Here is a 57,671-nt window from a genome sequence, read left to right as displayed (position 1 = left end):
AAAAATCTTGTTACACTCTTCAAGGAGTGGGTCTTAACACACCAAGACGCTGAAGAAGAGAACAGTGAAGTCCTTTAATCATAAAGAAGGAATAATAGTAAAGTTCAATTTCTTGAAAACAAGTAACATACTTAAAAAGAAATTCATTTAAAAACAAAAACATTTGAGTTCACAAAAAGAAAATAGAAGACCTGCAAAGCAGCATAAAAAGACAACACCTACACAGCGACAAGATAGAGAGGCTGCTGTTAAGAATGAAGCTAAAATCACAAGACCTTCAAGATTTCAGCTAACAGACTTCCTCCCTACTACAAAGAAGGAGGTTGAACTCCGTGGTTGGGATCAGTTAGACATTATTCTCTTTTCGGGTGACGCCTATATTGACCATCCTGCCTTTGGTGCTGCAGTCATTGGTAGAACACTTGAAGCAGCTGGTTATAAGGTAGCTATCGTTCCACAACCCGACTGGCATGGCGACTTCCGAGACTTTAAAAAGTTAGGCCGTCCACGTCTCTACTTTGGTATATCGCCAGGTGCAATGGACTCGATGGTGAACAAATACACCGCCAATCGTCGTCTACGCTCAGACGATGCCTATTCACCTGATGGCAGACCCAACCTGCGCCCAGAGTATCCAAGCATTGTTTACTCTAATATTCTCAGACAGCTCTATCCCGATGTTCCTATTGTCTTAGGCGGCATCGAGGCTTCATTGCGCCGTCTTACTCATTACGACTATTGGAAAGATTGTGTTCGTAAGTGTATTCTCTGTGATGCACGTGCCGACATGATCATCTATGGTATGGGCGAGAAACAGGTGGTAAGCATAGCACAAGAGTTGGAAAACGGTGCTAATATCAAGGATTTAAAGCATATTCCACAAACCGTATATCTTTGTAAAGAGTCAGAGATTCCAGGCGGAATAAGAGAGAATGACATCGTACTTCATTCCCACGAATCTTGCTTACACAACAAGAAATATCAGGCTGAGAACTTCAAACATATAGAAGAAGAGTCTAACAAAAAACACGCACAGCGTATCCTACAGGCTGTTGACAACGTTTATGCCGTTGTTAACCCACCCTATCCTACCATGACAACAGAGGAGGTAGATGCAGCCTACGACCTACCATATACACGCGAACCACATCCGAAATATCGTGGTAAGACTATCCCAGCCTATGAGATGATTAAACACAGTGTGAACATCCATCGCGGATGTTTTGGTGGTTGTTCGTTCTGTACTATTTCTGCACATCAGGGTAAGTTTATTAGCTGTCGCTCGAAAGAGAGTATCTTAAAGGAAGTAAAGCAGGTTATACAGATGCCCGACTTCAAAGGTTATCTCTCCGACCTTGGTGGTCCGTCAGCCAACATGTATGGTATGGCTGGTAAAAATCAGAAGGCTTGCGAGCATTGTAAACGTCCAAGCTGCGTGAATCCAGAGATATGTCCTAACCTTGAAACCGACCACACTAAACTGCTTGAAATCTATCATGCAGTTGATGAACTACCAGGAATCAAGAAGAGTTTTATCGGTTCTGGTGTACGTTATGACCTACTTCTGCACAAGAGTAAGGACGAGAAGAGTAATGAGGCTGCCAGACAATATACTCGTGAGTTGATAACACGACATGTGAGTGGACGATTGAAGGTTGCACCAGAGCATACTTCAGACCGCGTTCTAAATCTGATGCGTAAACCTTCGTTCCAACAATTCTATGCATTCAAGAAGATTTTTGACCGCATCAACCGTGAGGAGAATATGCGACAGCAGATTATTCCTTACTTCATATCTTCTCATCCTGGCTGCCAGGAAGAGGATATGGCAGAGTTGGCAGTACTAACGAAAGACCTTGACTTCCACTTGGAACAAGTGCAGGACTTCACCCCTACCCCAATGACTGTTTCTACAGAGGCATGGTACACGGGGTATGATCCTTACACACTCGAGCCAATCTTCTCAGCAAAGACACCAAAGGAGAAACTTGCACAGCGTCAATTCTTCTTCTGGTATAAGCCTGAAACACGACGAGATATTGAGCGAGAACTTCACCGCATTGGACGTAGTGACTTGATTGCTAAGCTCTATGACAATGTTCCGAAGCGACACCCTCGTGCGGTTTATGATCCTAAGGCAATCGGAAGTACTCCCGACATTCCAAACAAAAAACGGAAGGGAAGAGAGGAAAAACCAACAGAGAATCGTAGGAAATCTGCTAAGCAAAATGGGAAACAGCCAAAGAGTTTCAATCCAAACTTTTCTGGTAACCATCGTCGCAGACAAAAATAAAGTTATAAAAAAGGAGTTATGACCCAAAAGGCATGGCTCCTTTTTTTTAACTTATAACGATAAGGTGAAATTAAAAAGAGCTTTCTACTCTATTATTTAGCACATCCAATAATCTAAACACAACTAAGAAAAGGACTACTAAAAACAAGAATACACTGGTAAAATATTACGACAAAAAGAAGATGAGAAAGCACAGTAATTTATCGAAATAGAAGTTTTTTCATCACAACTACAACCAATTAGTTTTCAAACAGTTACATAACCAAGTAATAAAAGGTGCTTAATTAGACTTCAAAAGGGCGTTAGTAAGACCTCAAAAAGGCATCTTTTACAAGTCAATTAAGCCTTAATTAGAAGCCCAAAGAGCATATTTTACTTTTCAGGATTTGAATTTTCATTACAAAATAGAAGTGTGAATGATAAACACAGAGCGATTAGCAACCTATCGCTTTATCAATAACTCAAAAAACACTTATCATCGTCAGAATAGCATGTAACAGATACATCTTGCCTATTAAACACCATCTTTTTCCCACGGAGCTATATAATTAGATACAGATAGAAGCCATTAAACCTAAAACCTTAACAATATTTAAAGAGGTGAAGATAACTATCTCCACCTTTTTTAGTAATTTTGCATTTGATTCTGTAATAAGAGCCTTTTTGCTCCTACAAAATAAATTGGCAGGAAGAAACAGATGATTAAAAGATAATTTATTAAGAAGCTATAAATAAGAAAATAAATTCAAATTATGAGTAAGCAAACAGAAAAGATCAAGGCACTCGTGGAGAAGCGCGAGTTAGCACGCTTAGGTGGTGGCCAGAAGGCTATCGACAAGCAGCATGAGCGCGGAAAGTATACTGCACGTGAGCGTATTGAAATGCTGGTTGACAAAGGCAGCTTCGAGGAATACGATATGTTCAAACTCCATCGTTGTCATAACTTCGGTATGGAGAAGAAGCAGTACCTCGGTGATGGTGTTGTTGCTGGTTCAGCAACTATCGACGGTCGTCTCGTCTACCTCTATGCACAGGACTTCACCGTAAATGGTGGCTCGCTTTCTGAAACAATGGCTCAGAAGATCTGCAAGGTAATGGATATGGCTATGACTAACGGTGCACCAGTCATCTGTATGAACGACTCTGGTGGCGCACGTATCCAGGAGGGTATCTCTGCTTTGGCAGGTTACGGCGAAATCTTCGAGCGTAATATCCTCGCTTCTGGTGTTATCCCACAGATCTCAAGCATCCTTGGTCCATGTGCCGGTGGTGCAGTTTACTCTCCAGCATTGACAGACTTCATCATCATGAAGGAGCAGACAAGTTACATGTTTCTGACTGGTCCTAAGGTTGTAAAGACCGTAACTGGTGAAGATATCGACGCAGAGCACCTTGGTGGTGCAAGCGTTCACGCTTCAAAGAGCGGTGTAACAAGCTTCACAGCTAAGACTGAGGAAGAGGCAATGGACCTTATCAAGAAGCTCCTTTCTTACATTCCTTCAAACAACCGCGAGGAAGCACCACGTGTAGAGTGTACTGACCCTATCGACCGTAAGGAAGACCTCTTGAACGAGATTATCCCAGACGATCCAAACCAGGCATACGATATGTACAAGGTAATTCAGGCTGTAACTGACAACGGAGAGTTCTTTGAGGTTCAGCCAAAGTTTGCTAAGAACATCATCACTGGTTTCGCTCGTTTCAATGGTCAAAGTGTTGGTATCGTAGCTAACCAGCCATCAGCCTACGCAGGAGTATTAGATACTAACGCAAGCCGTAAGGGTGCGCGCTTCGTTCGTTTCTGCGATGCTTTCAATATTCCAATCGTTTCACTTGTTGACGTACCAGGTTTCCTCCCAGGTACTGGTCAGGAGTATAACGCTGTAATCCTTCACGGTGCACAGTTGCTCTATGCTTACGGTGAGGCTACAGTTCCAAAGATTACTATCACATTGCGTAAGAGCTATGGTGGTTCACACATCGTTATGGGTTGCAAGCAGCTCCGTTCTGACCTCAACTTTGCATGGCCAAGCGCAGAGATTGCCGTTATGGGTGCATCTGGTGCTGTTGCCGTTCTCTGTGGTAGAGAAGCTAAAGAAGTTAAAGAGCAGGGTGGCGACGTTAAGCAGTTCCTCGCTGAAAAGGAAGAGGAGTACTCTGAGAAGTTTGCTAATCCATATCAGGCAGCTCAGTTCGGCTATATCGACGATGTTATCGAACCACGCAACACTCGTTTCCGCATCTGCCGCGGCTTAGCTCAGTTGGCTCATAAGAAGCAAGACTTACCAGCTAAGAAGCATGGCTGTATGCCAATGTAATAAGGAGGCACGCGACTATGGATAAGAACGTATATGCAGCTATTGCAATGGCACTCTATGAGTTTGCCGGAAACAATGTTCACGATAACGAATCAGGTATTATCACTATTCTGCCAAAGCAGACAATGTGGGATGCTAAGTTCGAGATAATGACAAAGAAACCATAATAGACAACAATGAAAGAATTCAAATATACTATCGACGGCAAGGAATATAAAGTCGAGATTGGTGAGATTAATGCCGAGAATGTTGCAGAAGTATCTGTCAACGGAGAGCAGTATGCAGTACAGATGGAACAGCCTGCTGAGCCAGAGAAGAAGAAGGTTGAGCTTGGTAAGCCAGCTGCTGCTGAGGCAAGTGAGGAGGCTACTCCTGCTGTTGCTATCAACAGTTCTGCAGCTGTTAAGGCTCCACTTCCTGGAACCATCACATCTGTTGAGGTGACTGTTGGTCAGGAGGTAAAGGCTGGCGATACTGTTGTTGTCCTCGAGGCAATGAAGATGCAGAACAACATCGAAGCTGAGAAGGATGGCAAGGTAACTGCTATTGCTGTAAAGGTCGGTCAGGCTGTGCTTGAGGACGACCCATTGGTTGTTATTGAATAATTCTGCTATCAGTTGACATTCGTCACTGATGCTATTATCATTTTCTCAAGAGGGTGTGTCATTACGACATACCCTCGCTTTTTGATAATAGTACATCAAAATATAGAACATAAAAAACACACAATCACATTTCTTTCTCCAAGCAGGAAAGAGGAATATCTATTATTAAGTTACACCTTATTAATAAATAACTTCCTTACCTTACATTGAAAGAAGAAATGTGATTGTATGCTTATAACAGTAAGGACACTACGCCCTACACTTACACACTCAAAGGATTAATCCTTTGGCTAATACTATTTTCTATCTGTTTATAGTCGATTGCCTTCCTTAGGAAATACAATTGAAGGCTTGAAGGTTTTTGCTTCTTCAAAATCCATCAATGCATAAGAGATAATTATTACCTCATCCCCTACTACAACCTTGCGAGCTGCTGCACCATTAAGGCAAATACAGCCAGAGCCTCTTTCTCCCTTAATAATATAAGTTTCAAAGCGTTCACCATTGTTGTTATTCACAATTTGAACCTTTTCACCTGCTATCATATTAGCAGCATCCAACAAGTCTTCATCAATGGTAATACTACCCATATAATGAAGATTTGCCTCTGTGACAGTAGCACAGTGCAACTTACTTTTTAATACTTCTATCTGCATCTTTTCTTATTATCCTCTGTATTTTATGTGGTCAATAAGTCGGATAGGCGTATGGCCACAATAAACAGTAATACAACCTACGACATACGCTTCCCATGTATTTACTTCAAGAAGCGTGTTGCCATCTACAATCTCAAAATATTCTACCTCAAGTCCGTCTACTGCATTGATATCGGCAATAACTTTCTCACGTGTTTCTGCAACAGTATGGGTCTTAGAGAACGCTACACTTTGACTTAACGCCTCATATATTTTCGGTGCTACAGCACGCTCATCGGCTGTCAATAGCATATTGCGTGAACTCATAGCCAGACCGTCTGCATCACGTATAATTGGACACTCTACTATCGTTATTTCATCCTTCATGCCAATGAAGTCAACAAGACGTTTGATAACAGCTATCTGCTGCCAATCTTTCTCACCGAAATAGGCTCTGTCTGGATGAACAATATAGAATAATCTGCTGACAACTTGGCAAACACCATTGAAATGACCAGGACGTTTTGCACCCTCCATCACTGTAGATTGTGGTGAAAACTCGTATTGACGATTATCTGGTTTAGGGTAGACTTCTTCAACAGATGGGGCAAAAACATAGTCTGCTCCACAAGCTTCAATAAGCTTACAATCAGCCTCTAATGTACGAGGATAACGTTCTAAATCTCCCTTATCATTAAACTGGGTAGGATTAAGAAAAACAGAAACAACTGTTATATCATTCTCCTTGACGCTTTGTTTCACAAGTGACGCATGACCATCATGCAACGCACCCATCGTAGGAACTAATCCAATAGTTTTGTTTTCCTTGCGACAAGAGAAAAGTTCGTTCTGAAGTTCAACAATCTTTTGGATAACTTTCATCAGTCTCTAAAATTAAAATCGATGCAAAGTAACAACAAAATAATTAAATAGACGAGATTTTAATTAAATAATCTCAACATGCCCTACTTTTTATTTGTTTTCAGGCGAAAGCAGGAGTTGTCTCATTTTTTTTTCGTACCTTTGCAGAAAATAAGCTGCGCCCAGAAAAGACTAACATTCTATGCGTTTGCTTGCAATAGTTGCAGAAACAAAAATTCTAATATAAAGAATGGGAAAAAAAGTATTATTTGTTAATCAAGAAATCATGCCATATGTGCCTGAGACAGAGATGTCTTTCTATGGCTCAGAAATGCCACACGTCATGCAAGAAGCTGGATTTGAGATCCGTACATTCATGCCAAGATGGGGAAATATAAACGAACGTAGAGGGCAGTTGCACGAGGTTATTCGCCTTTCAGGTATGAACTTGATTATAGACGATACCGACCATCCATTGATTATCAAGGTGGCAAGTATTCCGCAGACACGTATACAGGTTTATTTCATTGATAATGAAGATTATTTCCAAAAGCGTCCTGCAATGACAAAGGACGAATTGGGCAACGACTATCCTGACAACGGCGAGCGTGCTATCTTCTTTGCAAGAGGCGTATTAGAGACAGTAAAGAAGCTAAGATGGGCTCCTGATGTGATCCATTGCCAGGGTTGGATGTCTTCTGTTATCCCATTCTATGTAAAGACTGCCTACAAAGATGAGCCACAGTTTGCCAATTCAAAGGTTGTGACTTCACTCTTTGCAGAACAGCCACAAGACAGCTTGGGAACGAACTTTAAGCATTGTCTTGAGTTCCGTGAGGCGAAGGCTAAGTACTTGAAGAACTATGGTGACGACTTCGATTTCATGGAGTTAGGTAAACTGGCTATCGACTATTCGGACGGTGTCATTGGTACCAGCGACAAAGCTCACGCCGATCTTATCAACTATGCTAAGACTCACGATAAGCAGCTTTTGGAACATGCTATCGATGATGCTGAACTAAAGGAGAAGTATTCAGAATTTTATAATAAATTGTTCTGATACACTTAGATTCATACAATTAAGATATTCTAAATGAGAAAGAAATTCATTGCAGCCTGTATGCTTGCAGCTTGTATCGGAATGGTATCATGTGATGATACTACAGATACCCTTGGAGGCTCACTTATCGACAATGGCGACAAACTTTCTATAAAGGCAGACACCTTCAGCGTAGCTTCTGAAACAATGGTTGCTGACAGTGTTATAGCACGTTCATCAACTGGATATTTGGGCAGAATGGTTGACCCTGAAACAAATACAACTGTTACGGGTAATCTTATGTCACAGTTCCATGTGCTTAGTAGTTATGAGTTGCCAGCAAAGGACTCTATCATGAGTCGTGATGCAAACAATGAGATTATTGCTGATTCATGCGATATAAGACTGTATTACAGCAGCTACTACGGTGATTCTCTGAGCCAGATGAAGCTGACAGCATACGAACTTTCAAAGCCTGTTGAGGAAGGAGTAATCTACTACTCTAACTTCGATCCAGAAGCACAAGGCTATATTCGTCCAGCTGCACAAGGTGGTATTGCAGAGAAACGTTCATTCACATTGACAGACTACACAGAAGCTGACAGTATCAGAAATAAGAAAAACTATAGGCGTAACATCATTGTTCGCCTAAACAAACAGTACAAGGACAAGAGCGGTGTTACATATAACAACTACGGAACTTACCTACTCCGCAAGTATCAGCAGAATCCAACTGCATTCCGTAATCCTTATCGCTTCTTGCATGAAATCTGCCCAGGTTTCTATTTCAAGATAGATGGTGGTTCAGGCTCAATGGCACATATACAGGTTGCACAGCTGAATATTTACTTCAAGAATAAACAAAAGGGTAAAGTATCAGAGATATCAACCAACTTTGTAAGTACTGAAGAGGTCCTTCAGTTGACAAACTTCTCTAACGACAACACAAAGTTACGGCAGTTAGCAAGTGAGTCTGGTCATACTTATCTTAAGACTCCAGCAGGCTTGTTTACAAAGTTGACGCTCCCTGTATCTGACATTATGGCAGGACATACAAACGATTCTATCAACTCGGCTAAGGTTATACTCTACCGAGAAAACAATAGTACAACATCCGATTATCAGTTTGGAATACCACAGAATGTCGTTATGGTAGCTGCCGATAGTCTACAGTCGTTCTTTGCGAACAACCGTCTACCTGATAACAAGACTTCGTTCTTGGCAAGTTACAACAAGACAACGAATAGCTATGTGTTCAACAATATCTCGGGAATTATCAACCTCTTCTCACGCAACACATCAATGCCTGCATGGGGTAAAGTTGTAATTGTACCAGTTGAATTGCAGACTGTAACACAAGGTTCTGGTAGTACTCAGAAAACAATTATTACTAAGGTTTCCCACGATATGGGTCTCTCAAGCACAAAGTTATTGGGAAACACATCGACTGGAAAGAATATTCAGATTTCGATAATATACGGTAAGTTCAATGGCAGATAACTTCTTGGAACGTCATCGTGAGGAATATGAGCAGCGCAAGGCGGCTTGGCTTCGTAAGAAAAAGCACTTGGGACGACAGCCCAAAGTGAAACTTCAGAAGCCTGACGACGAAGCACTGTAATAGAATATAAAATGTAGAATCGGACTTACAACACCCATGTATGTCCGATTCTTTGTTTTTGGCACACCTTTTGTTTATAAAACCCTACTAATACAGGACATATTGTCCACAGATACAAGTAAAGAAAAGAAAGGTTAGGATATGATGAATCAATTCTCCCCAAAGGTCTCTGAAATACTTTCATTCAGCAGAGAGGAAGCAGAACGACTGACAAGTGCGTCGGTTGCTCCTGAGCATATCATGCTCGCCATTCTGAGAGAGAAGTCAGGACCAGTATGGGAACTATTCAACCAATGGAAGGTTGATATAGACAATATAAAGAAAGAAATAGAAAGAAGACTTCAGGAGGAAACAATTGACCCAACTTCTTATGTGCCTGATATGCTTTTGAACGAGCAGGCAAATAACATATTGAAATTAGCTGTACTTGAGGCACGTATACAACATGCCCAGACAGTAGATATCCTTCATCTCTTCCTTGCAATATTGCATGATTCTTCTAACAATGGTGCAAAGAAGGTAATGGAAGAAAATGGGTTTAATTATAACAACGCAATATCGATGTTACAACAACGCGCAAACCAACCAAAGAATGGTATAGGAATGGCTGACGAGGAAGAAATGGATGATGATATGATGTCATCTTCATCGTCTGAAGGCAGCAATAATGCCAAGACAACACAGGCTCCACGTACAAAATCAAAGACACCAGTACTCGATAGTTTCGGTACCGATCTTACTCAAGCAGCTGCCGAGGGAAAACTCGACCCTGTTGTAGGTAGAGAGAAAGAGATTATGCGTGTCAGTGAGATTCTTGGCAGAAGAAAGAAGAATAATCCTATTCTCATTGGTGAACCAGGTGTTGGTAAGAGTGCTATTGTTGAGGGTTTGGCACAACTTATTGTGAAGCATCTCACCTCTCCAATTCTCTTTAACAAACGCGTCATCACGCTTGACTTGACAGCTGTTGTGGCTGGGACAAAGTATCGTGGTCAATTTGAGGAGCGTATCCGTGCATTGATTAAGGAAATCGAACAGAATCCAGACATTATCGTCTTTATTGACGAGATTCACACTCTCATCGGAGCAGGTTCTTCACCAGGTTCAATGGATGCTGCTAATATCCTCAAACCAGCCTTGGCAAGAGGTACTATACAGTGTATCGGTGCAACAACACTTGACGAGTATCGCAAGTCTATCGAGAAAGATGGTGCCTTAGAGCGTCGTTTCCAAAAGGTACAGGTTGAGCCAACAACAGTTGAAGAGACATTACAGATTCTTGAGAATATCAAAGATCGCTACGAAGCACATCATCATGTAAGTTATACAGAGGACGCGCTGAAGGCTTGTGTGAAGTATGCAGACAGATATATCACTGATAGATTCTTTCCTGATAAGGCAATAGACATCATCGACGAAGCAGGTTCACGTATCCATCTGCAACATGTAAAGGTACCACAGGCTATTCTTGACATTCAAAAAGACATTGAAATAGCGCAAGAGAAGAAGCAAGCTGCTGTAAAGAATCAGAACTTTGAGTTGGCTGCAAGTTTCCGTGATAAGCAGACTGAATTAGAAAAGACACTCAAAGAGGAGCAGGAGAAATGGCAGAAAGGTGATACCGAAGATAAGGTTGAAATCAATGAAGAAGCCATTGCTGATGTTGTCTCTATGATGACAGGCGTACCGGTACAGCGCATGCAGGAGGCAGAAGGCGTTAGACTAAAGAACATGGATGCTGAACTTAAGCAGGTTGTTATCGCACAAGATGCAGCCATCGACAAGATGGTAAAGGCTATTCAGCGTAACCGCGTTGGTTTGAAAGACCCTAACCACCCTATCGGTGCGTTTATGTTCTTAGGTCCTACAGGTGTAGGTAAGACTTATCTTGCCAAGCGACTTGCTGAGATGATGTTTGGTTCTGCCAATGCTTTGATACGCATTGATATGAGCGAATATACAGAAAGCTTCAACACTTCACGCCTTGTTGGTGCGCCTCCAGGATACGTTGGCTATGATGAAGGCGGACAGCTGACAGAGAAAGTGCGCCGCCATCCCTACTCTATTGTCTTACTTGATGAGATAGAGAAGGCACATGGCAACGTATTCAATATGCTTTTGCAGGTACTCGATGAAGGTCGATTGACAGATGGTAACGGCCGATTGATAGACTTCCGCAATACGGTGATTATTATGACATCAAATGCGGGTACACGTCAGCTGAAGGAATTCGGGCAAGGTGTCGGCTTTAAGGCTGCTAACTTGAATGGTCTTTCACAGAGTGAGGGAGACAAGGAGCGTGCTCGTGCTATCATTCAGAAAAGTCTTAGCAAGCAGTTCGCACCAGAGTTTCTCAACCGTTTGGACGAGATTATCACTTTCGACCAACTCGACCTCGAAGCTATCAAGAAGATTATCAACATTGAACTCAAGGGCTTATTCAAGCGTGTGCATGAATTAGGCTACGAGATGGAGATAACAGATGAAGCCAAGGAGTTTGTTGCAAGCAAGGGATATGACGTACAATTTGGTGCGCGTCCATTGAAGCGTGCTATCCAAAACCATATCGAGGACGGACTGAGCGAATTGATTCTATCTGGCGATATCAAGACTGGCGATACCATTAAGGTGTCAAAAGAGAAAGATAGCGAGAAGCTAAAGTTTGATATTGTGTCGGCTGAATAAAATCCAAGGGAAGGAATTATCACCTCCTACCCTTACCAAATTTGTAATATAAAAGTCATCTTTAAAGAATGATTTGATGCTTAGTTGCATTCCAATTAAGCCTTAATTGACATTCAAAAGATGCTTAATTGAGGCCTTAAAGGTGCTTAGTTAGACGCTAACTAAGCACCTTTTCTTATGCTATTTTACAACACATTGATTAACTGAAAGTTACAGACACGGTAAAAAAGGCTCTTTTTTAAGAAAAAACATGTAGAATACTCAGCTATTTTGTAATGATATTTCTTAACCCTGCGTTCAGATTCTACTTTAGCTTTCATTCCACCACATAATGAAGATTATACCTGCACAAACTGCGCCAATGAAAAATATAGAAGAAATGACATGCCAAACGGCATTATTCTTATGACTTTCAAATTTATGGAAATAGCCTATATATTCATCATTTTTTTGACTAAAGAAGTAGGTAAACAGTAAGGAGAGAACACAAGTGATTATAAGAGATATATGGAAATGGGAATTCTGAATTGGAAGTATTCTAAATTTCTTGAAAACTGATAGAATAAGCATTTCATAAGGAACAAACATAAAAGCTAATGTTCCTTCTGCACGCGCAATAGATACTCCTATATTTATATCATAAAAAACGACTTCCATCGTTTTATAAACATTTCTTATATAGTGCTCCAATGTTGGATTATTTTTCTGAATAAAGCCAAACGGATTCCAAAAATATAACCGTTTGCATACACGATTGATAAAAGGTCCAAGTATTCGTATCGGAATACGATAACTCCATCTTTCTGCACAATATAGAGAATATAATAGTCTTATTACAAAATATTTCATACCTAACAAACGCAGCTTTATAGATATTATTTAATACTTGCTTTTATTCTTACTAATACTAACATAAAACCTTATTCGCCTTAAAAAGGATACTTGAAAGACTAAAATATCATATAGCGTTGCCCACTAAAAGAGACAGAAAGCTATCCAAAGATTTATATATAAGAAGGCATAGAACAATAAAAAACAGGAGTTTCCACAAATAAAACTTTATAGAGACTCCTGCTTTAATTATAATATCAAGCCCTCGCAAATATTATCAGAGACTAAAAATAGACCATTACAAACCCAAGCTCTTCTTGATAGCTTCAATCTTTACAGCTGCACGTTGCTCACAAGCAGGGAAGTCAGAAGCAGAATTCATTGTATCCTTTATCTCAAGATAGAACTTAATCTTTGGCTCAGTACCTGATGGACGAACACTAACCTTAGTACCATCTGTGCAGAACCACTGGAGAACATTGCTTGTATCAGGCATATCCATCTTCTCCTTAGAACCGTCAGCCTTTGTAATCTCAAGACTCTGGAAGTCCTTATAAACATCGATTACACTACCGCCAAGTTCCTTAGGAGGATTAGAACGGAAGTTCTTCATCATCTGCTGAATCTCGTCAGCACCGCTCTTACCAGGACGCTCAACATTGATTGTGAATTCATGGCTGTAACCATACTCCATATAGATATCCATAAGAATGTCATACAAAGTCTTACCATGATCCTTTGCATATGCACAAATCTCAGCCAACAAAGCACAAGCACTTACAGCATCCTTATCGCGTACAAAGTCTTCTGCAAGGAAACCGTAGCTTTCCTCACCACCACCGATATACTGCTGCTTACCCTCAGAGAGGGCAATCTCACGTGCAATCCACTTGAAACCAGTGTAGCAATCACGCATCTCAACGTGCTGTTTCTCTGCAATCTTGCAGATAACCTCTGTTGTAACAATAGTCTTTACGATAAAGTCTGTTGGCTTCATCTTGCCTACAGCCTGACGATTTGTAATGATATACCACAAGAAAATAAGACAGGTTTGGTTACCATTAATCAGTACCCACTCGCCATCACTATTCTTACAAGCCATACCTACACGGTCAGCATCTGGGTCAGAAGCCATCAAGATATCGGCATCGAGAGCCTTTGCATCACGCAAACCAAGTGTCAAAGCCTCTGCAATCTCTGGGTTTGGACGGTCAACAGTTGGGAAGTTACCATCTTTAACCATCTGCTCCTTCACACAATGAACATTGTCAAAGCCCCAAGAAGCCAATGCACGTGGAATCATTACGCGACCAGCACCATGCAGAGGAGTATAGACAATCTTAAGATCATGCTGATTCTTGATTACCTGTGGGTCAATGCTGATAGTCTTTACCTGCTCCAGATAAACCTTATCAACATCCTCACCAATAATCTGAATCAACGCCTTATTGCCTTCGAACTTAACATCCTCAACCTTAACCTTGTTTACTTCGTCGATAATACCCTTGTCATGTGGCGCAAGTACCTGTGCACCATCATCCCAATAAGCCTTGTAACCATTGTACTCACGTGGGTTATGACTTGCGGTAATATTCACACCTGCCTGTGCCTTCAAATGACGAATAGCAAAAGAACACTCTGGAGTAGGACGAAGATCATCAAAAAGATAAACCTTTATGCCATTAGCTGAGAAGATATTAGCAACGGTCTCAGCAAAGAGACGAGAATTGTTACGGCAGTCGTGGCAAACAACTACACTAATCTGCTCCTTATCCTTGAAGTTAATCTTCAGATAATTAGCAAAGCCTTGAGTTGCCATACCGACGGTATAGATATTCATACGATTAGAGCCTGCGCCCATAATACCACGAAGTCCACCTGTACCGAACTCTAAATCCTTATAAAAAGACTCTATAAGGTCTGCCTTATCGTCATTGTTAATCATAGCCTCAACGGCAGAACGAGTTTCTTCATCAAAAGCAGGAGACAGCCACTGTCTTGCTTTCTCTTCGCATTGTGCGATGAGTGTTTGGTTATTGTTCATAATTTAAGTATTTTCTTATTTACAACTTGTATTTGCAAATGTAATCAATAATTCTGAGAAAGACACTTGCAAATAGATTTTTTTTTGTATTTTTGCAGCTATATAAACCGAGGTTTTGCTAAGAATAATACGTTCGATAGCATATTTCTCAATGTAAGAATTATATTTAATCTTGAAATTTTACATAAATGAATTTAAATTTTGAAGGTATTCTCCTTGCTGTATGTACGTTTTTAATCATTGGACTTTGTCATCCACTCGTTATAAAAACAGAGTATTATTTTGGTATAAAACCTTGGTGGCTATGGCTCATAGCGGGCATTGCTTGCTGTGTAGCAGCCTTGTTTGTACAAAGTATCTTCTGGTCTGCTCTACTCGGTGTCCTTGGAGCTTCATGCCTTTGGGGAATTGGTGAGCTCATCTCGCAGGAGAAGCGTGTCTTAAAAGGATGGTTCCCTATGAATCCTAAACGTAAGGAACACTACGAAAAACTTAGCAAAGACGAGTCTATATGCCCTTGTAAGCATAAGAAATAAAGACTATCAACTTCTTCTTTTATCATCGTGCTAACACCCCGCACATGTGGTGCGGAGGCTTAACACCAATGGTGCTAACGGCTTATTACCTTACAATAGCTTGTCAAGATGATAGCATCTTATGACTCAAATATTGTTTAAGCATTATAAGTCAGTCTCAAATAACAATCCCGTGATTTCCAAAAAAGAAATCACGGGATTGTTATAATATATCATTTGAATCAGGAAGTATGCTTCCTCAGATTACAATATCAGTTAAACAAACCTACACTAAAACCAATCTTATACAGGTTTGGATGCCCTGCAGTATTGGCAGAAGTAAAGTCTCCAAAGGCTTTCACAAACCACATAGCACGCGATTTCTTTATAGTCAGTGGGAACTGATACATCACCTGTAGACTTCCATGAAGGAGATTGGCATCGTAATAAGGTAAGTCTTTCAGTAAGACACGCTCTGCAAGGATGGAAGTATTATCTGCCAGCTGAAGGTCAGCACGTGTTGAGAGACTATATCCAAGCGTTACATCAGCCGTCAAACGTTGCTTGAACAACGAGATACCATTCTCTAACTGAAGGTTCACACGGCTGTAATCTGATGAAGATGATGGCAGAAGATGGCGGTTGCTTGCCTTATGTGTATCAACTGAAAAGCCCACATAGCCTCTGGTAGAAGATGTTAAGTATCGACTACCTGCTATTAAAGACGTATTAATGAAGTTAGCACGGTAACGGAAGGAAAAATCAAAGGTGCGAACTTGATAACGTTTGCGGAACTCTAACTGCTTTTCGTAGGTGTAAGAGGTCGTTCCTATTTGTGGATCATTCTTGATAATCAACTGCTGGCGATACTCATCTGCATAGCTTTGCTGCCAATCCAGACGGAAATCGGCTTGATGTAAGATTGTACTCGTGTACAAACGATTTTGTGATTGAGCGTTGTATCGATAAGTAAAGTATCTGCCCGGCTCATATTTATAAGTACCATAAGCATACTCTTCACCACGACTTATACCAAAACTATTCAATGTCTGAAAGCGTGCTGAACGGTATCCATAATCAAATTCTGTCCCTAATTGGTGGTTCACCCATTCACGATTGAAACTTGAATATCCACCAATTGTACCCGTTGCATTCTCCATACCAGAGAGAAGGTAATAGGTCAACGTAGCATCACTCTGCACTGTTACCAACGGACCCATCTTCTCCTTACGACGATCATAGTAACCCAACAAGCCGAGTGTATGGTTTCCCATCGTATAAGAAACAGCTGGTGTCAGTCGATAATCAAGCAGTTGCGAACGAGAACGAGGGTCACGAAGACGAGAAAGGTCACCTAACTGATAGTTTAGTTGTAGACCAAAACGCCAGCCTGAGAAGCCTACCGTACCCACTGCAGCCATCATATCGAAGTTCTGATGATCATAACTTCCAGCAATAGCACTGCCCGACTGGTAAGGATTAGAGTTGTAAGGGCGATATTGGTCAGCAAAGGCACGATCTTTTGTACGCCCAAGATTAAAGTCTACCTTACCATAGCTGTATAGATATTTACCTATTTTCTGATAACGCTCAGTGAAGAACTGCATATTATTCATTGCTCCCCCTTCCTGCACACGATGATAGTCACCACCACGATGACTGAATCCTACGGATGCAAATCCTCTGTTTGAGGAATCATCAAGAGATAGTCCTGAAGCGTTGTTTGTGTTATGCCAGAGTTGTGTAAGACTTGCAAAGCGATATTCAGCCTCATTCATAAGAGAGTCAGAAGGCGTCTGTGCCATTGTAGGGAGCGTGAATAGCAATAAGAAAAGCCTTCCCCAGCCTCTTTGCAGTGAGGATTGTGCAAACTTGGATAAGCCTAAAACTATATGTGAAGTATTCATAAACTAATCGTTAATATAAGTAATGATTGACGATGACATACGGAATTTATATTATGGAGTTACCGATGTTGACACCTGAAAATCATTAGTACTATTGTTTGTATCCATGAGAATGTTATGTCCGCCTGCTGCTGTAGAAGCTGTCTTACGATAGATAACCTCACCCGACAGACCTGCTGTTGCATTAATACTTATATAACCAGCATCAATGTCATTGTAAAGACGCTTCTCACCAACGTCCGTTCCTGTTGCCTTATGACGAAGGAAATCAACACCATCAATGATATAACGCTTTGGTAGAAGTCCATACTGTGTACCGCTTGTCTTGCCAAACTTATAAGTAAGTTTCAGTTGACTGATGTCTGCAGAAGAACGGAATATCACCACACCTTGCCCTGTTGTGAGGATATTCATGTATGAAATACCCGAATAGATATTAAAGACATTCTGCAAAGCTGATACCTCTGGATTGTTTAACACCTTACCTTTCACATCCTTTGCTTCAAAGTTTGCGTTCAAGAGGCTATGCTCTAACGGACTGTTAAGACTATGATCAATAGCACTATTCACCAAGAGAACTGTTCCACCTGGAGCTACCTTATAACTCTTATCAGTTGGTATACGGAATACTTGCTTAACCAATACGACTGAATCAGCATAGTTTGTCTTGAGGTTTTCGAGGGTATAAGCCTGTGGGACATCCGTCTCAAGCAAACCAATATAAAGTCCAGCAACATCTACAGAGTCGTTAGATTGATTGTAAAGTTCAATATACTGACCTGCTACATATCGCTTATTATTATTGTCTTTAGAGCCTGCAGCATATATCTTACTGATGACTATATCTCGTTTTACAGAGAGAGTGGTCGTGAGGAGCAAAGGTTCTGAACCATTGATAAGTTGTGAATTCAAACTACCTGATACTGTTGCGCCATTAATTACCTGACTACTTCCTGTAATCCTATTATACTCTGACGACGTTATATCCCATGAAGCAGAGATATTGTAGACATCAGGAATAATATTAGAGAAGGTTGCTACGCCCGCAGCATCAGTCTGTGCAGAATAGGTAACACCATTCAATTGGAGGGAAACAGTATGCCCTTCTAATGTCATGTGACCATTCAACTCATCGGGAAGTTGGAGTTGTACCTTAGCTGTTACAGCCTCTGAGGCATCTGAATAATCTACACAAGAACTAAAAACAAGTGCTACTGTGAGGATCGAAAATAAATACTTTATTGCTTTCATATCGTTACAAATTAACATAAAGCTCTACACCAAAGCTAAACTTACCCGTGTTGCGCTGGCTTAACGTTAGTGAGTTGTTGCCTGTTAGGTATGGCTCATAATAAATCATATTGTTTACATAAAGGGAAAGACCACCAAAGTTACTAAGCTGTTTAGTAAGTCTTCCTTGCAAATTCCATTCTACTGGCGATTTTGAAGGCTTATTATCGCTAACACGAAGAGTAAGGTCATTAATAGCAGCTACATCAACTCCTGTTGGACGTGACGCATAATACTGGCCATCCATACCCAAGAAACCTGACATCATGTCCGCTGTTATAGGATGCTCAATAAGGTCTGCACCAAAGTAACCTATAGGATTCTTACTTGCTTTAAAGGATGTATGCCAGTCATACCAAATTGCCTGAGCTGTGAACGAAGCCACCATCTTGAGTGCTGGAATATTCGTTACGACACGCAATGTATTGAGGAAACGACGATACTTTTCGTAATCTTGTCCTGAAGGATAGACTACTCTAAATGGTGTAACACTATAACTTGAATAAGACGTTGGCAATAATGCTGCCCTTACAGCTTCTGTATTGCGACCTGTTGAATAGGTCTTTGTCTCAGAATAAGCACCACTAAAGAAGAAAGATGTGTGCAAAGGACGAATCTCTCCAAGTTCAAAATCAAACTCTAAACCTTTATTAATAGAGGTGTTTGTATTACCAACTGCACCCGTTGTCATATAGCCATTAAAGGTACGATAAGGGTTTGTATAATCAATTGTTGTAGCCTGTCCCGCTGTTATATTCAGTCCCTGTGCCTGCGTAAAGATACTATAAGGATAGACAAAGAACTCACCTAAGGATTCAAAACCATTCGGTGTACGGTCACGATAAGCAAGAATACTCAGACGACGACCACCTTTCAGTTTAAAGTCTACGCCCAACTCAACTTTAGTAGTTGTTGCATTCTTCAAGTTCTTAGAGTAATCTACCTTATAAGCCTGCGTATGATAGACCAGCAACTGTGCTGTAGGATCAGTCTGTGGGAAATAGTTAGCAGCCACACGGTCATCATATTTGGTATCAGGATAGAGATAAGCCAATCCTGGAGTCTTAGAGTTAAGACCAATACCACCACGAATATCAAGCCAAGGAGTAACGCTAAATGAAAGATTTAGACGTGGGGAGAGTGCTGTTGTAGCTACATCACTAAACGGTTGCATGGCTGTAAGGCGAAGTCCAAGGTTCGCACGCAATCTGTTAATCTTATTAATACTCCACAAGAAATTATCCTCTGCGTATGCAGCTATCTGATGTAAGCCTGGCACATCATTGAAAGCACGTGGACGACCATTGCTATTGGGTTGTAGTGGTAACAAATCATTGTCGTTATAATAGCCCTTTCCACTATTCCAATCATAGCGGTATTCCACACCAACTTTAAAGTTCTGGCGCGTCTTACCGGCTTTGAAATAGAAGGTATCATTAATCTTTGCAAACAGATTACCAGGTCTGCTCTCTGTTCTTCCAGTAGCCTTATAAGACTGTGTCTTCCAAGGTACGTTGAAATAACCGGTTTCTTTAGATGTCAAGATAGGAAGTAGACCTGTGCTAACAGGTACAAATGCTGTTTGTACATTGTCTGTCTCTCCATAGCTAAGACCTAATGTATAATTGAGCGAACGCATAAAAAGCTTATCCAGAGAGATACGACCATTATGCGTCAGACCAACCGTTACGGTCTTATTCTTGGTTTCCGTACCATCTTGAATAGCATCAGGATCTTTACCAGACCAGTCTTGTGAAGACAACATACGGAGTTTTGTCTCTGTGTGCCAACGCTTACTAAGATCATAACTATACCCCAAATTGAAAGTATAACGGTCATAACTGCGTGTCTTTTGACGTGGGTCGCCCCAAGCCTTAGCATAGTCTAAGTTTACATTCATTATACCTGCCTTGTTCAAAGAGAAACCCTTTGTCAGCGAAGCATTTGTCATAGCAGGGTTTACTTTCGCCTTAATCTGCCATGGAGTTACACCCACTTTAGAGTGAACAACCACAAGACCACTTGTCAAATCACCATACTCAGCAGAAGGAATACCACGTATTACCTCTACATTATCAATGTTATCGGCAGCTATCTGACGTAAATCTGTACCTGTAAAAGTCGTAGATGAGAATTGTCCTTGTGTCAACAATCCATTATTAGAGATAGGAACACCATCAACAACAATACTTGAACCAAAAGCACTTGTATTATTATTACGGAGCGTACGGAGCTGTAGATTAGACTTCTGAGTCATGTCTACATTGCCCATCTCTTTACCTGGAATGAGCTGCATGATATCAGCTAATGACGAAGCCTGTAAGTGATCGATTGCCTGACGCCCAATAATAGAAGACGTGGAAGCATCCGATGCATTCTGCTTTGCCGTCACAACAACCTCCTTTAATGCCAAAGAGGTTGGAACAAGCTGAACATTAACTGTTAAATCTTTCTCTACTTTGAGTATAGTCGTATAGGTTTCATAACCCACATAACTAACTTTCAGCGTAAACGTGCCTGCTGGAACCTTTTGGAATACTGCTTTTCCGTCTATATCCGTTACATTAAAAGAACCTAATGGATCAAGCGAACAGTTAGCCATAATCACACTTTCTTTCGTATTCTTATCGGTAACAACAATGTTAACAATATGACTTTCTGCTGCTTTTGATGTTCCTTGAGCTCTTAAAATTTGCCCTATCGACAACAATAACAATAGAGCTATGAGCTTTATTACTTTCATTTAAAAATCCTGAAATTTATATTCGAAAACTAAATACCGTTGCAAAGGTAAAGCAAAAATAACAGTTTAACAATACTCTAAGTTAGGTATTCTTTAGATATTAACACATCTTTTTTACCGATAGGAACAAGATAAATCCAGATACCGATACCCTCAGCACTGCAAACATGTCACCACGGCTCACCGTCGAAATCAATGCCAATCGGTCCGCCACCGAGTCTGTTGTTACTGGTTTTCCAACCGTCACTACCTGCAGATACCACAGACCTGTAATCTTCTTCTTTACTTTTTGAAAATGCCATAATATTAATACTCTAAAGTTGATAAATATAGTTTGTAAATTAAAAAGTTCGCGAACAATCTTAAAAAAGTTCGCGAACAATTTCCGATTTGTTCGCGAACTCTTTTTCGTTTATCCTTGACCAACAGTCAACGTTCCTTTTAGTCCTCTGGCACAGGTCCAGGATTCTTTCCATTTCCCTCGTCTTTATGAGAAGGTTTTGAACTAGAGTTTTCCTCCTTCACCGTTTCATACGAGTTCTCGCGCAGCGCAGCTTTCAGCTCTACACCCGGCGTAAACGTTACGCGCGGCTTGATGGTTTCTGTCTTAAAAGCCTTTTCCGTTGCAGCCCCCTCGCTTGAAAGAGTCAGGCGCATCGTGCCAAACTCCCCCAACTGCACGCTAAAGCCATCGCGGAGATAATGAGGCAGACTGTCCATAAAGTTTGACAACACGTTTTCGATGTCACCACGTGTCAGCGAAGAACGCCCCGCAATGTCGCGTGCAATATCCCGCAAGGTATTCTTACCAAGATTTACAGGATTAGCATAGTACTTTTCCTCTGTCCGCTTCTGCGGATTCTTTTTCTTTTGAAGTTTAATCTTCATAATTGTTTTGTTTTTAAAAGTAAATATTTAAGTTTTTACGGCATTTACACCTTGGTTTGTTCCATGGTTTATTCTCCGTTTTTCATATTCTCTTCTGAATAAGGCTTTTATTCAGTTTGTAGTGTCAATGGTTTTCTTTTTGTTTTTCCAGTTAGAAACCTTCTTTGTCTTCAAGATAATAGCATTTCCGTTTATAGAAAATTGTAACTTCCAGCCATCTTTTTTCAGAGCTAAAGGAGGGCTTTTAATTTTCCTACGGTCGGAAGAAAATTTTCCTTTGTGAAAAATTTCTTTCCAACCGTAGGCACATAAATTTCTCACCGTAGAGAAATTTTCTTCCGACCCGTTAGAAATTTTCTTCAAACGGTTTGCTTATTTACTTCTTTTACCCCGTTAGGCACTCCCTCCCCTTTGGGGAGGGTTGGGGTGGGGTTTTAGGACTACTCGAACCCGACGACCCTATACCCGCCGCGGCGGTTGGTGTTGTTCACGCCGACGCTACCACTGTAGAAGTACAGGACGTACGCGCCGTCATGGCTCCATGGGTTAGCACTTGACGACCAATAGAAGCCGCTGCCGCCAACGTCGTACAGCTGACCAGAGTAGTAGAAACCCAAGGCGGGCAGGTAGAAGTAATTACCTGCATCAGCCGCATCGGGGAGAGTATGAGATACTACAGACCAGCTATTTCCGTTGCTATTTGTTCGCCAATCATTACCGTCTACTGCGGTGTTAGGGTTAAATCCGCTTATATTCGCTTTCTTCTTAAACCACATGCCACCTTTATATAAGTGACCCATGGTTGTCCATAATTGGTCTGCGTCCCAACGAGGATCGCCCTTTGCAGCGTACCAGGTCATCTCGTTAATATTGGGAAGGTCTTTACATGATGTGTGGGTTGCTGGATTACTTACGCCATAACCTGGGTAACTCTCGTTGTACCAACGAGACACATCACTGTTACTCTGCGCGTAATTTGATGAACTGCTACCGATTAGTGTTGGCTGACCTGTGTTTCCTGACAAGTGCTTTGTCCATTCGTAACCATACCAATATTGTTTCTCTGCATCCCACATGTAATAATGGTCGCCGTCATAATTACGTACGTTAAGGTTAGCTGTCATATCGTAGTAAGTGTTTGAAGCATAAGCAGTAGCAGGAAGAGTCTTCGTAATAATACCCTCTACGTTGGTTGCTATGTCTTTTATCCAATAACGTACTTTTAAGGTATGAGTGCCTGGCTTAATCACCATGTAAGCTCCGTTAGTTGTTACGCTGGCTGAACTGTTGCTTAGTGGGAAGCCATTTGGATTAGTACTACTGCCGCTTGTAGTCAAGATGATTTGTTTGCTGCCTGCTGAGCCTGTAAGGGCACCCGTGCTTGTGTTGATTGTATAAGTCTCTGCAATATCATTATCAGAGCTTACCTCCACCTTTGTTAAGTAACAGTCATGTAGGACAGTGTTGCTTATGTAAGGCTGGAAGACAAGGTAAGCTGGCTGATGCTCTAACTGGAAACTAAAGATGCTACCGCCTACTGCTCCTGTTGCCGTAGCTGTACCATAGTCGCCTGCGGTGCCGAAATGCTCGGTATTGTTAGGGGCGATCTGCGTTTGGTTAGCAGAAATAGTTACTTGGCTGCCGTTACTGTTCTTACCCAAGTAATAAACTTTATAACTTGCACTTGCGCCAAACTTGCCAGGTACTCTATAACGGAAAGAAGCCACCTTTTGGTCTGGAGCGTTCGAACTCTTCTGCAATACGCCGTCGTCGTCCTTTACGTAGATATAGTCGCCTGCTTCCCAATAGAAGTCACCGCTATTATAATTCAGTGACGTACGGGTTTTTGCCTCGTCGCCTGCTACGAAGGTTGTTAGGTTCTTGTCGTTATCACCCTCTTTGATGGTTGGGTTTTGCGCCACATCTTCCTTAGCACAAGATGCGAAAGTCAAGGCGATTCCGAACACGACAGCCAAAGACTTTAGTTGCGATGCAAATGAATATTGTTTTATTGTTTTCTTCATCTTTATTCTTTTTAATTTGTTCCTTTTGTTAATAACTCTCTCTTAGTCTTCCCATGAGGTAGGGACTTCGTCTTCGAAGTCTTTCTCATTCCATTGACTTGCCTTAGCAGCAGCAGGACCAGTAGCCTTGTTTGCCTTCCTGTGCTGGCTAGGGAACGACGTGTCCATCAAATAAGTGGTTTCGCTCACTTGGATTATCATGCAACGTGGTGCAGAATAATCCTTCTTTTCTTGTTTCTTTCTCATTGCTTTTTTGATTTGATTAAAAATAGTTGTTATCTACTCTCTATTATGTGGCTTCATTGCTCACCTTTTATTATATACATCCTGATAACTTTATCATCTATTCCTCTTAACCATTTGCCTTCTCCCTCTCTACAGGCAGACAGCATCTTACTGCTGCCTGCCCGAGAAATCAACGAGAGAAAACAAACTATTACTAGAGAATTACAAGTATCTTTTGTGGTAAAACCAGTGCTTAAAACGTTCTTATTTTGCTTTCTTGACAGCTCGCAAACGGGCACAAAAAAGCGAACAAAGGAAACTCCGTGAAGTCCTTTGTCTACAACGGTTACGGCACGCTTCGCGCGCGCGTAGGATGGAAGAAAAAAAGTATGATTAAACGCTAGTAGCGCCTGTGTGTGTGTGTGTGTGTGTGTGTGTGTGTGTGTGTGTGTGTGTGTGTGTGTGTGTGTGTGTGTGTGTGTGTGTGTTAGCAAAATATCTGAAACTACCAAATATAAAGCACTAAAAAAGGCAAAGAACTCAAAGTTTCTTTGCTGCGCTGAATTGGCTGGATATGTCATTGCTAATTGTTTCACGGGCGCAAAGGTAAGACATCTTTTTAGAATGGGCAAGGAAATCTAAAAGAAATATATAAATTAGACCGAATAAGCGAGAGAAGACAGGATAATTGTCTTGTCTTATGAGAAATTTAGAATAAAGTACAACTATAGTAAAAAGAAATCGTCCATGGCAGAGATTTAGACTCTACTACGGACAATTATCACAACCATAAAAGACGAATAGACTTCTTGTATATGGTTAGAAGTTTACCTAAACAATTACTTTACTGTCACACGACGCTCACGAATCAGCTTAATCTGACGTAACAAATCGTTGTAATGAAGGAGATTGATACCTTCACTTTGTGCTGCTTGTGCCTTACAGAACTGCTCAACAGTATCTAAATGCTGCATGAGATAGAGCATAATATCAGAATTACTTGCACGGTCAGCAACGGTTGGTTTGTCGTTCTGAACAGGATTTAAAAGGCTATTCAGTTGGTCTACATAGTTACGCTCGAGTAAGCGGCGTGTACGTACCTGCATATCATTAAGACCAGCGAGTGGCTTCCAAACACTGTGGAACAAATCATTAAGATAGTCTTTGAACTGATAAGCACCTGCCTCACGCTGGTCCTTATAAATCTTATCCATAATGGTTCCGTTCATCATCACCTTCAGAATACGATCCTGATAAGTACTGATTTCGTCGACAAGGTCGGTACCTGCAATATCAGTCATAGATGAAGGATAAAGCCAAAGTGGTGCTTCAAACACCTGACGACCGATATAGTCGACAGCATCTCTACCCTTCTTAGCTGGTGCAACCTCATAAGGTTTCTGCCCAGGCATATTGTTAATGTAACGACCACCAATGTTCTTCAGTACGTGATTCGTATAACGTCCATACTGACCAACAACACTTCGCCACATTTCCATGCGGTCCTCGTACTGGTCGTTAGGCTGACGTGTCCACTCTGGCAGCTTTGCTATGATACGTTTCAAGTTCTTAATACCATAATCACTCGCCTTCACATTGTCATCTCCAAGGTCTTCTGTCTGTGCACGTGGGTCTTCATTCTTACCCTCACCACCAAACCAAAGACGCGGATTCTTAGCAAGAATGGCTGTTGTCTCAGTCATCAACTTCTCCTTCTCGTCCATCTCATCTTTGAACTCTGGACGATACTGATAGCCCCAACGGATTGCCCACTTGTCGTAATCGTTCACACGTGGGAAGAGTCCACGCTCTGAAACGTTGTCTTCTGGCTGTGCAACGTAATTGAAACGAGCGTAGTCCATAATGCTGGCAGTATGACCATGTTCCTCTACCCACTTCTTATCACGTAGTTTCTCTACAGGAGTAGCATGGCTTGCACCCATATTATGACGCAATCCGAGTGCATGTCCCACCTCATGACTTGACACAAAGCGAATCAACTCACCCATGAGTTTATCGTCCATGTGTACCGTTTGCGCACGCTTGTCCAATGGAGCGCACTGTGTGAAGTACCACTTTGTCAAGAGGTTCATCACATTATGATACCAACAAATATGACTTTCGATAATCTCTCCACTACGTGGATCAACTATACGAGGACCATATGCGTTTTCAATCTCAGCTGGTAGATAACGAAGAACATTGAAACGAGCATCATCAACACTCATCGTTGGGTCATTAGGCCACTCTTTTGCCTGTATAGCATTCTTAAAACCAGCAGCCTCAAAAGCAACATTCCAATCCTCGATACCCTTCATCAAATAAGGAACCCACTTCTTTGGTGTAGCTGGATCAATATAGAATACGATAGGTTTGATAGGCTCTGAGAGTTTACCCTTTGCATATGCCTTCTTATCTTTAGGCTCTAAACGAAATCGAGAGATAAACTGCTCACGGTCTGTCTTAGTCTGATTGTCGCTGAAGATAGTATATCTATTCGTAAAATAACCCACACGATTGTCCCATACTCGCTTGCGCATAGGTATCTTTGGAAGAAGAACAACACTGGTATTCAGTCCGATTGTCATCGCACCTGTATAAGAAGCAGGTACCGTAGAAGGTGCACTTGAATAAGTACGTGTCGTAGCAATCTCCACATTAATTGGGTAAACCTTCATCGTATCAATGAAAGTACGGTCAGACATGAGTCCACCTAACTTCAATTGCTTTGAGTTATCTGACGACACACTCAGCACAGCATTGTCTTTAACAAACAATGGTGTGACATCAATCAGCTGTGCCTTAGTATCCTTGTTACGTCCAATCACCTTAAATGAAGCGACAATAGGGTCAGCCGTAGAAGCTTTCAACGTACGAGAAATACTGCTCTTAGGGTCAGCCTCTTGTGAAAGAACGTAGGCACGAAGCAACATTGTCTTATCATCACGTTGCTCAAAATAAACAGTTTGTTGGTTTACTGCCTCTCCAGCAAACTTACCAAAGTTCTGTGGAACGGCTGTAAAACGAGTCACAGCGAGCAAGTATCGACCTATAACTGAGTCTGGTACCTCAAAGTACCATTGGTCGTCAATATGTCTTACGGTAAAGAGTCCATTCTGAACACTTCCTTTTTTCTTCACGAGTTGATCATAAGCAGAAGGCTTTTCTTTCTCTTTCTCAGGTGCTTTCCCTTTCTGAACATTCTGTTTTGTGGTGTCCTTGTGCTGTGTAATCGTATCTTTTACGGCACGATAGACAAACCTGTTACCTGCTACACCTACTCCACTTCCGAGCATAAGCGCAAACAGACAGGCTGTTGCTTTTCTGTTGATTGACATAAATTTATAGTAACTTTACTTTGTATTTACTGTTTGAGAGAATGAAGACAACCTTATTTCAATACGGTTGCTTTACGAATACGGACATCAACTAATGGACGATCGTTGGCATCAACAGGCTGGCGTTGTATGCGTTCAACAACATCCAATCCATCTAACACCTGTCCAAAGACAGTATACTGTCCGTCCAAATGAGGCGAGCCACCCACTTCTTTGTACATTTGACGTACCTCTGGTGTCATCTGCACTGTACTGTCTGTATGTTCGTTAAGGCGCTTCTGTGCCCAGTCCAGCTGACCATCAGAGAACTTTATACCCCATACAATATAGAATTGTGAGGCTGATGACTCTCGTTTTGGATTGACATCATCGCCCTCACGAGCTGCAGCAACAGCTCCACGACGGTGTAACAGCTTCGGATAATCTATCTCTGCAGGGAGCGAGTAAGTCTCTGGCGTATCGCCTAAAGCCTGTCCTGGCTTTGCTGTCTTTGAGCCCATATCACCTGTTTGAATCATAAAATCTTTAACAACACGGTGGAACAACACCCCATTATAGGCACCACTTCGCACCAACTTTAAGAAGTTATCACGATGACGTGGTGTCTCATTGTAAAGTTGAATACGAATGTTTCCACTATCTGTTTCTAATAATACTTCATGGCGTAATGTGTCAGTTAAAGACTGTGCATGAACATTAGCTACGAACAAAGCCAATAAAAAGGAATATATTAACTTCTTCATCTGTTTTAATAAAGCATAAATTTATTCGCAAAGATAAACAATTAAGAACAAATAACCTAATTAAGCGGGAATAAAAAAGCGACTAAAAGACGACATATGTCGAGGAAAGAACGTACCTTTGCACAATGAATGCAGGTCGTTGGTAATATCTTCTCGTGAATTATTTACGTGAAAAGAGGAGTTTATTTTCATGGAAATAAATGTATTTTATCACGTAAATAAAAATTTATTTCCATGAGAATAATTTGTGAAAGCAAGTCTATACATATTAAAGTAAGGAAAGAGAGTATTCATAATAACGACTGAATTTCAATGATTTAATATTAATTTAAATTATAACAAACAACTAATGACACAAACAAAAAGTATATTTCAACGACCATTATGGGTGACTATCTTTGCCCTAACAGCTGCAATTGCATGGGGCTGGGCATATCCCTTGATTAAATTAGGTTTCTCAGAATTTGCCATCTCAGCAGATATGACAGGCTCTAAAATGCTTTTCGCAGGTATTCGTTTCTGTCTTTCGGGACTAATAGTATTGGCGATTGCAGGTAGCAAAAAGCGTAACTTCAAAGTGAAAAAACCTATAGATTGGTGGTATATCCTTCTATTCTGTATGATGAATACCACCTTACATTATGCCTTCTTCTACTTTGGATTATCACATAGTGAAGGTTCACGAGCCGCCATACTCAACTCGCTTAGCGTCTTTTCTGTCGTTATCTTCGCTTGTATCTTCTTCAAGAGCGACCGTATGACAGTCAAGAAGATTATAGGATGTATTGTTGGTTTTGCTGGTATTCTATCACTCAACTTGGGTGGAGCTGAGAGTGGAAAGTTCACTTGGTTAGGTGACGGAATGATTATCCTCAATGCCCTTTGTGGTGCATCAGCATCACTGCTTACACGTGGATTGGGCAAACGTGTAGATGTATTTGTTGGTACAGGCTACAGCTTAGCAATAGGTGGTACATTATTGATTATCCCTGGACTAATGATGGGTGGTGAACTTCCACAGATTACCCTTTTAGGTATTACTTACCTACTCTTGCTCATCGCTATCAGTACATTAGGTTTCACGCTCTATAACAAACTGCTCACTTGCAATCCTGTTGGTAAGGTAGCTATCTATAACTCATTGATTCCAGTTGTCGGTGCAGTTACCTCATGCCTATGCCTTGACGAAACATTCTATATCAAATATATGATAGCTGGTGCATTAGCTGCAGGGGGTATATACATTATTAATAAGAGTTAGACACCTAAACAGCTACTTTGTGCAAAGAAACCATAGCTATAGAATGTCCCCAAAAGACAAGTTCTATGGTACCATTGTCACATAATAGCATCTTAACATCCATCAGATTGTAAAATAAAATCATAGTATCAGAAAACAACTAAGGCTTAATTGCATTCGAATTAAGGCTTAATTGACGTGTAAAAGGGCGTTAGTTACATCCTAACTAACGCCCTTTTGCAATGCTATTAAGCACCTATTACCTTATAGTTTTATAAATACCTGTTTATCTGAAACTTACAAACGCATTCAAAACAGTAGTGTTTTGATGAGAAACATGGTATAAAAGCCATTAAGATTGTAATAATATTTCAAATCTATCGACGACCGTGATAACCCATACCATGCTTCTCGTCATGTTTGAAACGAGTAGTAAAATCGGGCTTTTCCATCTCTATTGGATTTGCATTTAGCTCTGGTTCGCCCATCCACTCTACAATCTTATCCACCCATAGGGCAGCACCCTGACGTGTTGGATGAATACCATCTGCTCGAGAAGCAATGACAGAACTACTGTCAAAGAATCGACCTTCACCCGTACATTCACGTATCACATCAACAATTGTTCTATCTTTTATCTTCTTCCAAGGGAGAGGACCAACCCATACATATGGAATATTACCAACACGACTCAGAATCGTTTGAATTGCTGTTTCACGTCTACTATAATCCTTATAACCTAAGTCATTGGTACCTAAGCTAATAATTATATAAGTAGGACGCACTCTTTCAATCTGATATTGAAGGTCGGCAGCAATCGCCCAGTCACGTGTTGTGCTTCCATACCATACGATTGAATGAAACTTAAAACCGTTCTTTACGGCATAATCATTAAATCGAGAGCCAAGACCATCAGCCATAGAGTCACCAATGAGAAGTACTACTTGGTCACGACTTTCTGCCACCTGTGACACTCGGGTTGTCGATGTGGGCAGTGGTTCCATTGCCATCTCTTCTACCAAGGCTGAAGCTGTTTGAGATTTAGCAGCTACAGGCATTACATCTGGCTCTACAGACTTAGCTGGTTCGACATCATGTTCGTTTATTCCATTAGCATCCTGTGCTGAAACAGCAGGTGGCAAGAGGAAAAGAAATAGTAATACTATAAAACACTTTATTGTTCTCACAATTATTTATTTTTGCGTTTAATGGCGTGGTCATACCGCCATATCTCTACGCTGTTAATAATATTCTGCCACAAGATGTAGCAGCCTGGACCCACAGTTGACAATGGATTCAGATAAGTGTAGGCTATCCAGATAGCAAAAGCAGTGTTCTTCTGCCCTAAAGCCTGTCCCGCATTAATCGTACTGCGGAAGAAATGACCAATATATCTGCCTATGGCAAATTGTATCAAGCAAAGCACTAATGCCAACACTGCTATCAACAAAAGGAAGCTAACAGCTACCTCAGCATGAACAATATTCTTTACTGTTGTGCCTGAAACGATGAGTAATGAACATCCCCATAGATAATAACTGAGGTTATTCATACTGATTACCCACTGATAGAACCTACATAAAGTGTGCCAATGTTTCGTTATATAGGCTAAAATCATCGGTACAACCAATACTAAACACACCTTATATAGAATTGCCACAAAGGCACTCCAGAAAGTTATATCTGCTTCAGCATCAAGCAAAGGAAAGCAAACTGGTATCAACAAGGCACAGAGAAAGTTGGAGAGGAAGGTATAAGTTGTCATTTCCTCAAGGTTTCCACCTAACTTCTGTGTAACCACTGCGGCTGCTGAAGCACAAGGACAAATGATACAAGTGAGTAGAGCTTCAAGTAATATGAGCGACTTACCTGTGACATGGAAAAACAAGATTGCCCCAATAACAACCGCAACCATCAGCACTTGAGAGACTGCTATCCAAAGATGCCAACCTACTGGAATTAGCTTACGGAAGTCTACCTTGCAGAAGGTAACGTATAAGACGAGGAACATAAACAATGGAAGAGCTGCGTCAAGGATAGGAGCAAAAAAGTTTGCTGCGCCATCCAAGGCTGGTATAAAGACAAAAATAAGGTATAATAAGCTACCTGTAGCTATTGACACTGGCAGTGTCCACTCCTTTATAAATTGTATGATTCTCCTCATCTTTTATCATCAAATCATGCAGTTTCTCCCCCTTTTCAGAAAGAGAATGGGCTGCAAAGTTACGAAAAAAGACTGAAAATCAGCAATATAATTCAAAAATCGTAAATATGAGTAACTATTCAGCGGTATTGATCAGTCTGTATTTTCTCCTCTAAAATCTTAGTATAAAGGCTATAAATATGCTTGTTTTTCTTGCGTATTTCAGATTTTCTTTGTACCTTTATACCTATGAAAGAGCAGGTTACGGACATATCAAAAGTATTACAAGGCATGACGGAAGAGATGCGATTATTACGTGCAACTGTTAATCAGCAGTATGCCGAGATTATCAAATTGAACCGTAACATAAATGCTTTGAACCTCCAAATTCGCAAGAAAGATACGGAACTTATAAACTTACGGGAACGCTTAGCTAAGTATGAAAAACCTGACAAAAACTCTAATAACAGCAGCACTCCTCCAAGCAAGGAGCGTATAAAGGATGAGGTTATCAGAAGAACAAGAAGCCTCCGTAAGCCAAGTGGTAAGAAGCCGGGAGGACAAAAGGGGCATGATGGGCATAAGTTGTCTTACTCTTCCATACCTGACGAGATAATTGATGAGATACCCAACTATTGCACTCGTTGCGGAGAATCTTTATCAGATGCAGAACGTGTGCTTGATTATGTGACGCAGGTTATTTCCATTCCAGAGTTGAAGCCCGTAATCAAGGAAATCCGACACTATGTGATGGTATGCAAGAACTGTGGTGAACGTATTCGGACAGTACCGAGACGGCGGTCAAACAACGTGGTATATGATTCAAGCATAAAGTCCTTAGTGGTTTATCTGAGTGTCGTACAATTTCTTCCTTACGGTCGCATAGCAAGTTTTTTGCGTGAGGTATTTGGACTCACTCCAAGCGAAGGCTCACTGGTGAACTGGGTAAATGAGGCAAAGAGAAATGCGCAACCTGTGATTGATAAAATTAAAGGATATATTAAGTCATCAGCAGTTGTTGGTTTCGATGAGAGCGGCTTGTACTGTAAGAAAAGACTCGACTGGGCATGGATTGCACAAACCGTTTATTACACACTGCTTTTCCGTGCTAATGGAAGAGGGTCGAAGGTATTAGCAGACAAATTTGGCGATAGCCTGGAACGAATGACTGCCGTTACCGACCGCCATAGCGCATACTTTGCACTCCATTTCCTCAATCATCAGGTATGCCTTGCTCACTTACTGCGCGAACTGCAATATCTCTCAGAGTTGAACACTAAGCAAGAGTGGTCTGGGAAAGTAACCAATCTGTTCCGTGAAGCCATTCACGAGCGGAATACCAATCCGAACAACGTTATAGACAAGGTGTCATGGACCCGACGTTTAGACAATCTACTCAAACAGAATATAGAGGAGCTTGGTAAAAAGTTTATTACGTTCAGAAAAGGCTTGGTCAAATGCAGAGATTACATTTTCAATTTCCTCGAAAATCCGATGATACCATTTGACAATAATGGAAGTGAACGTGGAATACGCAAGCTAAAAATCAAACTGAAGAACTCCTGTGCTTTTCGTTCAGACTTCGGAGCAGACGCTTTCCTTGAACTTCATTCGATTGTAGAAACAGCTAAGAAGCACGACAAAACGCCATATAATGCGATTCAAGCCTTATTTAAGGTTTGATAATATATATCAATTATCGCTGAATAGTTACAAATATGATTAAGACAAATTCAGAGTTTACAATTATAGAATACATTAATTAAACGACAAAGAATAAAGAAAAAAATCCGGTTCTTCCGTTAAATGTGTGGACGCTTTTCGTATTGCTTTAATGTAAGAAACGAAGCAACCCATTAAACAAAAATATGGCTGAGACAGTCAACTATCTATCCTATTTTCATCCTCTGACATTGAAAATCATTTCTTTTTAGACTTCGAAAATATGCAGACAATGGTTTGAAAAATAATTACATAATTTCGAATAAAACATCTATAAAGGACGGCAAAACAATATACAAAAAACAGGTCTGTAATCAACAGGAAATCAATTAGTTATAAAGTAGTAAAGTAAAAGGTGCTTAATTGGACTTCAAAAGGGCGTTAGTAAGGGTCTTAAAGGGCACCTTTTGCAAGTCAATTGGGCAACTTTTAGAAGCCAAAAGAGCATGTATTGGCTTTGAACCATACGAAAATAATTTACAAACTTTGATTAATAAGGGAATAAGTTGTTTGTAGAGGACAGATAGACATCTCACCTAATTACGTTTATCGAGTAGTTTATCCCCCATTCTAAAACCCTCTAATTGGGGATAAGCATACTGGTGTTGGGTAATGGGTGTTGGGTGTTGAGCCTTTATAAAACTATCTTATTAGAGGAAATCATACCATGTATGTGGACTTATCTCATTCTATTAACAATCTACACATTTAACGGAGGAACCAAAAATCCCACCAACTTCGCAGTTGGTGGGATCCATTCAAGTATATATGAAGCTATAGAAAAGCGATTAGCTTTCGTTATCTTTCGTGCAGACCATTTACTGCTCCAGCGCTATTCTTTGCATAGTCGTTCGTCTTAGCAGAACCAAAGGAAGCCTTGCTTGAAGCTCTTGTCAACGCATTTTGAGCCTTTGCACTTGCTGGTCTCTGACGAGCAAGGTCGAAACGCATAACGTCTGTTGTGTTTGTACTGCGTGCTACACCATAGAAGGTGTCATAACCCTTTGTCTTATCATATCCTAAATGGAAACCATCATTAGTAGTATTGATGTCAAGATTGAAGATAGTTCCAGTCTTAGAATACTTTATTTCGATATTTCCATTATCCAAAACTTTCCAAGAGAATGCCAATGTCTGTGTGTTACCTTGTGCATCAGTATCTACCTCAACTCCATTACCTTGGAGCGAATTAGCTGAAGAATTATACTGGAAGAACTTCATGTTAGCTCTAAAACTATTGCTCTTACGCTGATGTGTTGCATCATCCGTGTACTCAACAGTCATATTACCATCCCACTCACCGGTAAGTGTCTGTGCTTCTTCAACCAGTTTATTTACTTGTCCGTTCTCCTCCTGACGATAGTTATTATTCCAATTATAACTACTGTTATTACCTACAGCATCCATAAACTTATAGAACTCTGAGGTTGTTGCTTCTGGGTAATAATAATAGAACCAATTGTAAGCTGTATAATAACTTGAGCCACTTGGATATTCACCCAGATAGTTTCGTACCGCAGATGTTACCAAATCATCATAGTAATCATCGTCACAGCTTGTCAATGCCAATGGACTCACAACTATTGCAAGTGCCAAGAAAAATTTTGAAATCCGTCTCATACTCATATCCTATTTAATTCTTATTCTTTGTTTATTTACTGATGCAAAAATAGTGAAATTATAAGATGTTTATCGAGTAAATACACTATTTGAAGATAGGGAAATCCCTATTGAAGAAGATTTCACTCCATATCATCAACCCGAATAAAGAATCTCCAATAATCTATTACGAATTAAATCGATTACTAAAAAACTCCTAAACAATGAAGGAGGAAACAAATAAAATTCGTACATTTGCAACACACAAATAAGTAAACTATATAAAGAGAAGATAAGAAACAGAAATGAGAACAGTTTATGAATTCTCTGTCAAAGACAGAAAAGGTAAGGCTTTTTCACTGAAAGAGTTTTCTAATGAGGTGCTACTGATTGTAAACACAGCTACAAAATGTGGCTTCACACCAACTTATGAGGAGTTGGAGGCACTCTATGAGAAGTACCATGCACAAGGATTTGAAGTACTTGATTTCCCTTGCAACCAGTTTGGACAGCAGGCACCAGGTACAGACGAAAGTATCCATGAGTTCTGCAAACTTACATACGGCACAAAATTCCCACGCTTCAAGAAGGTAAAGGTGAATGGTGAAGACGCTGACCCACTCTTCAAGTTCCTCAAGGAGCAGAAGGGCTTTGCTGGTTGGGATGAGTCACATAAGCTCTACCCTATCCTCGACAAGATGCTTTCTGAGGCTGATCCAAACTATAAGGAGAATCCAGATATTAAGTGGAACTTCACCAAGTTCCTTATTAATAAGAAGGGACAGGTCGTTGCTCGCTTTGAACCAACAGAGAGCATTGAGAATATCGCAAAGCAGATTGAAGAATTACTGTAGGAAAAATAACTTGCAAATAACTCTCTCTTAAGGAGATAAAAGCTATTGGCAAGATAACATACAAACAAAAAATAAAAGGCAGAGAGACTTATACTCTTTGCCTTTTATCTTTTTATTAAAGTCATTATCACCTATAAATCTTATTAAAAAATCGCTTCATACGCTTTCTTCTCTTTATAAATTACCCCCATATTAACAATATAATACACCACATTTTGCCCTCAACACCATTGGTGCCTACTAATCCGCACGAGTGGTGCTAACCATCAACACCACTCGTGCTAAGGCTTAACACCAATGGTGATGAGCCTTAACACATGAGATAATAATGATAAGAAAGCGGCATCATCATTATGTTTATAAACTTTATTGCAGGATGCTTATTGGTAAACTTATATGGGGTTTGTTTGCCTTTCAGCACACTTTATAAAGAATTTAACCTCTTTTCCTGTTTATAAGTTTACTTTCTTGCTGGAAGAAAGTAGCATGCAACAAAGGTAATTAACCCATTCAACATCAATAATTCATAGCCAAACTTGTAACCAGTAGTTCTCGAAACAATTGTGTCTAAAGCAAAACAAAGAAGTGGACTGGCTACTGCTATATATGGAGTCAACCGATCATTTACTGCACGTTTAGTACATAAGCCAAATGCAAAAAGACCCAAGAGTGGACCGTATGTATAAGAAGCTATGGTGTAAATAGCATCTATCAGACTCGTTGAGTTGACATAACGGAAGATAAGGATAAACAAAATAAACACAATGGACACACCTATATGTGCCTGTTTGCGTAACTTTTCATCCTTTGGACGATTACAAATGTCTACACAATAAGTTGTTGTTAAGGCTGTTAAGGCAGAGTCTGCACTGGAGAAGCACGCCGCTACGATACCGATTGTAAAGAGAATGACAACCAATGTACCTAATTGTCCACCTGCAACAGCCTGCAACATTAGATTATCTGGCATATCAGGCAAGGCTTGCCCGATACTATTGAAATACATCATTAACAGTACACCCAAGGACAAAAAGAGTAAATTGGCAGGTACAAAGGCAAAACCATAGGTACACATATCCTTCTGTGCTTCACGCAAAGTCTTACAAGTAAGATTCTTTTGCATCATGTCTTGGTCCAGTCCTGTCATAACAATAACAATAAAGATACCGCTAAGAAACTGTTTCCAAAAGTTCTGTTTTGATACCCAGTCATCGAATACAAAAATACGAGAATGACTGTCATTGGCTATTGCTTGAGCTGCTTCTGGAAGCGACATGCCCAATGTTTCGACCACCTTATATATAATAAGAATGAGGGCAAGCAGCATACAAAGGGTCTGAAAGGTGTCTGTCAAGACCAGTGTACGAATTCCTCCCCTACGCGTATAGAGCCAAATAAGTGCCACAAGAGCCACAACGGTAATGGGGAAAGGTATGCCGTAGGCATCTAAGACGAAACGTTGAAGTATCATACAAACAACATAGAAGCGCACTGCCGCACCTGTCATCTTAGACAATAGGAAAAATGAAGCACCAGTCTTATAGCTATAATTGCCTAAACGTGTTTGTAGATAAGAGTAGATAGTTGTCAACTTTAGGCGATAATAAACAGGAAGTAATAGATATGCAACAGCAAAATAGCCCAGCACAAAACCTAAACATGTCTGCATATAGGTCATATCGCTCAACAGTACCATTCCCGGAACGCTAACAAAGGTGACGCCAGAAATACTGGCACCAATCATCCCGAAGGCAACAAGATACCAAGGTGACTGACGGTTTGCACGAAAGAAAGCATCGTTGTCTGCTTTATGTCCCGTTATTCTACTTATTAACAATAAGATGCAAAAATATGCAAGAATAGTAGCGATTATTATCATAATGGCAGCAAAATTACTAAAAATATTATCATTTCATGCAATTAAGAAATCTTATTTTGTAACTTTGTGGTACATCATCTTTCAATAAACATTCATCCATTGTATAATTGAGTAAGAGTATGGCACAACAGAAAAGATTTATACTTGACGAGAAAGATATCCCTACACAGTGGTATAATATTCAGGCAGACATGCCCACTAAGCCCCTTCCCCCACTTCATCCGGCTACACGTAAGCCAATGACAGCAGAGGATCTTTCTGAAATTTTCAGTAAGGAATGTGCAAAACAAGAACTTGATTGTGAGCATGATTGGATTGATATTCCTAAAGAAGTGTTGGAGATGTATAAGTATTATCGCTCCACACCTCTTGTCCGTGCGTATGCTTTGGAGAAAGCATTAGGCACACCAGCACATATCTATTTCAAGAATGAAAGTGTAAATCCACTTGGCTCACATAAGGTTAATTCTGCTATCCCTCAGTGTTACTATTGCAAGCAGGAAGGTGTAACGAATGTCACAACAGAGACTGGTGCGGGTCAATGGGGCGCAGCACTATCCTACGCAGCAAAGGTATACGGACTTGAAGCAGCGGTTTATCAGGTAAAGATTTCCATGCAACAGAAACCTTATCGTTCGCTGATTATGAGGACTTTCGGGGCTATGGTTGAAGGTTCACCTTCAATGTCTACACGTGCAGGAAAGGACATTGTTACACGCGACCCAACACATCCGGGTTCGTTGGGAACAGCTATCTCAGAGGCTATCGAACTGGCAAGAACTACACCTAACTGTAAGTACACTTTAGGTTCAGTACTCAATCACGTTGCATTGCACCAAACAATTATCGGCTTAGAGGCTGAGAAGCAAATGGAAATGGCTGGAGAATATCCTGATAAGGTCATTGCTTGCTTTGGTGGTGGTAGCAATTTTGGTGGTATTGCATTCCCATTTATGCGCCACAATATCCTTGAAGGAAAAAAAACAGAGTTTATTGCAGCAGAGCCAAACAGCTGTCCAAAACTGACACGTGGCAAGTTTGAATACGACTTCGGTGATGAAGCGGGTTACACTCCTTTGTTACCTATGTTCACGCTTGGCCATGATTTCAAACCAGCCAATATCCATGCAGGTGGCTTACGCTATCATGGTGCTGGTGTCATCGTCAGTCAATTGCTTAAAGACGGATACATGTGTGGAATGGATATACCACAGTTAGAAAGCTTTGAGGCAGGTATTCTCTTCTCCCGCACAGAAGGAATTATCCCCGCACCAGAGAGTTGTCATGCCATTGCAGCTGCTATTCGAGAAGCAAAGAAGGCAAAGGAAACAGGAAAAGAAGATGTTATCCTCTTCTGTCTGTCTGGTCATGGACTCATTGATATGACGGCTTATGACACCTATTTCAATGGTGATTTAAGAAACTATACACTCTCTGATAACGAGATAGAGAAGAACCTTGGGACTGTTCCAAAGGTATAGTTAAGGTTCTTCTTTTAAATGCGTAGATTGTTAATAGTATGAGATTCATCTACATATATGGTATGATTACTTCAAATAAGATGGTTTTATAAAAGCTCAACACCCAACAACCATCACCCAACACCAGTATGATTTCCTCCAATAAAATGGTTTCATAAAGGGGGATAAACTTCACGATAGATGTAATTAGGTGCGATCTCTATCCGTCTTATATAAACAACTTATTCCCTCATTAGTTGAATCTTGTAAACTATTTTCGTACGGTTCAAAACTAACACATGCTCTTTTGGCTTATTAAAGATGCCTAATTGGCTTGCAAAAGGTGCCCTTTAAGACCCTTACTAACGCCCTTTTGAAGTCCAATTAAGCACCTTTTACTTTGCTGTTTTATAACCAATTGTTTTCCTGTTGGTTACAAGCTTGCCTTTTATTCATGTTTTTATCGTTATTTATAGTTGTTTTGCTTGAGGTTTTGTAATGATTTTTCAGTACCTTATCTGTGATTATAGAGGTCTAAAAAGAAATGATTTTCAATGTCAGAGGATAACAATAGGATAGATAGTTGACAGTCTTAGCCAAGTTAGGAGAATTCCTCTCTTTAAGTAAAATATCATCTTAAAGAAAGGATAAAGGTATTTATCTTTAACTGTCTATACAGCAGATAGGTTACTATAAAATTACAGGCACTTTGTAGACAGCGCTACAAAGTGCCTGTAATCCTTTATAAACAATGATTAAACTGTCTCAATGTTATCTGCTTGCAAAGCTGCACCGATTGCCGTACAATACTCAGAATTCTTCGGAATAATAAAGCGAACATCGTATATCTTCTCCATAACAGGGAAAAGGAGTTCGCATTGTGGCAACAAACTAAGATTACCTATGAGTACAAAGTCACGGATATCGCTATTCAAAGAGCTCAAGATTGTTGCTGAACCGATAGACTGTAACACCAGACCTATCAAGCCTAAGGCAATATCTTCACGACTTGCATTAGCCTGCGCATTGGCAAAGAGAGATGCAGTAGCATCCATTGGCAAGCCTGGAAGTGGACTGGTTGAGATGTCTTTAATCTGAAGATTGATACGAGAAATATCTCCCTTATTAGCCAAAGCAATGATTTCGTTAATGTTATCAGTCTGTAACAACAAACGTGAAAGACCACTCAACGTACCGCCACCAATACCGATACCACCAATATGACGTATCTCATTGCCATCACAAAGTACAAGTGAGGTACCCGTACCCATAGAAACAACAATCATACGTTGCAACTTCGACTCAAACTGAGCACCTAAGCCATCAGCCAAAAACTCATCAGCCTTAGCCGTTGGAAGTCCATAAACAGGCTTATCAATATAGTGAGCACCTACACCCGTAAGCATAACACGCTCAACCTCAGACAGGTCTATCCTATTGTCATATAGATATTTTCCAAAAGCTCCATACAAGGACGTTACTGGATCAGTAGCCTTGATACGCAAAGGTTTAATAACCTTTCCCTCTCTGATTCCAACAATCTTGGTTGTTGAAATACCCACATCTATACCGATGGAAATCTTCATACACCTTATATAATTATACAGAAGTCTTGCAAAAACTGCTTTCTGAGAGATAATGAATAAACCAAAATATATAAGAATTTACACCAAGTAACCACTCATAAAGAATCATCTCTACGCAAGTGTTGGTAACGGTTCAAATCCTTATAACATCATTAAATCCAATACTCCACATAAGCATGAAATACAACTTATAATGTCGCAAAGGTACGAAAAACCTTAAAGTTTAGAGCATTTACCGAGATATTTTACAAAAAAGACACAAAAATATTTCTCTATTAAGCTGAAAATGAGTATCTTTGCATTCCGTTATAATGAGAGATTAGAAATAAACATCAATAAAGAACAAAAACAAAATGACGAAAGCAGATATCATCAATGAGATTGCAACGTCTACTGGCATCGCCAAGAAGGACGTTTCAGCTGTGGTTGAGTCTTTTATGGAAACCATCAAAGACAGTTTGTTGGAGAAGAAAGAAAATGTATACCTTCGTGGTTTCGGTAGCTTCATCGTTAAGCACCGCGCGGAAAAGACAGCTCGTAACATCTCAAAGAACACGACTATCACTATCCCAGCACACGATTTCCCAAGTTTCAAGCCAGCAAAGACCTTCATCGAGGATATGAAGAAATAAATTAAACATAAATACAATAACAATTTAAAACAATTTAAAGCTATGCCAAACGGAAAGAAGAAAAAGGGACACAAGATGGCTACGCACAAGCGTAAAAAGAGATTAAGAAAGAACAGACATAAGAGCAAGTAAGCCCCAAGGCTGAAAGGCTTTATAACTGACTTTCAATAATATGGCGGGGCGTGTCATCGCAATATACTTCTCTTCCCTGGAAGTGCGACGACAGGTTCCGCGTTTTTATTTTATCTATAAGTATCCTTTAGCATCATTGTAGAGACTATAAAAGACGCTAAATGATAGCTTATAACAAACGAAGAAGATGACAAGCGAAGTAATTATTGATGCCCAACCGAAAGAGATTTCGATAGCTCTACTCGAAGACAAGCGTCTGGTTGAATACCAGCGTGAGCCAAGAGAGGCGAGCTTCTCGGTTGGAAACATCTACGTGGCAAAGGTAAAGAAACTGATGCCAGGGCTGAATGCCTGCTTTGTAGATGTAGGTTATGAGCGTGACGCCTTTCTTCATTATCTTGACTTAGGGAGCCAATTCAACTCCTATGCAAAGTATCTGAAACAGGTTCAGAGCGACCGCAAGAAACTTTATCCCATTCAGAAAGCCACTCGCCTACCCGACTTGCAAAAGGACGGAACAGTTCAAAACACACTGCAGGTAGGACAAGAGGTGATGGTGCAGATTGTTAAAGAACCCATTTCCACCAAAGGACCTCGCCTTACAGGCGAAATATCATTCGCTGGCAGATTCCTGGTGCTTATACCATTCGGGCATAAAGTTAGCGTATCTTCTAAAATCAAAAGCGGCGAAGAACGTGCACGCCTCAAGCAGCTCATACAGAGTATTACACCAAAGAACTTCGGTGTAATTGTCCGTACAGTAGCTGAAGGAAAGCGCGTAGCCGAGCTTGACGCTGAGATGAAAGTCCTACTGAGCCGCTGGAATGAAGCAATCACAAGACTGCAGAAAACGCAGGAACGCCCTCAACTTGTTTTTGAGGAGACTGGACGTGCTGTTGCGATGCTGCGTGACCTCTTCAATCCAACCTACGAAAACATCTACGTCAACGATGACGAGATTTGCACTGCCGTTCAACACTACGTCTCTCTAATAGCCCCTGAAAAGGCGGGCATAGTGAAGAAGTACACTGGTAAGGTGCCAATCTTTGACAACTTTGACGTTACGAAGCAAATTAAATCAAGCTTCGGCAAGACTATCAATTATGGTCATGGATGCTACCTCATCATTGAACACACTGAGGCAATGCACGTTGTAGATGTGAATAGTGGTAACAGAACAAAGGAAAAAGCACAGGAACAGAATGCTCTTGACACCAACCTTGGTGCTGCCGACGAGTTAGCCCGACAGCTTCGACTGCGTGACATGGGTGGAATCATTGTCGTTGACTTTATCGACATGAATCTTGCTGAGGACCGCCAGATGCTGTACGAGCGTATGTGTAAGAACATGCAGAAGGACCGTGCACGTCACAATATCCTTCCTTTGAGCAAGTTCGGACTGATGCAGATTACTCGTCAGCGTGTACGCCCAGTAATGGATGTAGATGTAGATGAGAACTGCCCTACTTGTTTCGGTAGTGGTAAGATTCGTTCAAGCATTCTCTTTACCGATCAATTGGAGCGTAAGATAGACCGATTGGTTAATAAGGTTGGAGTAAAGAAATTCTATTTGCACGTTCATCCTTACGTTGCAGCTTACATTAACAAGGGTCTTATTTCCTTGAAACGTAAGTGGCAAATGAAGTATGGTTTAGGTGTAAATATCATTCCTTCACAGAAACTCGCCTATTTGCAGTATGAGTTTTATGATGCGAATCAGCAGTTCATTGATATGAAGGAACAGAACGATAAATCCTAAACTAACAACTAAGTCGTTAGATAAAACGAAAGGTTTACAACATTAGAAATCCGCAACCTATAATATATAAGGTGGCGGATTTCTTTTTTTCATCTACTTTTCATATTTCATAAAAACTTAGACTTCAAATCTAACAGAAAGTCAATTTTGTCAACAATTTTCCTCTCTTCGATTTTTATTAAGGCTTAATTACACTCGAATTAACGCTCAATTGACTTCTAAAAGATGCCCTTTTAAGGTCTTACTAACGCCCTTTTGAAGTCCAATTCAGCACCTCTTGCAAACCATTTTTGTAACTTATTAACTACAAGACAGTTACAAAGGTATAGCAAAGAGTGGTTTTATGCTTAGTTTAAGTGGAAACATTAGTAACAATGTAAAATAAATTCGCATCAACAAAAACGCCCTCACCTGTCTAAAAGAAGACAAATGAGGGCGTTTGCTATATGGTTTAATAAACGTTTTAAGCCGGAATGACTTTAAAGCGTACTCTGAATGCGCGTTTCTGCTCATCCCAGTTTGTACCCAACATCTCAAAGCGACCAATCTGAGCGGTTGAACGAACGTGCTTACCTATGCAAAGGCAAGCATCAAAATCACCAATACGAACCAATCGCAACATCTCTGAAGCATCTTCTGGAAGTCTATCAACAGTAACACCTTCGGGGATATGATTGCGGTCGACCATTTCAAAAGTTACAGGCAAGTCTTCAGCAATAAGACGATTCATCTCCTCCTCTATCGCCTTTTCTTCCTTACGGTTTGGTTTATGATCAAGTATAAAAGTCATCTTACTCTTCTTCCGTTCGATGTGAGCATTATTACTACGCTCTGCCCCAAACATACGAATCATCACCTGATTCAGCAGATGCTCTGCTGTATGGGCAGGAGGAAACTCATCTTTATTGTGTGAATTTAATACATAGTCCACTGTCTTCTTCTTTATATTAAACTTATAAATCCTACCATAGTTCGCCTCTACATCCAATGCAACCTGACCATCACGCTTCAAGTCTACTACCTTTGTAAAACCAGAAAGCAAGTCGGTCATTTCTACCTCCTGTTCGGGCAGAGCGAGGAAATCATACGCATGAGAAGGAATGACTACATTGATATACACTCGCTTTTGGTCGAAGTTGGCAACAACCAATAACACTTCATCATCCGCCTTACGCAAGAAAGCAAACTGCTTGCGAGGATTAAACTGATAACTCTGATTATTCACATACATAAGATCAAAAGTCTGTCCTTCCCTGACAGCTTTTTCACGATTGCAAAAACGGAGAAGTCCTTGATATACAAGAGAGAGTTTCTTTTCGTCTATTGTCAAGGCTTTACGATTAAAAAAGCCTTTATAGATAGCATCGCTCGTCCAGTAGTCAAAGATGGTTGAACGACCATCCTGCCCCGAAAAGCCTTCCTTATCCATACCTCTTTCGCCAAACTCCTGTCCTGCATATACCATAACAGGGTTCTGCTGAAGAAGAGCAGACACAATCATACCGGGAACTCCCTTCCAAGGATTACCCGCAAAGAAATCAGAAGCTATACGTTGCTCATCATGATTTTCAAGAAAATATAGCATGTGGTCACGAATATCGTCAACCTGCTGCCACTCATGGGTGATAGAAGAAGCAGGACGCTCGTCACACATCACACCACGGATACAGTCATACATACCCACCTTATCGTAGAGATAGTCGAAACCTGACTCTACATACATACGATATTGGTTAGGATCGTAAACCTCACCAATGAATATCATCTCAGGATAACGCTCCTTCACCTGCAGTGTTGCGTAAGCCCAAAACTCGTGCGGAACCATCTCTACCATGTCACAACGAAAGCCATCAACACCCTTTGCTGCCCAGAAAAGAAGGATATCAGTCATCTTCTTCCATGTAGAAGGGACAGGATTATAGTGATAACTTCTTCCACCAGCATCACAATAGTCAACACCATAGTTTAGCTTAATGGTCTCATACCAGTCATTCTGCTGAGGGTGAGAATCGAAACGATCGTTACCAGTACACTTTGCAGGGAACTCATGATAAGCCTCAGCACCATGAGCATAAGTATTCTCAACAACTCCTGAAAGGTCAAGTTCTTCGCCTGGACAGTAATAGAAATTGTTTTGAGTATCAAAGTGCTTGCTCGTATCATCACCTTCTCCAAGGTCTTCAACACCCTCAGGCTTAGCTATACTCTTATACTGGCGAGCTACATGATTAGGCACAAAGTCTATAATCATCTTCATACCTTCAGCATGTGTACGGGCTACAAGTGCCTCAAACTCTGCCATACGAGCATCTACATCTACTGCTATGTCAGGGTCAATATCATAATAATCCGTGATGGCGTAAGGCGAGCCAGCACGTCCCTTTACAACACGAGGGTTCTGTGTAGGTATACCAAAAGCAGAATAATCTGTACACGTTGCATGGCGGATTACGCCTGTATACCAAAGATGAGTAACACCGAAGTCATGGATGCGTCGCAACATATCCTCATCAAAGTCATTCATCTTCCCTACCCCGTTCTCAGCTAATGTACCATTCTCCTTCTTTGTAAGGTTCTTATTACCGAAAGTACGAGTGAAAACTTGGTAGATAACTAATTTAGTTTTCATAAACAAATAGAAAGAAAACCCCTCCTTCGTTCCCTCCCTCAAAAGGAAGGGGACGGAGGAGGGGGCTGTCGCTTAATAATAAAGTTAGAACTACACACCGTGTGCATTAACGGTCTTATCAATACGAGCAAGCATACCCTGCAAAGCAGCACCCGGCCCACACTCTACGAACTCGTTAGCACCATCGGCAATCATGTTCTGTGCGCTCTTTGTCCAACGTACGCTTGATGTAAGCTGAGCGATAAGGTTCTTCTGAATCTCAGCTGGATCTGTATGTGGCAATGCATCTACGTTCTGATAAACTGGACACTTTGGTGCATTGAATATAGTTGCCTCAATAGCTGCCTGCAACTCGTCCTTAGCTGGCTGCATCAATGGAGAGTGGAAAGCACCACCTACCTTCAATGGCAATGCACGCTTAGCACCAGCCGCCTTCATCAACTCGCAAGCCTCATTGATACCCTCTGTTGAACCAGAGATAACCAACTGACCAGGGCAGTTGAAGTTAGCTGCAACACAAACCTTACCCTCTTTAGATACAGATGCACAGATTTCCTCAACCTTCTCATCAGCCAAGCCGATGATAGCTGCCATAGTACCAGGATTCAGTTCACAAGCCTTCTGCATAGCATTAGCACGTGCAGCAACAAGCTTCAAACCATCTTCGAAGCTCAATGCACCAGCAGCAACGAGTGCTGAGAACTCACCCAAAGAGTGACCTGCTACCATATCTGGCTTGAACTCATCGCCTAAGCAAAGAGCAGAAATAACGCTATGAAGGAATACGGCAGGCTGAGTTACCTTAGTTTCTTTCAGCTGCTCGTCAGTACCAGCAAACATAATCTCGGTTATCTTGAAGCCAAGAATCTCGTCAGCCTTATCGAAAAGTTCCTTTGCTAATGGGTTATTGTCATAGAGGTCCTTACCCATACCAACAAACTGAGATCCCTGTCCAGGGAATACAAATGCTTTCATATACTATTGAATTGTTTAATTATTAATATTCTACAGAGTGCAAAGATACAGAAAAGAAAGGAGATAGAAAAGAAACTAAGTAAAAAACACGATGTGCTTTGCATCACTCTAACCTTGTAGAAATAATTTCTTGTTATTTCCACTATGTATTTTGCATCAATAAGATTGTATACATTAGGTTTGTATAAGAATACTTTGGGGTTATAAATTGCCAAAGAACATTCACTTTGTCAGCATTTCCAATGCCATCGACATCCCCTAAGACAAACATTACTTACCCCTTTAAAACCATATAAGTCTTGTCTTTACCTGTTCTTATAAGGGATGTAACGAGTTCAGAAAGTCATCCGCACCATCCGTGCGAAGGCTTAGCACGTGTGGTGCGAACGTCAAACACCATTCGTGTTGTTGGTAGATAGCTTACCATACATAACCAAAACGAAAGAAAAGAGTTGTACTATCGAAAGGATATAACACCTACTTCATTCATCTAAGTAATCATTACCTTTACATCTAAACACGCTAAACGAACGATATAGTTACATCATTGAAAAGACATAACAAGGTGGCGACCTGCTAATAAAGCGATAAAGCCTAATGCAAGCGAGGTAATGATATAAAGGGAAGAAATCATAAAACCATCCCCTCCCTTTAATAACGTTGCATGCTCATTCATAAAAGTTGAAAAGGTTGTGAAACCTCCACAGAAACCAGTAGTGAGCATAAGGCGAACAGCAGGACTGACTCCGCCATGATCATTAGTTAATGAAGAGAAGATACCTATAAGGAAACAGCCAAGCACGTTGACGACCATTGTTCCCAAAGGGAATGAACCTACTACAGCAAGTTGTAAATACTTCGAGATAACCATTCGAAGACTGCCGCCAACAAAACTTCCAATACCTACTAAAAGAACATCCTTTATCATACTGAACGAACAATTATTTTTGTCTTTAAGGCTTAGAAAACCAGATTAAAACCAAATCGAATACCATTCTTTGAGATACCCGGAGCATGTGTATAAGTTAGTCGACGAACGTAATCTACCTCCAAAAACTTGAAGATATTATGTACTCCGACAACAAACTCCATGTAAGGATCGCGTGTCATAACACGTGTATCGACAGGGAACTTATACAATTCTGTATCATTAGAATTCTGTGGTAAATATGGGTTGTTCTTATCTGTCAAATGTCCCCACATACCTTTAAAGGCAACATACTCACGCCACTTCAACTTCTTAATGAGTGGAATACGATTGAAAATCTTACCCTCTAAGTCCCATGCAAGATTAAACTGTGCATATCGGTCATTAAGGAATTCAAGTCCTTTCATGAGGTTGAATGTTCCTTGATGCTCGAAATAAGACGTGTTCACAGGAGGAGTAATAAGGAATTGGAATGGTACCTTATTCCATTGTGCACCACCTTGTACACGTGTATCAACATGTCCCCAACTTCCTAACCAGAAACGTTTATAGATAGAAACCTCCGTAAGATTAGTATTAAAGTCACTACCTAAGAAATGCTTAATGCCCATTGTATGCGTAACATTGAACTCTGGCGCATCGAGATTTACAGTCATACGCTTTTGCTTTGAGTTCACATAAGATTGTCCAGGACGATAATTGAATCCAAGACTAATCTCACTCACACGCAGTTTGTCAACCAACGTACCATCCATTTTCTCATAGACAAGCTTACCTGTAGGTCTGTTACTCTCTGTACGAATCTCAAAGCTTGTAGCCAAACCATAGTCAGTCTCCCACATGAAGTTAATCTTCTGACGATTAACAAAATACATCTGTTCAACCTTTACAGGGCGGAAAGTCATGAAGATATTATCCTTATTGTGTTTCAGATATTTGTCTGATGGAGACTCAACATCACTTGTTGATTCGAAAGATATGGTACGGATAGGGAACTCAATAGGTTGATACTCGGGCTTATTAAACGAGTAGGTAACCTTTGCATCGTAATAATTGCGATGTGACTTTGTACCATAAGCATAATAACCTTCAAAGAACCAATGAGGATTAAACTTAGCTGTAGTACGGGCAGAGGCACGTAAACGAATGCCATCAACAAAGTTCTTTGAGATAAAAGTATTGACAGGACCAATATCAAACTTACTTGGCTTGTCTTCTGAACCTGTTTCAATGAAGTTCTCTATCAAAGCCTTGGACGCAAACATCACCCATTTGAAATGCTTTGTGCTTGCCATACGCTTGATAAATGAGTCCATTCCAGCCTCACTCTTCGTCAGTTGCGTTGTTCTGTGTGCTGCCCAAAACTCATTATCACGCATCTTAGCATTGGTATCGTATATAGTCTTTGCCTTACCCTTAAATTGTTTGTCATCAATAGGGGCAAAAGAATAGTTTGTTATACCGGTCGTGCGAATGACAATAGCACGTTGCAAGAGGTCTGTCAGCTTCAACTCAGCAATCATATTGTCTGTTGTCAAAGCCCACTCTCCATTACTTAACTTCGTGAATTCCTGCTGAAACTTCATTGCATCAACAAAGTTAACACCCGTATTAGCAGGCAACTGCATATCACACTTCTTCACATGAAGTGAACTATCATTCAACACATACAACTCTCCACGGAACCCAAAGTCCTGCTGGTTGGCTGGCATAAACTGCAAACGAATACACTGATCCTGATTGACATAAACCGTATCGTCGATATAAAAATGATAGAACGAAATCGCTGTAGAGCCTATTGGAGAAGGGAAACGCTTCTGAAGAAGATCAATTTGGTCGTCATAAAGATTGATATCCTTAAAAAGATCCTTCACAATCGTATTCAAAGCTTCACCTGTTTGTATAAGTTTTGAAATACCCTTAGTAGACTGTCCTAACACGATATCCTTTTCATCACGTGGATTCTTACGATAAAGATGCTGGGTAAGCGTCTCATCTACAGAGATTGGAAGAATGAGTTTGTTATTATAAGGACAAGTTTCTACTTGCTCAAGAAGCCAAGAAGCTTTCTTAAACATAGAGCCTTCAAGTTCATCAGGTGTAAGGTTATTAATAGCCATAGTCACCTTCTGATACTTATCATACTGATAGTAATCATGGTTTTCCAAGTGAGTTTGCTTCTTCGCAGCAATAACTCGCCTCATCAACTCTACTGCTGGGTTATCCTTACGCGAATATTTATGACGACGTTTAGCCTTCACCACAATACCCTGCAACTGCTTAGAGTCTGCGATAAGCGTCACTTTCAATTCTCTTGAAGTATGTGCAGTAATCTTAATATTACGTGATTTATAGCCAACAGCAGTGATTGTAAGTTGTTCTCCTACTTTTCTTGCAATAGAGAAATGACCATTCGCATCACTCGAAGCACCTAACTTTAAATTCCGATAGACTGCATTCGCATAAGGAATACTATCTCCCGTTTGCCAATCAACCACATAACATTGAAGTAGCGTACTATCTATCACAGCAGGCTTAGCGGCTATCTTAGCTAATGAATCCATCAGTTGCAGCAACGAATCAGTTGCAATTCCCATCGAGTCAGCTGCTGTCAACAAGGAATCTTTACCTACAAACGAAGAATCTTTACCCACCAACAACGAATCTATGTGCATAACATAAGGCTTTGAATTAAAGTACAAAGACTTAAATGTATATGCATGTGCTGAAAATGATACGAATACAAAGAGGAGAGCAACTATCACTCTCAACCTTATCATTCGCCGTCCTCCTCTTGTCTTATCAAAGACAGAAGATGTATGATTACGCATGTTTAGACTCATTAATCTATTCATATATTACTTTAGTTTTAGAATCATGCAAGACAACTTACTATCGTCATTTTGCATTCAAGCGTCCTCCTATCCCATAAAAGAACTTGGAGGACTTCTCTGTTAATTGAGGAAATGACTAATCAATCTCCTCATCAGCTTCATATCCACCCATTTCTCGAATGGCATTTTTCAGCATTGTATACTGTTCAAAAAGATTATTGACAGCTTCCTCACCACGAGTAAAATCGTGCATTGGACTCTTGAGGAAGATACTCAAGAAACGCTGAATACCATAACGACCTGCCCTTGCAGCAAGATCAGAGAGCAACGTAAGGTCAAGAAGCAATGGTGCAGCAAGGATGGAATCACGACAAAGGAAATTAATCTTTATCTGCATCGGGTAACCCATCCAGCCAAAGATGTCTATATTATCCCATCCTTCCTTGTCATCATTACGAGGAGGATAATAGTTGATACGCACTTTATGATAGATATTACCATAAAGATCGGGCTGCTCATCAGCTCTACAAATGGTCTCAAGTGTCGACAACTTACTTACTTCCTTTGTATGGAAGTTAGCTGGTTCATCAAGAACTAAGCCATCACGATTACCCAAGATGTTCGTTGAGAACCAACCAGCAAGTCCAAGGTTACGTGTCTTAATGATAGGAGCAAAGCCCGACTTAACCAATGTCTGCCCTGTCTTAAAGTCCTTACCAGCAATAGGCATACGAGTCTTCTCAGCCAATTCCCACATAGCAGGTATGTCAACCGTTGTATTAGGAGCACCCATGATAAACGGACAATCCTCTGTCAATGCCGCATAAGCATAACACATAGATGGCGCAACATGCTCTCTATCATCTGACTTCATAGCCGATTCCAATTGCTCAAGCGTTTTGTGGTATGCCTCATCGTATGGTACATAAATCTCGGTAGAAGCTGCCCAGATGACAACAACACGTTCGCAGCCATGCTCTTTCTTAAAGTTCTGAATGTCTTTCTGCAATTCCAGCACCATATCCCAGCGTGTCTTGCAGTCTTTAACATTGTCACCATCAAGTCGCTTAGCATAGTTTCGGTCGAAAGCTGCCTTCAGAGGCTTGATAGCCATCAGTTCCTCACGTACTGGTTCGATATCCTTTGCCTTCAACACTTCAGCATATACTGCTGCTTGATAAGCATTCTGAGGGTACACATCCCATGTACCAAAGACGATATCATCTAAGTTTGCCAATGGAACAATATCTTTGTAATGAAGATATTTTTTATCAGCTCCGCGCCCAACACGGATTTTATCATATTGAGTCATAGAGCCAATAGGCTTCGTAAGACCCTTGCGTGTCATTAACACTCCAGTCATGAAGGTCGTAGCAACAGCGCCGCAACCAACGACCATTATTCCTAATCTGCCCTCTGCAGGCTTTACATTTGTTTGCTTCATGATTATTACTGCAATATTTTATTAACGCATTAAAGTGGCGTATATTGTCTTAATATAGGTTGTAGTTCAACTAAATTCTTAATAATATAATCTGCTACACACATTGTTGGCTCTTCAGACGTCCACCCTTCGCCTTTTAACCATATGGTATGACAACCAAGTTCATGTGCAGGAAGTATGTCTTTTGTGTAGCTATCACCTATCACAATAACGTTTTCAGGCTTCACATCCATAGATTTTACAGCTATATTAAATATCTGTGAATCAGGTTTTCGAACACCAACAACAGCACTTTCCGTCACGGTTTCAAAATAAGAAGATAAGCCAAACTCCTCAAGTACAACTGACATGTTGCCATAGAAGTTTGTTACCAAGCCTATTCTATAATGCTTCTTTAACTCCGACAGCACGTCTCTACTCTCTGCTATGTTGGCTTTTACCCTCTCATAGACGTCATGTACCACAACCTTTTGCATTCGTTCAGCCTCAACCTTATCCTCTGGCAACCAGCCACAGTCAACCAAGTATTCAAACTCTAATTTCAATTTAGACGTTAACATCGAAAGAAATGTGTCGTGTGACCGTATAATAGGCTGCTCTCCTAAGGTACGTTCTGCATGTACATAGGCTTCACGAAACTGCTCTTCTGTCACAGGAATTCCGTTTCTTTTGTATGCATACCAAAGGAACTTTCCCCAGTGACAACCTGCTGTATCAAGCGTACCACCAAAGTCAAAGAGGAGAGTTAACCCTCCCTCCTCATCACATTGAGTAGCGTGTGTTCTCTTTGTTCTTAATGATATATCGTTTAACTCTTTGTTCATTCTAAATGGTTTAAGCAATATTAGATTGTAATAGACTGTCATTCAACATTAAATGATGAACAGGAAAAGTAAATCTTCAACCTATTTTCAATTTTAATTACAGTCAAAGAAACATATAATTTACACTTTTGGCGTAAGACTTTTACACAAATCTTCGTGCCGTTTGTGCATATAGATGTACAGAAGATTATATAAACTAACCTCAAACACAAAGTATATCCACGGACAATTCAATAAGCAAGTGACGTAGATAAGAATAGCACGACTGTTGAACGAAAGAAAGTTTGTAAAAGGCATCAACGGTCTGCTACCTGCCAAGAAACGATCTCTGAGTTCCTGTGGCACCTTATCTATTCCTCCGTACTTCTCTATCAATACTGCATGAAACTTCTGAAAAGCAGGGGTTCTACGCTCCTGACTCCTACAATAACGTTGATAATTACTATGAAAAGCACGGTCCCAAAAGACTCCCTTCTTTCCTTTCAAGCTTTCGACAATAGCGTGTTCGCGTTCGTATGAGTCAAGTTCTGAACCTTCTTTACCCTTCAAGAAATAAAGATGAATCTGTCGATAATAGTCGCTCAATGAACTTTGTGGAGAGTGACATAACAAACTTGCAATGGCTGCCAAGGCTAATCCCCAAAAGCCCCACACCTCTGATGTGCCAGGCATTGGCTGATACCACAGTCGTAAGACAATAGCAAGATAGATTGAGAAGAACCACACATCGCCTGCAAAACCATCTAAACAGCGACCTTTCATAGATTGTTGACGAGTAAGCCGTGCCAACTGTCCGTCTGTTGAATCACAAAAGTTTGCTAACATCAAGAGAATAATTCCAATGATATTATGCAAGGTATCTGTAAAGTAAAACATTACACCCGCACCAATTCCAAGGAAGATAGAAAGAATGGTAATAGTATTAGGTGTAACACCCAAGCGATGCCAGAACAGGGCAAATGCCAAACCTATGGGACGAGTAAAATAAATATCAAGCCATTCTTCCGTGTCCATAGACTTGAAAGAGGCGCGAAGGAGACTGAAAAATCCCATCTTACTTTCTTGTCCTTCGCCCAAATAGGGAGAAGAACTCTGTATGGTTAAATGAGAATTGTCTCCTTTTTGCTGAGCAGATACTCTGTTATTTTGTTGTTCTTTCATCATTATTTTCTGATTATTTACAGGTGATTTAAGTTGAATAACAATTGATTATCAACTAACTACAACTACTCACATCATTCTTACACTTCTCATTAAAGGAAGCTTTGGGAGAACACTCAACCGCCAGTTTTACTCGTTCAAAGATTGCCTTAGCAGCTTCTTTCCTGCATTTTGAGAAACTGGGGAAGTCATTAAAGTCAATGATAACATAACTGCCGTCTTCCCGTACTATCGCATCACCACCATAAATAGGCGTCTGTAGTAAACAAGATAACTTCTCCGCATCAGTTTGTAAGTCAGAAGATGAAAATGGATAATACTGCGGTTTACCATTCCTTTCTTCATCACCAAACTTTGTTTCAGTATCATCACCTGAATAATAATAACGGAAAAAGCCAGTACCTTCAACACCATAAAACTTCACAACGTCACCTTTTACGTGTGCTTGCGTCACAACATCTGTGATACCACGCTGCATAAAGGTTGATTTTATCTTTTCGACTTCTGACCAATCATGACAGAAACAGACGTCTTCTTTGCTTTGAGCGGTAGTATCAGCACGCTTTACCCAATAGCCATCATTCCCCTTATCAGGTGGCAATGGGAGATAGTTTTCACGCATCACCTTATCTACATTACTCCTTTGACAAGCCCGAACTCCAACCGATGGGTTAAGAACTCGTATGCCTCTCTGCTCCAACTGCTCAAGACAATCTAACGCTTTGGGACTGCGAGCCATAGAAATAATTTGGTAATACACATTTACAGCGCCTACCGATTCAGCTGAAATTAACTGATTATCAGTACTAAAGTTTTCAACGAATTCATCTTCACTAATTATCTTAGCATCGTCAAAAAAGCAACCAACCTCTTGCAATACAGCTAAGTCTTTCTCCTCAGAATTAGGTGAATAGTAGGCTGCACGTTGTATCAACAGGGTTTTCCCCTTACAACAAGAAGATAAGTTATTTACTCCTTCATCAGCCTTTCTTATATCATCTATATGGTCAATATCAAACACCTTTGTCAGCGGATGAGCTTCTATTCGCAAGCCAGCTGCAACCAATGCACGCTGAAAATTACGCATCCGCCTCTCACCTTTCTCTATACAAGCTTCAAGAATATTAAGCGAAGGAGCTGTCAAACCATATATACCTGCAGAAATAAAGTGAGAATCTACTTGTGCATTATCGTAATAACCATTAATACGCATGACATTATCAACACCGACATAAAGTGGTTTTTCATCATCAATATAGTCTGTAACACCCATCAAAGCGTCTGTCCCCTGTGCTATCTTATATTGAAAGGATAAGACGTAATCATGAAACTCTCTCTCGTCAAAGATTGTATCGACTGTTGTTATGATAAAAGGGTCATCACGAAGAAAGTCGCGCAATTCAAAAAAACTATGCATCGAACTCGGCGTTGACTTTACAACAAAACGCAACGGGATGGGCAAACCATTCAAACCTTCGTCTTGTATCATCTTCAAATGACTTGCCACATCAGCCATCTGCTCATTACAGATAACAACAATCTCCGTGGCATTATTTCCCATGAAAATCCTTATTAATCTGTCTATGAGCCGTTCTCCCCTTACCTTCACCAATGGTTTGGGTTCGGTGATACCATCTTGAGCCAGTCGTGAACCGTCGCCAGCTGCAATAATTGCGAATTTCATCCCTGCAAAGATACATAATTCTAAGGAGATAAGCCCCTTTCTCTGTAACGTTTTTCTTCTAAAAGATAAACCAAAAGAAACTTTTTAGACTCTTTTGTAGACTTACTTGCTATAGAACCTACCCTACCTCATTAGTTATAACACAAATCTGATAAGAAAAGCTGATAAATATAGGCACATAAAACAATTATCAACTACAAGAAATTTTATTACAAAAACAAAGGATTGAAAGGCTTAAAAACCTGTCAAAATATACCGTTTACAAGACTATTGTAAACCAAAGACTATCAGACTGTTACAAAACCGTAAACTAAAAGGTGCTTAATTGGACTTCAAAAGGGCGTTACTTAGACTCCAAAAGGGCACCTTTTGCAAGCCTATTAGGCGTCTTCTTGAAGCCCAAAGAGCATATCTTACTTATAAATGGAATGAAAAATCATGACAAAACAATAACAAATTGGATTCTAAACAACGATATCTAAGTTAACACTCGACTAAAAAATAGAATAGCAATAAATTCTTAAAGTAAAAATAACATGCTGGAATAAAAATAGAGAAAATAGCGTTTTAGACATAAAGAATATAAAAAATGGTAGAAAACCAAACAAAAACAATGCGTTTAGAGGTCATTATAGTTAATTTTATGTTAAAGGAATAGTAATCTAAACAAAAAATTTGCTTGATTGAATATTATATTCTATCTTTGCATATATAGAATTAGAGGATGATAACAACAACATAACACAGATTGTTTAAGACAAAAAGAAACAAATCCTCTATAGTATTCACAAGCCAAGTTGAGATTAAATTTGACTTGTATGAGATGAAAAGAGGTTAAAAAAACTATTTTACTAAAGACATCAAAAGCAATATATTGCTACTTAGTTGCGTTAACCACGCAAGGATAATTCACGCAAATAAGAGTACGAAATACATAGGTTAGTTTTTTAAGGTGAAGGATAACAAAATTGTCACGAGTCCCACTCTATCTCATATTGGGATTTCGAAGACACTCAGCCAGTCCTGATTTCACGTCGGTGAAATCAGGATTTTTTATTTGAAATATTTTGTTTTATCCGTTAAAGTGCCTATATTTGTAACCACATATGTTTAAAGATAAATACAAGCGAATAAGTTGTATGTTGCTCTTTTCCCTCATTGTAGGAAGAACTATGGCACAACAGCCCTTGACCTTTGAGTTGGAACGTGTCAGCGACTCACTTTCATGGCTTTGTTTATATCCTAAGATAGAAAGCAAGACAGCACTGAAAAGACCAGAGAAGAATAAAAAAAGCAGAACAGCTATTGCGAAATGGCGGCTTCCCTACCCTGTTTATCGACTCGTAACAGGCGATATTAATGGAGATGGAAAGGACGAAGCAATCGTTGGGGTTATCAAACCGACTCGCTTCTATCCACAACCTGCACGCCGCCTCTTCATCTTTAAGCAAATAAATGGTAAAATACGTCCCATGTGGATGGGGTCGCGAATGGGTGGAATACTATGCGATTTTCGTTTTATTGAACCATACGTACGTACATTGCAAGCAACCACCGATAACAAATATGTTGTCGCAGACT

The 57,671-nt window shown here is 40.4% G+C and carries 42 protein-coding genes and 1 pseudogene (2 of these 43 only partly in view); 17 read left to right on the top strand and 26 right to left on the bottom strand.

Translation table 11 applies throughout. The features are described from left to right. The 5 genes from J4861_RS03435 to J4861_RS03415 all read left to right on the top strand — a co-directional run. On the top strand, positions 1-78 hold the 3' portion of the coding sequence (locus J4861_RS03435) for a hypothetical protein (RefSeq protein ID WP_211815811.1). The gene continues 252 nt to the left of window position 1, outside the view; the window shows 78 of its 330 coding nt (coding positions 253-330); its start codon lies beyond the left edge, outside the window; it ends in the stop codon at positions 76-78. Between the two features lie 85 nt (positions 79-163). Continuing rightward, entirely contained in the window at positions 164-2,293 is a 2,130-nt protein-coding gene (locus tag J4861_RS03430) for a YgiQ family radical SAM protein (RefSeq protein ID WP_211815810.1), read from the top strand. 752 nt (positions 2,294-3,045) lie between these two features. After that, positions 3,046-4,611: an acyl-CoA carboxylase subunit beta gene (locus J4861_RS03425; protein WP_004359500.1), complete on the top strand. Its 1,566-nt coding sequence runs from the start codon at positions 3,046-3,048 to the stop codon at positions 4,609-4,611. Positions 4,612-4,628: 17 nt separating this feature from the next. Continuing rightward, positions 4,629-4,778 carry a hypothetical protein gene (locus J4861_RS03420; protein WP_211815809.1) on the top strand — a complete coding sequence of 50 codons (150 nt, stop codon included), beginning with the start codon at positions 4,629-4,631 and terminating at the stop codon, positions 4,776-4,778. Between the two features lie 9 nt (positions 4,779-4,787). After that, positions 4,788-5,216, top strand: a complete 429-nt coding sequence (locus tag J4861_RS03415) for a biotin/lipoyl-containing protein (RefSeq protein WP_013265101.1) — start codon at positions 4,788-4,790, stop codon at positions 5,214-5,216. A gap of 311 nt (positions 5,217-5,527) precedes the next feature. Here the strand turns inward: J4861_RS03415 and panD are convergent, their stop codons facing one another. Both panD and panC read right to left on the bottom strand, forming a co-directional pair. Further along, positions 5,528-5,872, bottom strand: coding sequence for an aspartate 1-decarboxylase (gene panD, locus J4861_RS03410; RefSeq protein WP_211815808.1), 345 nt, complete (start codon positions 5,870-5,872; stop codon positions 5,528-5,530). 9 nt (positions 5,873-5,881) lie between these two features. Next, positions 5,882-6,733, bottom strand: a complete 852-nt coding sequence (panC, locus tag J4861_RS03405; RefSeq protein ID WP_211815807.1) for a pantoate--beta-alanine ligase — start codon at positions 6,731-6,733, stop codon at positions 5,882-5,884. Between the two features lie 229 nt (positions 6,734-6,962). Here panC and J4861_RS03400 point away from each other — a divergent pair, with 229 nt between their 5' ends. The 4 genes from J4861_RS03400 to J4861_RS03385 all read left to right on the top strand — a co-directional run bounded on the left by J4861_RS03400 (position 6,963) and on the right by J4861_RS03385 (position 12,057). Continuing rightward, a complete protein-coding gene (locus J4861_RS03400; protein WP_211815806.1) occupies positions 6,963-7,772 on the top strand; it encodes a glycogen/starch synthase in 810 nt (269 codons plus the stop codon). Between the two features lie 33 nt (positions 7,773-7,805). Then, positions 7,806-9,251: a DUF4270 domain-containing protein gene (locus tag J4861_RS03395; RefSeq protein WP_211815805.1), complete on the top strand. Its 1,446-nt coding sequence runs from the start codon at positions 7,806-7,808 to the stop codon at positions 9,249-9,251. Continuing rightward, the gene (locus J4861_RS03390; protein WP_211815804.1) at positions 9,241-9,372 is read left to right on the top strand and encodes a dehydrogenase; all 132 of its coding nucleotides are present in this window, start codon (positions 9,241-9,243) and stop codon (positions 9,370-9,372) included. Before J4861_RS03395 ends, J4861_RS03390 begins: the two co-directional genes overlap by 11 nt. 141 nt (positions 9,373-9,513) lie before the next feature. Continuing rightward, positions 9,514-12,057, top strand: a complete 2,544-nt coding sequence (locus tag J4861_RS03385) for an ATP-dependent Clp protease ATP-binding subunit (protein ID WP_211815803.1) — start codon at positions 9,514-9,516, stop codon at positions 12,055-12,057. A gap of 309 nt (positions 12,058-12,366) precedes the next feature. Here the strand turns inward: J4861_RS03385 and J4861_RS03380 are convergent, their stop codons facing one another. Both J4861_RS03380 and J4861_RS03375 read right to left on the bottom strand, forming a co-directional pair. Continuing rightward, positions 12,367-12,906, bottom strand: a complete 540-nt coding sequence (locus J4861_RS03380; protein ID WP_211815802.1) for a hypothetical protein — start codon at positions 12,904-12,906, stop codon at positions 12,367-12,369. Between the two features lie 280 nt (positions 12,907-13,186). Next, on the bottom strand, positions 13,187-14,932 hold the full coding sequence (locus tag J4861_RS03375) for a phospho-sugar mutase (RefSeq protein ID WP_211815801.1): 1,746 nt from the start codon (positions 14,930-14,932) through the stop codon (positions 13,187-13,189). Between the two features lie 188 nt (positions 14,933-15,120). Here J4861_RS03375 and J4861_RS03370 point away from each other — a divergent pair, with 188 nt between their 5' ends. Then, positions 15,121-15,468 (top strand): DUF4491 family protein, encoded by a 348-nt coding sequence (locus J4861_RS03370; RefSeq protein WP_211815800.1) that lies wholly within the window; start codon positions 15,121-15,123, stop codon positions 15,466-15,468. Between the two features lie 251 nt (positions 15,469-15,719). On the opposite strand, the gene J4861_RS03365 is transcribed toward J4861_RS03370, so the two are convergent. The 9 genes and pseudogenes from J4861_RS03365 to J4861_RS03325 form a co-directional block, all read right to left on the bottom strand. Further along, positions 15,720-17,252, bottom strand: coding sequence for a DUF6850 family outer membrane beta-barrel protein (locus tag J4861_RS03365; protein WP_249110727.1), 1,533 nt, complete (start codon positions 17,250-17,252; stop codon positions 15,720-15,722). 153 nt (positions 17,253-17,405) lie between these two features. Next, entirely contained in the window at positions 17,406-18,605 is a 1,200-nt protein-coding gene (locus J4861_RS03360) for a DUF4876 domain-containing protein (RefSeq protein ID WP_211815798.1), read from the bottom strand. 4 nt (positions 18,606-18,609) lie between these two features. After that, complete coding sequence (locus J4861_RS03355) at positions 18,610-21,387, bottom strand: TonB-dependent receptor (RefSeq protein ID WP_211815797.1); 2,778 nt, start codon at positions 21,385-21,387, stop codon at positions 18,610-18,612. Between the two features lie 151 nt (positions 21,388-21,538). Next, positions 21,539-21,694, bottom strand: a pseudogene (locus J4861_RS03350) (HU family DNA-binding protein); the annotation flags it as partial. Positions 21,695-21,828: 134 nt separating this feature from the next. Then, the gene (locus J4861_RS03345; protein WP_211815796.1) at positions 21,829-22,275 is read right to left on the bottom strand and encodes an HU family DNA-binding protein; all 447 of its coding nucleotides are present in this window, start codon (positions 22,273-22,275) and stop codon (positions 21,829-21,831) included. Between the two features lie 440 nt (positions 22,276-22,715). Continuing rightward, positions 22,716-24,299, bottom strand: a complete 1,584-nt coding sequence (locus J4861_RS03340) for an Lcl C-terminal domain-containing protein (RefSeq protein ID WP_211815795.1) — start codon at positions 24,297-24,299, stop codon at positions 22,716-22,718. A 42-nt stretch (positions 24,300-24,341) separates the two neighbouring features. Beyond that, complete coding sequence (locus J4861_RS03335) at positions 24,342-24,545, bottom strand: hypothetical protein (RefSeq protein WP_211815794.1); 204 nt, start codon at positions 24,543-24,545, stop codon at positions 24,342-24,344. 818 nt (positions 24,546-25,363) lie between these two features. Further along, positions 25,364-27,862: a zinc-dependent metalloprotease gene (locus J4861_RS03330; protein WP_211815793.1), complete on the bottom strand. Its 2,499-nt coding sequence runs from the start codon at positions 27,860-27,862 to the stop codon at positions 25,364-25,366. Positions 27,863-27,915: 53 nt separating this feature from the next. Continuing rightward, positions 27,916-28,605 (bottom strand): peptidylprolyl isomerase, encoded by a 690-nt coding sequence (locus J4861_RS03325; protein ID WP_211815792.1) that lies wholly within the window; start codon positions 28,603-28,605, stop codon positions 27,916-27,918. A 349-nt stretch (positions 28,606-28,954) separates the two neighbouring features. Here J4861_RS03325 and J4861_RS03320 point away from each other — a divergent pair, with 349 nt between their 5' ends. Next, positions 28,955-29,866: a DMT family transporter gene (locus J4861_RS03320; protein ID WP_211815791.1), complete on the top strand. Its 912-nt coding sequence runs from the start codon at positions 28,955-28,957 to the stop codon at positions 29,864-29,866. Positions 29,867-30,222: 356 nt separating this feature from the next. Here the strand turns inward: J4861_RS03320 and J4861_RS03315 are convergent, their stop codons facing one another. Both J4861_RS03315 and J4861_RS03310 read right to left on the bottom strand, forming a co-directional pair. Beyond that, the gene (locus tag J4861_RS03315) at positions 30,223-31,032 is read right to left on the bottom strand and encodes an SGNH/GDSL hydrolase family protein (RefSeq protein WP_211815790.1); all 810 of its coding nucleotides are present in this window, start codon (positions 31,030-31,032) and stop codon (positions 30,223-30,225) included. Positions 31,033-31,034: 2 nt separating this feature from the next. After that, the gene (locus J4861_RS03310; protein WP_211815789.1) at positions 31,035-32,009 is read right to left on the bottom strand and encodes a bile acid:sodium symporter family protein; all 975 of its coding nucleotides are present in this window, start codon (positions 32,007-32,009) and stop codon (positions 31,035-31,037) included. A 228-nt stretch (positions 32,010-32,237) separates the two neighbouring features. Here J4861_RS03310 and tnpC point away from each other — a divergent pair, with 228 nt between their 5' ends. Further along, positions 32,238-33,671, top strand: a complete 1,434-nt coding sequence (gene tnpC / locus J4861_RS03305; RefSeq protein WP_211815788.1) for an IS66 family transposase — start codon at positions 32,238-32,240, stop codon at positions 33,669-33,671. Between the two features lie 837 nt (positions 33,672-34,508). On the opposite strand, the gene J4861_RS03300 is transcribed toward tnpC, so the two are convergent. Next, complete coding sequence (locus J4861_RS03300; RefSeq protein ID WP_211815787.1) at positions 34,509-35,330, bottom strand: hypothetical protein; 822 nt, start codon at positions 35,328-35,330, stop codon at positions 34,509-34,511. Positions 35,331-35,614: 284 nt separating this feature from the next. Between J4861_RS03300 and J4861_RS03295 the strand changes: the two genes are divergently transcribed. Further along, positions 35,615-36,163: a glutathione peroxidase gene (locus J4861_RS03295; protein ID WP_004359516.1), complete on the top strand. Its 549-nt coding sequence runs from the start codon at positions 35,615-35,617 to the stop codon at positions 36,161-36,163. Between the two features lie 460 nt (positions 36,164-36,623). Here J4861_RS03295 and J4861_RS03290 read toward each other — a convergent pair whose 3' ends face one another. Then, positions 36,624-38,042: a sodium:solute symporter gene (locus J4861_RS03290; RefSeq protein ID WP_211815786.1), complete on the bottom strand. Its 1,419-nt coding sequence runs from the start codon at positions 38,040-38,042 to the stop codon at positions 36,624-36,626. Between the two features lie 119 nt (positions 38,043-38,161). On the opposite strand from J4861_RS03290, the gene J4861_RS03285 reads away from it, so the two are divergent. After that, complete coding sequence (locus J4861_RS03285; RefSeq protein ID WP_211815785.1) at positions 38,162-39,523, top strand: TrpB-like pyridoxal phosphate-dependent enzyme; 1,362 nt, start codon at positions 38,162-38,164, stop codon at positions 39,521-39,523. 734 nt (positions 39,524-40,257) lie between these two features. On the opposite strand, the gene coaW is transcribed toward J4861_RS03285, so the two are convergent. Beyond that, positions 40,258-41,088, bottom strand: coding sequence for a type II pantothenate kinase (gene coaW, locus J4861_RS03280; RefSeq protein ID WP_211794371.1), 831 nt, complete (start codon positions 41,086-41,088; stop codon positions 40,258-40,260). A 335-nt stretch (positions 41,089-41,423) separates the two neighbouring features. On the opposite strand from coaW, the gene J4861_RS03275 reads away from it, so the two are divergent. After that, the gene (locus J4861_RS03275) at positions 41,424-41,720 is read left to right on the top strand and encodes an HU family DNA-binding protein (RefSeq protein WP_226893226.1); all 297 of its coding nucleotides are present in this window, start codon (positions 41,424-41,426) and stop codon (positions 41,718-41,720) included. A 319-nt stretch (positions 41,721-42,039) separates the two neighbouring features. Further along, positions 42,040-43,611, top strand: a complete 1,572-nt coding sequence (locus tag J4861_RS03270; protein WP_211815784.1) for an Rne/Rng family ribonuclease — start codon at positions 42,040-42,042, stop codon at positions 43,609-43,611. Positions 43,612-44,074: 463 nt separating this feature from the next. Here J4861_RS03270 and J4861_RS03265 read toward each other — a convergent pair whose 3' ends face one another. From J4861_RS03265 to J4861_RS03230, 8 genes are all read right to left on the bottom strand, one after another. Then, on the bottom strand, positions 44,075-46,240 hold the full coding sequence (locus tag J4861_RS03265) for an alpha-amylase family glycosyl hydrolase (protein ID WP_211815783.1): 2,166 nt from the start codon (positions 46,238-46,240) through the stop codon (positions 44,075-44,077). A gap of 90 nt (positions 46,241-46,330) precedes the next feature. Then, the gene (gene fabD, locus J4861_RS03260; RefSeq protein ID WP_211815782.1) at positions 46,331-47,215 is read right to left on the bottom strand and encodes an ACP S-malonyltransferase; all 885 of its coding nucleotides are present in this window, start codon (positions 47,213-47,215) and stop codon (positions 46,331-46,333) included. Between the two features lie 544 nt (positions 47,216-47,759). Then, positions 47,760-48,143, bottom strand: a complete 384-nt coding sequence (gene crcB, locus J4861_RS03255) for a fluoride efflux transporter CrcB (RefSeq protein ID WP_211815781.1) — start codon at positions 48,141-48,143, stop codon at positions 47,760-47,762. Between the two features lie 32 nt (positions 48,144-48,175). Then, positions 48,176-50,923, bottom strand: a complete 2,748-nt coding sequence (locus tag J4861_RS03250; protein WP_428842163.1) for a DUF5686 family protein — start codon at positions 50,921-50,923, stop codon at positions 48,176-48,178. A 190-nt stretch (positions 50,924-51,113) separates the two neighbouring features. After that, positions 51,114-52,421: an inositol-3-phosphate synthase gene (locus J4861_RS03245; protein WP_211815779.1), complete on the bottom strand. Its 1,308-nt coding sequence runs from the start codon at positions 52,419-52,421 to the stop codon at positions 51,114-51,116. A 29-nt stretch (positions 52,422-52,450) separates the two neighbouring features. Beyond that, complete coding sequence (locus J4861_RS03240) at positions 52,451-53,245, bottom strand: HAD family hydrolase (protein ID WP_211815778.1); 795 nt, start codon at positions 53,243-53,245, stop codon at positions 52,451-52,453. A 120-nt stretch (positions 53,246-53,365) separates the two neighbouring features. Next, positions 53,366-54,409, bottom strand: a complete 1,044-nt coding sequence (locus tag J4861_RS03235; RefSeq protein WP_249110724.1) for a CDP-alcohol phosphatidyltransferase family protein — start codon at positions 54,407-54,409, stop codon at positions 53,366-53,368. 52 nt (positions 54,410-54,461) lie between these two features. After that, positions 54,462-56,090, bottom strand: a complete 1,629-nt coding sequence (locus J4861_RS03230; protein WP_211815777.1) for a nucleotidyltransferase family protein — start codon at positions 56,088-56,090, stop codon at positions 54,462-54,464. A 1,139-nt stretch (positions 56,091-57,229) separates the two neighbouring features. On the opposite strand from J4861_RS03230, the gene J4861_RS03225 reads away from it, so the two are divergent. Then, positions 57,230-57,671, top strand: the 5' portion of a protein-coding gene (locus tag J4861_RS03225; RefSeq protein ID WP_211816635.1) for a hypothetical protein. The gene runs 95 nt beyond the window's last position; 442 of the gene's 537 nt are visible here — the first part of the coding sequence; the start codon lies at positions 57,230-57,232; the stop codon falls past the right edge of the window.

The sequence above is a fragment of the Prevotella melaninogenica genome, from assembly GCF_018127925.1.
Classification (GTDB): Bacteria; Bacteroidota; Bacteroidia; order Bacteroidales; family Bacteroidaceae; genus Prevotella; species Prevotella melaninogenica_C.
The sequence above is the reverse complement of the archived record's forward strand: the minus strand, read 5'-3'. Positions and strand labels throughout refer to the sequence as shown.

Bases quoted from the DNA above. Each gene is read 5' to 3' on its own strand.
- J4861_RS03425 (WP_004359500.1), top strand. From the start codon at position 3,046: ATGAGTAAGCAAACAGAAAAGATCAAGGCACTCGTGGAGAAGCGCGAG.
- J4861_RS03420 (WP_211815809.1), top strand. From the start codon at position 4,629: ATGGATAAGAACGTATATGCAGCTATTGCAATGGCACTCTATGAGTTT.
- J4861_RS03415 (WP_013265101.1), top strand. From the start codon at position 4,788: ATGAAAGAATTCAAATATACTATCGACGGCAAGGAATATAAAGTCGAG.
- panD (WP_211815808.1), bottom strand. From the start codon at position 5,872: ATGCAGATAGAAGTATTAAAAAGTAAGTTGCACTGTGCTACTGTCACA.
- panC (WP_211815807.1), bottom strand. From the start codon at position 6,733: ATGAAAGTTATCCAAAAGATTGTTGAACTTCAGAACGAACTTTTCTCT.
- J4861_RS03400 (WP_211815806.1), top strand. From the start codon at position 6,963: ATGGGAAAAAAAGTATTATTTGTTAATCAAGAAATCATGCCATATGTG.
- J4861_RS03395 (WP_211815805.1), top strand. From the start codon at position 7,806: ATGAGAAAGAAATTCATTGCAGCCTGTATGCTTGCAGCTTGTATCGGA.
- J4861_RS03390 (WP_211815804.1), top strand. From the start codon at position 9,241: ATGGCAGATAACTTCTTGGAACGTCATCGTGAGGAATATGAGCAGCGC.
- J4861_RS03385 (WP_211815803.1), top strand. From the start codon at position 9,514: ATGATGAATCAATTCTCCCCAAAGGTCTCTGAAATACTTTCATTCAGC.
- J4861_RS03380 (WP_211815802.1), bottom strand. From the start codon at position 12,906: ATGAAATATTTTGTAATAAGACTATTATATTCTCTATATTGTGCAGAA.
- J4861_RS03375 (WP_211815801.1), bottom strand. From the start codon at position 14,932: ATGAACAATAACCAAACACTCATCGCACAATGCGAAGAGAAAGCAAGA.
- J4861_RS03370 (WP_211815800.1), top strand. From the start codon at position 15,121: ATGAATTTAAATTTTGAAGGTATTCTCCTTGCTGTATGTACGTTTTTA.
- J4861_RS03365 (WP_249110727.1), bottom strand. From the start codon at position 17,252: ATGGCACAGACGCCTTCTGACTCTCTTATGAATGAGGCTGAATATCGC.
- J4861_RS03360 (WP_211815798.1), bottom strand. From the start codon at position 18,605: ATGAAAGCAATAAAGTATTTATTTTCGATCCTCACAGTAGCACTTGTT.
- J4861_RS03355 (WP_211815797.1), bottom strand. From the start codon at position 21,387: ATGAAAGTAATAAAGCTCATAGCTCTATTGTTATTGTTGTCGATAGGG.
- J4861_RS03345 (WP_211815796.1), bottom strand. From the start codon at position 22,275: ATGAAGATTAAACTTCAAAAGAAAAAGAATCCGCAGAAGCGGACAGAG.
- J4861_RS03340 (WP_211815795.1), bottom strand. From the start codon at position 24,299: ATGAAGAAAACAATAAAACAATATTCATTTGCATCGCAACTAAAGTCT.
- J4861_RS03335 (WP_211815794.1), bottom strand. From the start codon at position 24,545: ATGAGAAAGAAACAAGAAAAGAAGGATTATTCTGCACCACGTTGCATG.
- J4861_RS03330 (WP_211815793.1), bottom strand. From the start codon at position 27,862: ATGTCAATCAACAGAAAAGCAACAGCCTGTCTGTTTGCGCTTATGCTC.
- J4861_RS03325 (WP_211815792.1), bottom strand. From the start codon at position 28,605: ATGAAGAAGTTAATATATTCCTTTTTATTGGCTTTGTTCGTAGCTAAT.
- J4861_RS03320 (WP_211815791.1), top strand. From the start codon at position 28,955: ATGACACAAACAAAAAGTATATTTCAACGACCATTATGGGTGACTATC.
- J4861_RS03310 (WP_211815789.1), bottom strand. From the start codon at position 32,009: ATGAGGAGAATCATACAATTTATAAAGGAGTGGACACTGCCAGTGTCA.
- tnpC (WP_211815788.1), top strand. From the start codon at position 32,238: ATGAAAGAGCAGGTTACGGACATATCAAAAGTATTACAAGGCATGACG.
- J4861_RS03300 (WP_211815787.1), bottom strand. From the start codon at position 35,330: ATGAGACGGATTTCAAAATTTTTCTTGGCACTTGCAATAGTTGTGAGT.
- J4861_RS03295 (WP_004359516.1), top strand. From the start codon at position 35,615: ATGAGAACAGTTTATGAATTCTCTGTCAAAGACAGAAAAGGTAAGGCT.
- J4861_RS03290 (WP_211815786.1), bottom strand. From the start codon at position 38,042: ATGATAATAATCGCTACTATTCTTGCATATTTTTGCATCTTATTGTTA.
- J4861_RS03285 (WP_211815785.1), top strand. From the start codon at position 38,162: ATGGCACAACAGAAAAGATTTATACTTGACGAGAAAGATATCCCTACA.
- coaW (WP_211794371.1), bottom strand. From the start codon at position 41,088: ATGAAGATTTCCATCGGTATAGATGTGGGTATTTCAACAACCAAGATT.
- J4861_RS03270 (WP_211815784.1), top strand. From the start codon at position 42,040: ATGACAAGCGAAGTAATTATTGATGCCCAACCGAAAGAGATTTCGATA.
- J4861_RS03265 (WP_211815783.1), bottom strand. From the start codon at position 46,240: ATGAAAACTAAATTAGTTATCTACCAAGTTTTCACTCGTACTTTCGGT.
- fabD (WP_211815782.1), bottom strand. From the start codon at position 47,215: ATGAAAGCATTTGTATTCCCTGGACAGGGATCTCAGTTTGTTGGTATG.
- crcB (WP_211815781.1), bottom strand. From the start codon at position 48,143: ATGATAAAGGATGTTCTTTTAGTAGGTATTGGAAGTTTTGTTGGCGGC.
- J4861_RS03250 (WP_428842163.1), bottom strand. From the start codon at position 50,923: ATGATAAGGTTGAGAGTGATAGTTGCTCTCCTCTTTGTATTCGTATCA.
- J4861_RS03245 (WP_211815779.1), bottom strand. From the start codon at position 52,421: ATGAAGCAAACAAATGTAAAGCCTGCAGAGGGCAGATTAGGAATAATG.
- J4861_RS03240 (WP_211815778.1), bottom strand. From the start codon at position 53,245: ATGAACAAAGAGTTAAACGATATATCATTAAGAACAAAGAGAACACAC.
- J4861_RS03235 (WP_249110724.1), bottom strand. From the start codon at position 54,409: ATGATGAAAGAACAACAAAATAACAGAGTATCTGCTCAGCAAAAAGGA.
- J4861_RS03230 (WP_211815777.1), bottom strand. From the start codon at position 56,090: ATGAAATTCGCAATTATTGCAGCTGGCGACGGTTCACGACTGGCTCAA.